Source organism: Promicromonospora sp. NPDC059942 (genome assembly GCF_042731755.1).
In the GTDB taxonomy this organism is placed as follows: Bacteria; Actinomycetota; Actinomycetes; order Actinomycetales; family Cellulomonadaceae; genus Promicromonospora.
In genome coordinates, this window is sequence record NZ_JBHWLR010000001.1 from 225,990 (window position 1) to 282,936 (window position 56,947).

Below are 56,947 nucleotides of genomic sequence, written 5' to 3' on the forward strand. Positions count from 1 at the left end.
GGGGGGGGGGGGGGGGTGGGGGGGGAGGGGTGCGTGTCGGGGGGGGGGGGTGTGGAGGGGCGCGGGGGGGGTGGTGGTTTGGAGGGGGGGGGAGTTGGCCTCCCGGAAAGGGACGCGGTCCCCCCTGCGGCCGGAGAACACGGGCCGGGTCGGGTCAGCCGGCCGGTCAGCCGGCCACGGAGGCGAGGGCCTCGCGGATGACGCCGACGACCGCGGCCGGCTGGGCGTGCATCACGAGGTGCGACGAGTCGACCTCGGTGACCTTCGCCTGCGCCCGCTCGTAGCCGAACCGCTGCACGTCGGGGTTGATGGCCTTGTCGGCCGTCGCGACGATCCCCCAGGAGGGCTTGTCCTTCCAGGCGGGGGCAGTGCCGGGCTCGCCGAAGGCGGCACCGGTGAGCGGCCGCTGCGACACGGCCAGGACGCGGGTCAGCGCGGGGTCGACGTCGGCGGCGAAGATCTCGGGGAACCTGGCCACGTCCACCGAGACGTCGACGCCCGGCTCGGCGGAGCCCTCGACGGGGAAGGGCGTGTAGACCAGGGCCTGGGCCAGGGGCGACTCGGGGAAGCCGCCCTGGAGCTGGCCGAGGCTCTCGTTCTCGTCGAGGACGTACGCGGCCAGGTACACCAGGCCCACGACGTTCTCCTCACGGCCGGCGACGGTGATCACGGCGCCGCCGTACGAGTGGCCGACGAGCAGCACGGGGCCCTCGACCTGGCGGACGACGGACGCGATGTACGCGGCGTCCCCCGAGAGGCTGCGGTTCGGCACGGCGGGCACGATCACCCGGGTGCCGTCGTCGAGCAGGTCGCTCGCGACGCGAGCGAAGCTCGACGCGTCGGCGAACGCCCCGTGGACCAGCACGACGGTGGGCGTTACGGACATGGCTTCTCCTTCGATGGACCGCCTGCGGCGGTACGTCGACGTGCCGGACGGCGCGTCGCGAGATGCCGCTGTCCCGGGGGTTCACGTCATCGCACCTGGACCCTAGGAAGGCCCGGTGGACGACGACTTACCGATCACTTGACCGCGCCTGGAGGCCGCCCCACCACGCGCGGGCGGCACGTCCCGCCCGGCCGCACGATACGTTGGCGTGATGGCGGTCGTCCTGCATCGTGCTCCGCGCACGGACCTGCTCGCGGAGGCGCTGGGGGACCTGCTGGCCGCACCCCTGGCGGACCCGTTCGCGACCGAGGTCGTGGTGGTGCCCGCGCGGGGCGTCGAGCGGTGGCTCGCGCAGCGCCTCAGCCACCGGCTCGGGGCCGTCCCCGGGCAGGACGACGGCGTGTGCGCCGGCGTGGACCTGCGCTCGCCCGGCTCGCTGTTCGCCGAGGTCACGGGCACGCGCGACGACGACCCGTGGGCGCCGGACGCGCTGACCTGGCCGCTGCTGGCGGCGATCGACGCGAGCCTGGAGGAGCCGTGGGCCGCGCTGCTCGCCCAGCACCTCGGGCACGGGATGCCGGGCGAGGAGGGCGACCTGCGGCGCGGCCGCCGGCTGTCCGTCGCCCGCCGGCTCGCGCGGCTCCTGGCGGGCTACGCCGCGCAGCGCCCGGCGCTGGTCGCGGACTGGGCCGCGGGCCGCGACACCGACGGGTGCGGGCGCGCGGTCCCGGCCGACCTCGCGTGGCAGCCGCCGCTGTGGCGCGCCCTGGCCGAGCGGGTCGACGCCGAGCCGCCGCACGTGCGGCACGCCGCCGTCGTCGAGCGGCTGCGTGCCGAGCCCGGCGGCTTCGACCTGCCCCCGCGCCTGTCCCTGTTCGGCCACACGCGCCTGGCCGCGAGCGAGGTGGACCTGGTCGGCGCGCTCGGTGCGCACCGCGACGTGCACCTGTGGCTGCCGCACCCCTCCGCGCCGCTGTGGTCGGCGCTCAAGGACCTCGGCGGCCCCGTCGACCGTGCGCAGGACCGGTCCCACGAGCGCGTCGGGCACCGGCTCCTGGCCACGCTCGGCCGCGACACCCGCGAGCTGCAGCGCACCCTGTCGGCGATCGAGCTGCGGGACGAACCGGTCGCCGCGGCGGACGACGACGGCGGCACCGACGGCGCCGTCGGCGACGTGGAAGAGCCGGGGACCCTGCTGCGGATGCTGCAGCACGACCTGCGGGCCGACGCCGTGGGTGACGCCGGCGCCCGTCTCCTGGACCCCGCCGACCGGTCGGTCCAGGTGCACGCCTGCCACGGCCCGGCCCGGCAGGTCGAGGTGCTGCGCGACGTGCTGCTCGGCCTGCTCGCCGACGACCCGGCGCTGGAGCCGCGCGACGTGCTCGTCATGTGCCCCGACATCGAGACCTACGCGCCCCTGGTCACCGCGGCCTTCGGCCTGGCCGACGTCGTGGGGCCGCACGGCCACCCCGCGCACGGCCTGCGGGTGCGGCTCGCCGACCGGGCGCTGGACCGGACCAACCCGCTGCTCGCGGTCGTGCTGCGTCTCCTCGACCTGGCCGGCGGCCGGGCGGGCGTGGGCGACGTCGTGGACCTGGCCCACGCCGAGCCCGTGCGCCGCCGGTTCGGGCTCCGCGACGACGACCTGGAGCAGCTCGCCCGCTGGGCGCGCGAGACCGGGGTGCGGTGGGGGTTCGACGCCGGGCACCGTGCGGGCTTCGGCCTGGCGGACTACGGCTCCGGCACCTGGCAGGAGGGCCTGGACCGGCTGCTGGCCGGGGTCGCGATGTCGGACGACACGGGCACCTGGCTGGAGCGCGTCCTGCCGCTGGACGACGTCGGCAGCGGGCAGGTAGAGCTGGCCGGGCGCCTGACCGAGCTCGTGGAGCGGCTCCGCGACGTCACCGACGCGCTCGTGGGCGGGCACCCGCTGGAGCACTGGCTGACGGCGCTGGAGGACGGCGTCGCGGCGCTCACCACCGTGCCCGCCGCCGACGCGTGGCAGCTCGCCCAGGTGCGGCGCGAGCTGGCCCGCGTGCGCGCCGACGCGCCCGACCCCGCGGTGCCCCTGCGGCTGCCGGACGTGCGCGCCCTGCTCGCCGACCGCGTGGCCGGCCGCCCGACCCGCGCCAACTTCCGCACCGGCACGCTCACCGTCGCCACGCTCGTCCCGATGCGGTCGGTGCCGCACCGCGTCATCGCCCTGCTGGGTCTCGACGACGGCGTCTTCCCGCGCGTCGGCGTCACCGACGGCGACGACGTCCTGGCCCGCGAGCCGAGGACGGGCGAGCGCGACCCGCGCAGCGAGGACCGGCAGCTCTTCCTCGACGCGGTCCTCGCCGCCACCGAGACCCTCGTGGTCACGTACAGCGGCGCCGACGAGTACTCCGGCCAGGAACGCCCGCCCGCGGTGCCGCTGGGCGAGCTGCTCGACGCCCTCGACGAGACGGCGCGCACGCCCGACGGCCGGCCGGTGTCCCGCGCCGTGACCGTGCGCCACCCGCTGCAGCCGTTCGACCGGCGCACCGTCGAGCCCGGGGCGCTGGTGCCCGGCACCGCCTTCACGTTCGACCGCGCGGCCCTCGCCGGGGCCCGCGCCGCGGCCGGCCCGCGCACCCCCGCCGGGCCCTTCCTCGCCGCGCCGCTCGACCCGCTGCCGCCGCCCGCGCCAGGGATGGCCGACGACGGCGTCGTCGCGCTCGACGACCTGCTCGCGTTCTACCGCTCGCCCGCCCGCGGGTTCCTCGTCCAGCGCCTCGACGTCGGCCGCCCCTTCCACGAGGAGCCGCTCGACGACGGCCTGCCCGTCGAGCTCGACGGCCTGGGCCGCTGGGCCGTGGGGGAGCGGGTGCTGCGCGACGTGCTGCACGGCACGACGCTCGACGACGCCGTGCAGAAGGAGTGGCGCCGCGGGCACCTCCCGCCCGGTCGGCTGGGCTGGCGCCCCCTGGTCCGCGTCGCCGACGAGGTCGGCCCGCTCGCCGACGCCGCCGCAGGGCTGCGGGCGAGCCCCGCCCGCGTCGTGGACGTCGATGTCGACCTGGGCGACGGGCGCAGCCTGCGCGGCTCCGTGCCCGGCGTGCACGGCGACCGCTCGGTCGCGGTGTCGTACGCCCGGCTCGGCGGCAGGCAGCGACTGCAGGCCTGGCTCCGGCTGCTGGCCCTCACGGCGTCCGACGACGACCGCCCCTGGGTCGGCTACGCGCTCGGCCGGCCGGCCAACCCGCGCTCGCGGCGGACGTGGCAGGGGTCGCGGCTGGGACCGCTGGACCACACCGCCGTCGACCTGCTGCGCGATCTCGTCGCGCTGCGCGACCGCGGGCTCACCGAGCCGCTGCCCCTGCCGGTCAAGGCGTCGGCCCTCTACGCCGAGGCGCGCCGCAGCCGCGCCGACCCCGCCGAGGCGCGGTTCCGGGCCGGGCAGACCTGGGCGGGGCAGCGCGGGCCGGGCGGGCGCCCCGACGGCGAGTGCGCCGAACCCGAGCACGTGCGGGTCCACGGCCCGGGCGCCCCGCTGCCCGGGACCGACGAGGAGCCGCATCCCGGCGAGGAGCACCCGGGGGAGACCACCCGCTTCGGCGCGCTCGCGATGCGCGTCTGGAGCCCGCTGCTGGAGAGCGAGAGGTTCAGCGAGTGACGGACGTTCAGCACGTGACGGACGGCTTCGACGGTGTCTTCGACCTGGCCGGGCCGCTGCCGCGCGGCACGGCGCTGCTGGAGGCCAGCGCGGGCACCGGCAAGACCTTCGCGATCGGCGCGCTCGTGACCCGCTACGTCGCCGAGGGCGTCGTGCCGCTCGACCAGATGCTGGTGGTGACCTTCGGCCGCGCCGCCACCCAGGAGCTGCGCGACCGGGTGCGCGGCGCCCTGCTCCGGGCCGAGCGCACCTTCGCCGCCGCGCTCGCGGGCCGCGACACCGGCCCGGTGGACGCCGTCCTTGCGGCGCTGCTCGACGTCGACGACGCCGAGCGGGCCCTCCGCCACCGCCGGCTGGCCGACGCCCTGGCCGCGTTCGACCACGCCACCATCGCGACGATCCACCAGTTCTGCCAGCTCGTGCTGCGCTCCCTCGGCGTCGCCGGGGACACGGAGCCCGGGGCCGAGCTCGTCGAGTCCCTGACCGAGCTCACCGTCGAGGTGGTCGACGACCTCTACCTGCACCGGTACGGCAGCGACCCCGAGCCGCCGCCGTTCGACCGGGCCTGCGCCCTCCGGGTCGCCACGGCCGCCGTCGAGGACCCGCGCGCCGCGCTCGCCGCCGCGGACCCGGACGACGCCGTCGGCTCGGCCCGCGTCTCCTTCGCCCGCGAGGTGCGTGCCGAGATGGAGCGCCGCAAGCGCCGCCTCGGCATCCTGTCCTACGACGACCTGCTCGGCCGGCTCGCCGACGCCCTGGACCCGGCCTCGGCCGACGGCGGCGTCGCCGTCGGCGCGCGCATGCGCGAACGCTGGACGGTGGTGCTGGTCGACGAGTTCCAGGACACCGACCCCGTGCAGTGGCAGGTGCTGGACCGGGCGTTCGGCGGCGCGCACGAGGACGGGCCGGGGCGGGCCCGGGCGACGGTGCTGGTCGGCGACCCCAAGCAGGCCATCTACGCGTTCCGCGGCGGCGACGTCGTCGCCTACCTCGACGCCGCCCGGGGCGCGACCACGCGCGCGACGCTGGGCAGCAACTGGCGCTCGGACGCGCCGCTGGTCGACACCCTCGGAGTGCTGCTGGGCAACGCGGCGCTCGGCCACGACGAGATCGTGGTGCACCCGGTCACGGCGGAGGGCGGGGCCGCGGGCGGCGGCAGCCGCCTGGCCGGCGCGCCGCACCCGGCGCCGTTCCGGCTGCGGCAGGTGCGGCGCGACGGGCTGCCCCAGTACAAGGGCCTCGTCAAGGCTGCCCCGGCCCGCGAGCACGTCGCGACCGACCTCGCCGCCGACGTCGCCGGCCTGCTCGCCTCGGGCGCGACGTGGGACGGGCGCCCCCTGGTGCCCGGCGACGTCGCCGTCCTCGTCTCGGCGCGGACGCACGGCCGGCTCGTCCAGGACGCGCTCGCCGCGCGCGGCGTCGCGGCCGTCCTGCCCGGCGGCGACGTGTTCGAGACGCCGGCCGCCGACGAGTGGCTGACGCTGCTGGAGGCGCTGGAGTCCCCGCACCGCTCCGGCCTGGTGCGGGCCGCCGCCCTCACCCCGTTCCTCGGCCGCACGGTCGCCGAGCTCGACGCGGGCGGTGATGAAGGGAGGGAGGCCCTGACCGCCCGCGACGCCGACACCCTGCGCGGCTGGGCGGTCCTGCTCCGCCACCGGGGCGTGGCCGCCCTGCTGGAGGCCGCCGAGGAGCGCGGGCTGAGCAGCCGCGTGCTGGCCCGGGCCGAGGGCGAACGGCTGCTGACCGACGTCCGCCACCTGGGGCAGCTGCTGCACGAGGTGAGCGTCACCGAGTCGCTCGGCCTGACCGCCCTGCTGGCCTGGTTCCGCGACGAGAGGCGCCGTACCGGCACGGCCGAGCGGCCACGCCGCCTGGACTCCGACGCCGCGGCCGTGCAGATCGTCACCGTGCACGGCAGCAAGGGCCTGCAGTACCCCGTGGTGTACCTGCCGTTCGGCTACGACAACTACGCGCGCCCGGTCGAGATCGCGCTCTACCACGACGAGACCGGCACGCGGACGATCGACGTCTCCGGCTCCGGCGCGCAGTGGGACGCCCGCTGCGCCGCGCACCGCACGGAGGAGGACGGCGAGGAGCTCCGCAAGCTCTACGTGGCCCTGACCCGCGCGCAGTCGCAGGTCGTGGCGTGGTGGGCGCCGACGTCGAGCACCCCGACCAGCGGGCTGCACCGCCTCCTGTTCGGCCGCACCCCCGGCACGCGCCAGGTGCCCGGCACGCAGCCGGTCAAGGACGACGCCTACGTCACGCGGGTGCTGGGGCTGCTCCAGGAGCTGGGCGGACCCGCCGCCGAGGTCGCCGTGCCCGCCGCGGCGTCGGCCCCCGCACCTCCCGACCGACACGCGCCCTACGAGGCGCGGGCCTTCGACCGGGCCGTCGACACCGGGTGGCGCCGCACCTCCTACAGCGGGATCATCGCGGCCGGCGAGGACGCCGCGACGGGCACGGGCGCCGGCGGCGGCGCAGGCGTGGGCAGCGAACCCGAGGCCGCCGGCACGGACGACGAGCCGGACGCCCCCGAGACCGACGCCCCCGAGACCGCCGCCGGGCCGGCCGCGCCCGACGCCGCCGCCGCGTCGCCCCTGGCCGACCTGCCCGCGGGCGCCGCGTTCGGGTCCCTGGTGCACGCGGTGCTGGAGCACGCCGACCCGTTCGCGCCCGACCTGCGCGCCGAGCTGCTGGAGCACGTCACCGAACAGCTGCGCTGGTGGCCCGTGCCGGCCGACCCGGCGGCGCTCGCCGACGGGCTCCTGCCGCTGCACCGCACGCCGCTCGGCCCGCTGGCCGGCGGCCTGACGCTGGGCGAGATCGGCCGGGCGGACCGGCTCCGCGAGCTGACGTTCGAGCTGCCGCTGGCGGGCGGCGACCTCGGCGGCGGACACGGCGGACACGGCGGACGCAGCGGACGCAGTGGACGCAGTGAACGCGGCGCCCCCGGCCGCGCCGAGGCGCGGCTGGGTGACCTCGTCCCGCTGCTGCGCGCGCACCTGCCCGCCGACGACCCGCTCGCCGCCTACGCCGACCGGCTCGAGCAGCCCGCCCTGGGCGGCCAGGCGCTGCGCGGCTACCTCACCGGCTCGATCGACGTCGTGCTGCGGCTGCCGACCGGGCGGTTCGTCGTCGTCGACTACAAGACGAACTTTCTCGGCCCCGCCGTCGCCGACTACTCGCGGGACCGGATGGCCGAGGCCATGCTGCACTCGCACTACCCGCTGCAGGCCCTGCTGTACGGCGCGGTGCTGCACCGCTACCTGCGCTGGCGGCTGCCCGGCTACGACCCCGGCACCCACCTGGGCGGGGTGCTCTACCTCTTCGTGCGCGGCATGGCCGGGCCGGACACCCCGGACTCCGGCGGCGGCCCCGGCGCGGACGGCGGCGCGGACGGCAGCCCCGCGGGCGTGTTCTCGTGGCAGCCGCCGCCGGCGCTGCTGGTCGGGCTGTCCGACCTGCTCGCCGGCCTCGCGCACGAGGAGGCCGCATGACCCCGTCGATCGAGCGCTGGACCAGCGACGACCCCCACGACGCCCGCCGGGCGCTCGGCGCGACCGGGCTGCTGCGCACCTTCAACGACGCCGGCGTGCTCACCGCCGCCGACGTGCACGTCGCGCGCCGCACGGCCGACGTCGTCGGCGAGGACGACGACACCGTGCGGCTCGCCGTCGCGCTCGCGGTGCGCGCGGTCCGGCAGGGGTCGGTGTGCGTGGACCTGGGCGGGTTCGGCGACGGGCCCGACGACGTGCCGCTGCCCTGGCCCGCCGCCGACGGCTGGCTCGACCGGGTCGCCGCCGGCCCGCTCGCCGAGCGGTCGGTGGTGCGGGCCGACCTCGGCCTGCTCTACCTCGACCGCTACTGGCGCGAGGAGCGGCAGGTGCGCGACGACCTCGCCGCCCGGCTGGCGGTGCCCGCCCCCGCCGTCGACGACGCCCTCCTGGAGGACAGCGCGGCGCGGCTGTTCCCCGGCGCCGCGTACGCCGAGCAGCGCGTGGCCGCTCTGTCCACCGCGCGGCGCGGGACCACCGTGCTCACGGGCGGACCCGGTCGCGGCAAGACGACGACGGTCGCCGGCCTGCTCGCCCTGCTGGCGGAGCAGGCCGAGCACGCCGGCGGACGCCGCCTGCGCATCGCGCTCGCCGCGCCGACCGGCAAGGCGGCCGCCCGGATGCAGGAGGCGGTGGCCGAGTCGCTCGGTGCTCCCGCGGCCGACGCACGCCCGGAGGCCGGGCGGCCGGAGTTCACCGCCGACGACCGGCGCCGGCTCGACGGCCTCCAGGCGGGCACGCTGCACCGGCTGCTGGGTTGGCGGCCGGGGTCGAGCACCCGGTTCCGGCACGACCGCTCCAACCGCCTGCCCCACGACGTCGTGGTGGTCGACGAGACCTCGATGGTCTCGCTCACGCTCATGGCCCGGCTGCTGGAGGCGGTGCGCCCCGACGCGCGGCTCGTGCTCGTGGGCGACCCCGACCAGCTCGCGTCCGTCGAGGCCGGTGCCGTGCTCGCCGACCTGGTGGCCGGCCTCGGGGAGCGGCCCGACGGCGTCGTGACGGCCCTGGTGACCGACCACCGGTCGGAGAGCGCGGCGATCACGCGCCTGGCCGCCGCGATCCAGGACGGTGACCCGGAGGCGGTGCTCGCGGCGCTGACGGCGGGCGACGGCGTCGTGGAGCTCGTGCACCCGGACGACGCGGCGGCGCTGGCCGGCCTCCAGGACGAGCTGACCCGGCACGCGCTCGCCGTGCGGGACCTGGCGCTGGCCGGGGACGCCGCCGGGGCGGTCGAGCTGGCCGAGCGGCACCGCCTGCTCTGCGCCCACCGGGAGGGCCCGTGGGGCGCGGCGCACTGGAACCGGCTGGTCGAGCGCCGGCTCGGCGAGGCCTCCGGCGCCTACCTCGGCGCCGCGGTGGGCGCCGAGTGGTACGCGGGCCGGCCGGTGCTGATCACCGCGAACGACTACGGCCTGGGCCTGTTCAACGGCGACACCGGGGTGGTGGTCGCCGACGGCGAGAACCTGCGCGCCCACATCGGCGGCGGCGCGTCGTTCGGGGTCTCCCGGCTGGGCGACGTCGAGACGCTGCACGCCATGACCGTGCACAAGAGCCAGGGCAGCCAGGCCGTGACCGTGACGGTGCTGCTGCCGGACGAGACGTCGCCCCTGCTCACGCGCGAGCTGTTCTACACCGCGGTGACCCGGGCGCGACGTCGGGTGCGGGTGGTCGGCACTCCGGAGGCGGTGCGCGCGGCGGTGGTCCGGCGGGCGCGACGGGCGAGCGGGCTGGCCGTGCGGCTGCGGGGCGGCCCGACGACGTAGGCCCCCAGGGGGATGCGCCGGCGCAAGATCAGCCCTCGGGGGGAGGACATGCGTGCCACGACCTGCCACCGTGGGGGACATGGCACACACCGGACCGGACGACCAGGGCGGGGACGACGCCGGCCCGACCTCGACCGCCGGCTGGAGCTGGGGTGCCGGCGTCGCCGTCGGCCTGTGCATCGGGGTGGCGCTTGGTCTCGCGCTCGACAACCTCGCGATCGGCATCGCGCTCGGTGCGGCGTTCGTCCCGGTGTTCGCGATGATGCGGGGCACCACGCCGTCGGACGACGCCGCCCCGGGCAGCACCGCGCCCGACGACGACGAGAAAATCGGTTGATCGGGGCGGGGCCGCGGTAGTGCACTCAAGCCCGGTGGACGCCGAGCCGGCTCAGAGCAGCTCGACGCCGTCGGCCTGCGGCCCCCGGTCGCTCTGCCGCACCTTGAAGCGGACCCGGTCGCCCTCCTCCAGGATCTCGTCGCCGCGCACGACCGACACGTGCACGAACAGGTCCTCGCCCCCGGCGTCGGGGGTGATGAAGCCGAAACCGCGGTCCGCGTCGTAGCGCGCGACGGTGCCCTCGCCTCCGCGCACCGGCCCGCCGGATGCCGCGGGACGACTCGGCCGGCCGCGGTCCGCGGCCGGGCGCGCACTCCCGGAGCCGCGCGCCGAGCCGCGCACGAGCTGCACGTTGCGGGCGTTCGGCCCCTTGTCGCCCTCGACGACGTCGAACGTCACGCGGGCACCCTCGGTGAGCTCGGACAGACCCCGGCCGAGCCCGCTGACGTGGACGAAGACGTCCTCGCCGCCCGAGTCGGGAGCGACGAACCCGAAGCCCTTGGTGTCGTCGTACCAGGAGACCGTGCCGTCCGCGCCGTCGGACGCCGGCTGCGCGGCCGCTGCCCCGAGCGGCAGCAGGTGGTCCGCCTGCGGCCCTTTCTCCCCGTCGACGACGAGGAACGCCACCCGCTGCCCCTCGGAGATCACACCGCCCCCGACGATGGCCGAGCTGTGCACGAAGATCTCGCCGCGACCGCCGTCGGGCGTGACGAAGCCGTAGCCCTTGGCGGGCTCGTACCAGCTGACGGTGCCGAGCACGCCCAGGGGCGCGTCGGCGGCCCGGTCGCCCGTGACCCGGACGCGGTGCGCCTGCGGGCCGCGGTTCCCCTCGGTCACCTCGAACTCGACGACCTGGCCCTCGCGGAGCAGCTTGTGTCCGTCGTCGCCGACGATCTCGGACGCGTGCACGTACAGGTCCTCGGCCTCGTTCCCGAGGTCGATGAAACCGAACCCTCGGTCGGCGTCGAACCATCGGACAGTTCCCTGGGGCACGTGGAGCTCCTTGCAGTGGCAGACATTGCTGTCGTCCATTGTCCCTGACGAACCGCACCGACGACGCCGGACCGGCAGCCGGCCGGCGCCTGGGCGCCGGGATCTCAGGCCTGCTTCTGGGCGGCCAGCCCGTGCACCCGCCGGGCCTCGACGACGACGGGCGTCGCGTCGCACGTCTCCGCGAGGACGGCGGCGCGCGCCGCCTCGTCCGTCGCCTCCCGGGCGTTGCCGAGCTGAAGGTGCGCCGTCGCGAGGTGCGCACGTGCCCGGGCCTCCCACGACCGGTAGCCGTGCGCGGTCGCGAGCGCCGCGGCGTCGGCCAGGGCGGCCGCTGCCTCGGCGGTGTGCCCGCTCGCCAGGAGACTCACGCCCAGGCCTTCGCCGGTCATGACCTGCGCCCGGGGGTCGTTCAGCCGGGACGCGGCGGCGTGCGCCTCGCGGGCGGTCTCGACCGCCTCGGTGGGCCGGCCGGTCTGGGCGAGGAGCCGGCCGAGCTCGTCCAGCGTGGACAGCTCCCCGCGGGTGTGGCCGCGCTGGCGGAACCCGCGGCGGACGTCGTGGAGCTGGGTCTCCGCGGCCCCGGTGTCGCCGAGGAGCCGGAGCGCGCTGGCGAGGTTGCCGCGGATCGTCAGGTCGGCCACCTCGCGCTTGTTGCCCTCGCTGATGCGGATCGCGGCACGGAACGAGTCCGCGGAGCGGACGAGCTCGCCCTGTTCCAGGCAGGTCATGCCCAGCCCGTTCAGGGCGAGGGCGCGGGCCTGGCTCGTGGGCCCGGTCTGGGACAGCATCCGCTCGAAACAGGCCGCGGCCTCGACGAGCCGGCCGGCCTCGTAGTGCTCCCAGCCCACGTTGTGCGCCAGGTAGGCGACGGCGTCGGTCCAGCCGCAGAGCTCGGCGAGCCGGGTCGCGCGGACGGTGTCCGCGTGCGAGTCGTCGATGCGTCCGTGGGCCCAGTGGGCGTAGCTGCGCGAGACGTACATCGCCGCCCGCGCCCGGTCGTCGCCGGTGCGGACGGCCGCCCCGAGCCCGGCCTCGGCCAGGTGCTCCCAGCTGTCGAAGCGCCGGAGCAGCAGGTATCCGCGGAGCTGGTCGACGAGCCGCCAGACGTCGGGGCCGTGGTCGGGGCCGTCGGCCGACGAGGTCGCCAGGGCCAGCATCGACGGGTACTCCAGGTCCAGCCAGCGCATGGCGGCGTCCTCGTCGCCGAACACCGCGGCGCGGTCCGGGTGGCCGGCCAGCCGGAGCAGGTGCGGGTGGATCCAGTCGACGGCCGCGGTGGCCCGGTCGAGGTACCAGTGCCGCAGGCGGCTCTCGGCGTCGGGAACGAGGTCGTCCGCGGTGAGCTTGCGCCGGGCGAACAGCCGCAGCAGGTCGTGGCTGCGGAACCGGTCGGCGGCGTGCTCGGTCAGCATGTTCGCGTCGAGCAGCTCGTCGAGCGCACGGGCCGCCGTCCCGTCGCCCACCAGCACCTCCGTCGCCTCCGTGCCGAAGTCGATCCCGGGGTGCAGGGACGACATCCGGAACACGCGTCGCGCGGTGGGGGAGAGCTCGGTGTAGCTGAGCTCGAAGCTGTTCCAGAGGCTCGACGTCCCCACGGCGAGGTGGTCCAGCCGGTCCTGCCCGTCCCGGAGCCGGTGGACCAGGTCCGCCGGCACGAGCTGTCGCCGGCTCCGCAGCTGCGCGGCCGTGATCTGCAGGGCGAGCGGGAGGTCGCTGCACAGGCGCGCCAGCTCGTCGAGGACCGCCGCGTCGTCCCCGTCCGACGTCGCCGTCGCGGCTGCCAGCAGCCGGACCGAGTCGGTGCGGTCGAGCACGTCCAGGCGGACCAGGACGGCGCTGTCGAGCTCGGGCAGCAGGTTTCTGCTGGTCACGAGCACGTCGCTGTCGCCGAGGCCCGGGATGAGCGGGCGCACCTGGGCCGCGTCCCGGGCGTTGTCGAGCACGATCAGCATCGTCCGGTCCGCGAGCCGGCTGCGGAACAGCGACGCCGCCTCGGGCAGGTCCGCGGGCGGCGTCCCCGGGCCCGTGGCACGCAGGAAGCGCTGCAGGATCTCCAGGGGCGGGACGGGGGCGCCCGCGGCGTCCTGCAGGTCGGCGAAGAGCTGACCGTCGGGATACCGGTCGTGCATCTCGTGCGCCACGGACAGGCACAGGGCGGTCTTCCCGACACCCGCGGCGCCGCTGACCACGACGGGCACGTTCCCGCCCGCGGGGCCGCGGTCGAGCGCCGCCGTGATGTCCGAGCGCTCCGCCGTCCGTCCCACCAGGCGTGGCGGAGCCGCGGGAACCTGCCAGGGGACGGAGGCCGCGGCGGCGGACTCGTCCGTCCAGCGCTGCCGCAGCGCGTCCAGGTGCGCGGTGCGCAGCCGTTCCCCGGGGTCCACGCCGAGCTCTGCGGCGAGGGCCCTCCGGGTTGCCTCGAACCGGCTGAACGCCTCCGCCTGGCGTCCCGCCGCGGCGAGCGTCTGGATCAGCGACGCCTGGACGACCTCGTCGAGCGGGCGCCGGACCGCCATCGTCGTCAGCGGCGCGACGGCGTCCTCCGGCACGCCGAGCTCGCGCGTGATCCTCGCGTACGACAGCAGCGCCGCGACGTACTCCTCCTCGACCGCCGCGACCCGGTCGGGCGACGTCACGAGGTCCGGGTCCGGACCGCCGCGCCACAGGGAGACGGCGGCGGCGAGGGCCTCCTTCGCGCCGCTCGTCGCCCCCGAGCGGTGCGCGTGCGCGGTGAGCTCGCGGAACCTGAGCAGGTCGAGCTGGTCGGCCGGGACGAGGAGCCGGACACCGGTGCGGTCCAGCTCCACCACGGGCTGCCGGTCGTCGGAGTCCTCCAGCAGGCGCCGCAGGCGGGTGACGTGGATGTTCAGGGCCGCCGCCGTGGGCGGGGCCTCGCCCGGCCAGAGCGCGGCCACGAGCACCTCGCGGGGTACGGGCGACCCCGCGGCGACCGCCAGCTCGGCGAGCAGCACCTGCTGCATCCGGGACCGCAGGGGGATCCGCACGTCACCCCGGTGCAGCAGCAACGGCCCGAGAACACTGATGTCCACGGCTCCGGGACCCGCCGTCGCGTCGTCGGACCGCGGGCGTACGAGCGCCTGGTCGAACCGCTCGCGCAGCCGGTCGGCCTCCCGGCCGGCGAGCCCGAGGGCGGAGATCAGGGCGGCGACGGACTCCCGCCGGGGACGGCGGCTGCGGCCCTGCTCGATGTCCCGGACCGAGGCGAGACTCACCCCGGAGGCCTCGGCGAGCTCACGCTGGGTCAGCCCGCCGGCCTCGCGATGCCGGCGGACCAGCTCACCTGCTGAGTCCGGGACCCCCTCGACATCGGACGACGGCACGCCGTGATCATAGGCGACGCCGTGCGGCGGATCAGGCGGTCCACCCCGTGGCACCGAGGATGCGGTACGCGCCCACCCGGAAGTTCACCCAGCCGGCGTGCCGGCCGACCGGTGTTCCCAGCCGGGCGTCGAAGACGGTCCCGTCGCCGGCGTAGAGCGCGACATACGTGATGTTGCCGTCGTCCCCGCCGTCGGTGTCGTAGAAGACCAGGTCACCTTCCTCGAGCTCCGAGTACGGCACCTGCTGGGCGTAGACCCTGTCCTGGCCGGTGTGGGTCCGGGCCCAGTCGTACATCGCCTGCGCCGAGCGCACCGGCCACCCGGGGAAGCCGGCCACCTCGTCGTACGACGCGTACACGAGTCCCGAGCAGTCGTAGCCCGGGCCTTCCCCGCCCCACGCGTACGGCGCACCTTCTTTCTCGTACGCGTTCCGGAGCCCGAGGCGGGACCAGTTGTACAGGTTCGCGTGCTGCGTGCACAGGGCGCCCTCGGCCGTCGTGCCGTTGGAGACCTTGATGGTCAGGGAGGCCACGGCACCGATGGTCCCCGGGTTCCAGTCGTCCTCGCCGCCCCAGGGGCCGAAGCCCTCGCCGGCCGTGCGGGCGGAGGCGATCGTGCCGTTGTCGAAGACGTGGTCGGCAGTCGCGCCGTCGGCGGTCACCGCGGAGATCCTCAGGACCGGGCTGCGGCCGTCCGCGGCGGTGTCGCGCAGCCGGTACCGGAGCGACAGGCTGCCCACGCCCCAGGTGACCTGGACCGCCGCCTCGGCGTGCCCGCAGCCGACCACGACCTCCTGGCCGGGGACGGGGAAGGGCACCGCCTCGGCCGCCTGCGCTGCCGGCGCCACGGCCGCCAGGCCCCAGAAAGCGGTCACGAAGGCCACGATCGCGCTCACCATCCTGCGCATGGTTTGTCGGTCCGTCCCGGTTCTCGAGTGGGAGACCTCGCGGTTCCCCTGACACCGATGACGGTAGGAACCTGACTCGACAACCGGCTTTCCGTACCCCGCCCGTACCCGCGCGGTGACGCCCCGGACGGTCCCGGATCTCCTCCGCTATCGTTCCGCCGTGCCCCTCCTCTGGATCGTCGTCGGAGCGGTCCTCATCCTCGATGCCCTGGTCGTGTGGTTCACGAGCAGCCTCAACTCCGGCGTCGTCGCGACGTTCGTGCTCGGCGTCCTCTACCTGCTCCACGGTCTCCACCTGCTCCACGGTTCCCGCCGGGCCCGCACCCGGGCCGGAACGGAGAACGGCCTGTTCCGGTGGTTGAAGGTGTTCGTCCCGGCCGCCACGGCACTGCTGCTCGTCCTCTTCGCCTCCCTCGCGGTTCTCGGCAGGGCGGACACCGTCTCGCACCAGGAGGACGCCGTCGTCGTCCTCGGGGCCGGGCTGCGGGGCGAGGAGGTGACGCCGTCGCTGCGCTCCCGGCTGGACGTGGCGATCGGGTACTCCGTCGCGAACCCGGACGCCGTCGTCGTGGTCGCCGGCGGGCAGGGGCCTGGCGAGACCATCACCGAGGCGCTCGCGATGGAGCGGTACCTGGTCGCGCACGGGGTCCCGCAGAGCCGGATCCTCCGGGAGGACCGGTCGACCAGCACCCACGAGAACTTCGTCCTCGCGAAGAGCCTCCTGGACGCGCACCTCGGTGCCGACTACACGACGGCCTTCGTCACCAGCGACTACCACGTGTTCCGGGCAGGCGGCATCGCCGAGAAAGCCGGGATCGACAGCACCCACCTGCACGCGGACACACCCTGGTACGAGATCCCCGTCGCCTACGTGCGGGAAGCCATGGCGATCACGAAGTTCGTCCTGACGGGGCGGTGAGCACGTCAGCAGTTAATTGACAGTGACAAAAAAAGACGGTTGAGTGTCCGCACCAGCAACGACGCCGGAGGGGCACTCATGTCAGTCAGATCCGCATCCGACCAGGTCCGGAGAGCCGACCGTGCCTGGCTCGCCGCCGGCCTGGCGCTCGGCGTCGTGGTCGCCATCGGGGCGGCGCCCGCTCCCGCGGCCACCGCGGCCGATCAGGGCGGGGCCACCATCGAGGCCGAGGCCACCCAGGTGCTCCTCGACGGCGCGAGCCGCAGCGGCTGCTCCACCTGCTCGGGCGGGAGCAAGGTCGGCAGCATCGACCCGTCCGCCACGGCGCAGGTCCCCGGCGTCATCGCGCCCGAGGACGGCACCTACGAGGTGACGCTGCACTACCTGAGCGGCGACGACTCGCGCGCGCTCACGATCACGCCCGACGGCGGCTCGACGGTCACCGTGCCGGTCGCCTCGACCGGCGGCTGGGACCGCGTCGGCACCCTCACGGTGGACCTGCCCATGCACGCGGGCGAGAACAGCCTGACGTTCAGCGCCCCGGCCGGCGTGCTCGGCCCCGACCTCGACCGGGTCGACGTCGCCGGCGCGACCGGGAAGGACTACACACTCACCGACCCCGACGCGGCCGACCCGGTGCCCGTCGACCCCACCCGCGCCACACCGGGCGGTGAGCGGACGGTGCTCCGCGGCGGCGACGTCGTCATCGACTACGCGACGGCCAGCGGCACCGCCGACGTCCGCTGGGGCGGCCGCGAGGCCGTGACCGGCTTCTACAGCGGCGTGCGCCTGGGCGACGAGTTCGTCACCACCAAGCAGTACGACGGCGCCTGCCGGCTCACGGCCCGCACCACGGTCACCTGCGCCAAGCCCGGGCTGCCCACGCTCCGGCAGGTCTTCGCGTTCGACGGCGACCGCTCGTTCTCGGTGCGGCTCGACGTGACGGGCACCGACGGCCCGGTCACCACCTCGATGATGGTGCCGGTCATGACCGACCGGCGCGGCTCGGTCGACCTCGGGCGCACGGGCGACAACCGCATGGTGCTCGTGCCCTTCGACAACGACCACTGGGTCCGCTACGAGACCCCGGCGATCAAGGACGTGACGCCGGCCCGGCGCAGCTTCGAGGTCACCGCGTTCATCGACGACGCCTCGCGCCGCGGCCTCGTCGTCGGCTCCCTGGACCGCGACACGTGGAAGTCCGGCGTGGTGGCCGACGGCAACGCGCGCGGCGGCCTGGACCGGCTGCAGGCCGCGGCCGGCCTGACGGACTGGAGCTACGACTACGGCGACGGGATGAACAAGTACCAGTTCAACCGCGAGCTCAAGCCGCACGCCGAGGTCAGCGGGGCCACGGTGCGCTCCCCGCGCATGTTCGTAGGCCTGTACCCGGACTGGCGCGAGGGCATGGAGACCTTCGGCAAGGCCGCTGCGCAGGCCGCGAAGTCCCGCACCTGGGACGAGGGCACGCCCTTCGGGTTCAACAGCTGGGGCGGCCTCGGCGCCCGCGGTGGCGACGCCGCCGTCATGGACGAGGTCTCGGAGTTCCTGGCCGAGGAGACCCCCGGGTTCCGGAACGCCGGCTCGGCCAAGGGCCTCTATGTGGGCGTCGACTCCTACTGGGACAAGATGCTCGCCCCCGAGTACGCGTTCGAGGACCCGAACACCTCCTGGGCCGAGCTCGAGCAGTACGTCGCAGACGTCAAGGCGCGCGGCCAGGAGCCGGCCCTGTACTTCCAGCCGTTCGCCAACTTCTGGCGCGAGGGCCTGGACGAGCCCATCGGCGGGACCGCGCTGTGCGACACCTGCGAGAACCAGACCTACCGCCAGATGGCGCTCAAGGTGAACGGCATCCCCGTGAACATCGACGGCGCCTGGGCGCTCGACCCGACCAACCCCGGCGTGCAGAACCGCGCCCGGATCGCCCTGGGCAAGTTCCGCGAGCTCGGCGTGCGCTACGTCAAGCTCGACTTCCTGACCCACGGCTACGTCGAGGCCGACGACTGGTACGACGTCGACGTCCACACCGGCCAGCAGGCGTTCCGCCAGGGCATGGCGCAGGTGGTCGACGTCGTCGGCGACGACATGTTCGTCGACCTCGCCATCTCGCCCCTGTTCGCCTCCGAGTTCGCCCACGCCCGGCGCATCTCGTGCGACGTGCACGGCGCCCTGAACAACTGGCACCCCACGCAGCCCGACCGCTACCAGAAGAGCACCGAGTACCTGCTCAACTCCCTGACCTACGGCTGGTGGCTCGACGAGGTCTACGCCTTCAACGACGGCGACCACGTCCAGTTCGGCAACTACGAGTACGACGGCAACGCGAACGCCTACCTGCTGGACGACCCCTACCCGAGCATCTGGCCCGAGGGCCAGAACCGGGCACGCGTCACCTCCGCCGCCATCACGGGGATCTACCAGGTCAGCGAGGACCTCACCGCCACCGGCCACCCGGTCGTCAAGCAGCGGGCCCGCGACCTGCTGCAGAACCCCGGCATCAACCACCTCGCCGAGCTCGGGCGGTCGTTCGCCCCGGTGCAGGCCGGCCCGGACGCCTTCACGGCGTCGGACACGTTCGTGCTGCGCGACGGCGGGACCACCTACCTGGCGCTGTTCAACTACGGGTCCACGCCGCGCCGGGCCGACCTCGCGCTGCGCGACCTGGGCCTCGGCGGCGGGCGGTACGACGTCACCGAGCTGTGGACGGGCCAGGAGAGCCGGGCCGCGGGCCGCCTGCGCGCCGTCGTCCCGGGCGAGGACGTGCGGGTCTACGCGATCGAGGCGGGCCGGTGACCGCCACCGTCACGGCGACCGCCACCCGCGCCGCGACCGCCGTCGCCCGCCGGCCCCGCAACCAGCTCTGGCCCGCCCTCGGCATGATCGCCCCCGCGGCCCTCGGGTTCCTGGTCTTCTACCTCTACCCGACGCTGCGCGGCGCCTACCTGTCGTTCACCGAGTACAACGTGCTGGGCAGCCCCGTCTTCGTGGGCCTGCGCAACTACGTCGACATGGCCCAGGACGACGTCTTCTGGAACGCCGTCCGCGTCACGTTCCTCTACGTGGTGCTGAACATCGGGTTCCAGACCGTCCTCGCCGTCGGGCTGGCGGTCCTCATGCACCGCCTCACCAAGTCGGTGCTGATCCGCGGCAGCCTGCTGCTGCCCTACCTCATCGCCAACGTCGTCGTGGCCCTGCTGTGGTTCTGGATGCTCGACTACAACATCGGCATCGTCAACGCCGTGATCGACGCGATCGGGCTGCCCAAGGTCGCCTTCTTCGGCGACGAGGCGTGGACCGTCGCCACCATCGCGGGCGTCAACACCTGGCGGCACCTGGGCTACACCGCCCTCCTGGTGTTCGCCGGCCTGCAGATGATCCCGGCGAGCGTCTATGAGGCGGCCGCCGTCGACGGCGCGGGGGAGTGGCGCACCTTCTGGCGCATCACCCTGCCGCTGCTGCGGCCGGTGCTCGTCCTCGTGCTGGTCATCACGGTCACCGGCGCCTTCCAGGTCTTCGACACGGTGGCCGTGACCACCGCCGGCGGGCCCGGCAACGCCTCCCGCGTGCTCCAGCTCTACATCTACGAGCAGGCGTTCGCCCGCGGGCACTTCGGCTACGCGTCCGCCATGTCCGTGGTCCTGTTCCTCATCCTCGCCGGGGCCGCCTTCGCGCAGATGCGACTGCTGCGCGCCGGCGAGTCCGACCTCTCCTGATGGGAGCGCACATGCGTACACGGATCACCTGGGGCCGGCTGCTCGCCTGGGTCGTGCTGTGGTTCTTCGTGCTGGCCACCGTGCTGCCGTTCTACTGGATGCTGCGCACCGCGTTCTCGGACAACCAGGCGCTCGCCGCCCAGTCCTTCTCGCTGCTGCCCGCCGACTTCACGCTCGGCCCGTTCAAGCGGGTGTTCGGCCTGGCCACACCCGAGGAGGCGATGGCGGAGGGCGGCTCGGGCGCGTCGCTGAGCTTCTGGCTCTACCTGCGCAACTCGCTCGTGGTCGCCACGGCCGTGACGGTGGGCCAGGTGCTGTTCTCCTCGATGGCGGCCTACGCCTTCGCGCGGCTGAGCTGGCCGGGGCGGGACGCCTGGTTCGCCGTCTTCCTCGGGGCGCTCCTGGTGCCGCCGATCTTCACCTCGCTGCCGAACTTCCTGACGATCAAGTCGCTCGGCCTGCTCAACACGCTGCCCGGGATCATGCTGCCGAGCCTGTTCATGACGCCGTTCGCGATCTTCTTCATGCGGCAGTTCTTCCTCGGCATCCCGAAGGAGATCGACGAGGCGGCGATGATCGACGGCGCCCAGCCCTGGCGCATCTTCTTCCGGATCATCCTGCCGATCTCGGCGGCGCCGGTCACCACGCTCGGCATCCTCACGTTCATCAACACCTGGAACGACTACTTCTGGCCGCTCCTGGTGGGCCAGACGGAGGAGTCCAAGGTGCTCACCGTGGCCCTCGGGGTCTTCCGCTCGCAGACGCCGCAGGGCGCGCCCGACTGGGCCGGGCTCATGGCCGCGTCCCTCGTCGCGGCCCTGCCCATCGTGATCCTCTACGCCGTCTTCGGCCGCCGGGTCATCAACTCCATCGGTTTCTCCGGCATCAAGTAGCCGGGCCAGAAAGGAACACCATGAAGCGAAAGATGCTCGCGGGCGCCGTCGCCCTCGCGTCCCTGTCCCTGACCGCCTGCGCGGGCGGGTCGTCCGGCGCCGAGGCGGAGGGCCAGATCGACTACTGGCTCTGGGACTCGAACCAGCAGCCCGCCTACCAGCAATGCGCCGACGCCTTCCACGAGGCCAACCCCGACCTGACGGTCAAGATCACGCAGCGCGGGTGGGACGACTACTGGTCGGCGCTGACCACCGCGTTCTCGTCGGGCACCGGCCCGGACGTGTTCACCGACCACGTGTCCAAGTACCCCGAGTTCGTGGCGAACGGGCAGCTCCTGGCCCTCGACGACCACATCGCCGACGTCGACCTCGACCAGTACTCGGCCGGCCTCGCGGACCTGTGGGTCGCGCAGGACGGCAAGCGGTACGGCCTGCCGAAGGACTGGGACACCGTCGCGATCTTCTACAACCAGGAGATGGTCAAGGACGCCGGGCTGACCGAGAAGGACATGCAGGACCTCGACTGGAACCCGGACGACGGCGGCAGCTACGAGGAGGCCATCGCGCGCCTGACCGTCGACGCGAACGGCGTGCGCGGCGACGAGCCGGGCTTCGACAAGGAGAACGTCGCGGTCTACGGCCTGGGCATCCCCGGCGCCGGGTACGAGAACGGCCAGACCGAGTGGAGCATGTACACCGCCACCACGGGCTGGACCCACACGGACGAGAACCCCTGGGGCACGCACTACAACTACGACGACCCGCGCTTCCAGGAGACCATCGCCTGGTGGTACTCCCTGATCGAGAAGGGTTACGCCCCGCCGCTGGAGACCACGATCGGCGCGTCGGTGAACGACAACTTCGGCGCGGGCAAGTCCGCCATCAACATCAGCGGCGACTGGATGCTCTCGACCTACTTCGGCTACGACGGCGTCGACGTTGGGCTGGCGCCCACGCCCACCGGCCCGAACGGGAAGCGCGCGAGCATGTTCAACGGCCTGGCCGACTCCGTCTGGGCGGGCACGGACAACCCCGAGGGCGCGGCGAAGTGGGTCGCGTTCCTGGGCTCGACCGACTGCCAGGACCTCGTGGGCGCCGCCGGCATCGTGTTCCCGGCGATCACCAGCTCGGCCGAGATCGCCACGGAGGCGTTCGCCGAGAAGGGGATCGACGTCTCGCCGTTCACCACCCACGTCGAGGACGGCACCACGTTCCTGTTCCCGGTGACCGACCACGCCTCGGACGTGCACGCGATCATGACCCCCGCGATGGACGAGGTGCTGGGCGGCAAGGCCGACGTCAGCTCGCTGACCGAGGCCAACGAGCAGGTCAACGCCCTGTTCGACTGACCGGGAGGCGCGGCTGGTCGTGCTGGTTCTCGCGCCGGTACGCCGCCGGAGGCACGCCGCAGACGTCGCCGAACGCGGTGTAGAACCGGCTCACGGAGCTGAAGCCGGACTCTGCCGCGACGTCGGCGACCGGCAGGCCCGTGGTCACCAGCAGCCGCCGCGCCTCGGCCAGCCGGCACCGGGTGAGGTAGTCGACCATGGTGGTGTGCACGACCTTGCGGAACTGGGCCATGGCGTAGTTGGGGTGCAGCCGCACGGTCCGTGCGACGTCCGCGACGGTGAGCGGTTCGCGGAAGTGCTCGGCGATGTGGCGCACCATCGCCAGCACCTGGCGCAGGGCCGGGTCGCCGGCTGCGAACTGCCGCACCGGCTGCCCCGGTGTGGCCAGTCCGAGCCGGCGCACCCGGGCCTCGATCTCCAGCATCGCGATGCGACGCAGCTCGGGCTGGTCACCCGACAGGTCGGCGGCCCACTGCGTGAAGTTCGCCGGGTCGGTCGTCAGCGCCGCCTCCGGCGGTGAGATCAGCGGCATGCCGGACAGCAGACGGCCGACCAGGGCGGCGGGCAGTCCCCAGCCGAGGAAGGTCGAGAACGGCACGTGCACCCAGTGCGCCCGGGTCGCCGTGCTGGCGATGAGCTGGTGGGGCACCGCCGCCCAGAACGCCGCGACCGACCCGGGGCCGATCTCGACCGGCACGCCACCGAACAGGTAGAGCATCGTGCCGCCCTCGGTGACGAGGTTGATCTCCAGGTCGTCGTGCTGGTGGGCGGTGCCCATCAGGGTGGGGCGGCCCGACCAGCTCAGGAGAGCGGACGGCTCGATCTCGATCTGCGACATCATCTGCCCCCGAGTGCCTGAGGATCCTGGAAGAACCGGCTTGGATCCGTGAAGAGTTCGCCGATCGTAGGTACGTAGGGTCAAGGCCGTCAACGCGGCCGCCGGCCGTCGTCGCGCCCCCGGCCGCATCGCCGCGGCCCAGGACAAGGAGCATCTGTGTTCACACTTGGCATCGTCGGAGCCGGGCAGTTCGCCGGGCAGTTCGTCAAGCTCTGGAACCTCCACCCCGGCGTCGGGGACATCTACGTCACCGACCTGCTGCCCGAGCGCGCCGAGAAGCTCGTCGGCGAGTACGACCTCGCCGGGACCGTCCCGTCCTTCGAGGCCCTGCTCGCCTCCGACGTCGACGCCATCGCGATCTTCACGCAGCGCTGGACGCACGGGCCCCTGGTGGTCCAGGCGCTGCGCGCCGGCAAGCATGTCTACTCCTCGGTGCCGATGGCCGTCTCCGAGCCGGAGATCGAGGCCATCGTCGACGCGGTCCGGGAGACCGGGCTGACCTACATGATGGGCGAGACGAGCTACTACAACCCGGCGACCGTCCACGCCCGCGACCAGGCCGCGAAGGGCGCCTTCGGCCGGCTGTTCTACGCCGAGGGCGACTATCTGCACGACATGGACCTCGGCTTCTACGACGCGTACCGGTACAGCGGCGGTGAGAACTGGAAGTCCACCGCGAGCTACCCGCCCCTGATGTACCCCACGCACTCCCTGGGCGGGATCCTCGGCGCCTGGCAGACGCACGCGACCAGCGTCTCGGCGATCGGCGTGCTCGACGACCGCGGGGACGGGGTGTTCGACAAGGACGTGAGCCAGTTCGCCAACGACTTCTCCAACGCCACCGCGCTGTTCGAGGCCGCCGGGGGCGGCGCGTTCCGCATCAACGAGTTCCGCCGGGTCGGGTTCCCCTCGCACTTCCGCGAGTCGCGGTTCCGGTTCTTCGGCACCGAGGCCAGCATGGAGCAGCTCGTCAACGTCAGCCTCTGGCAGGACAAGCAGGAGGTCGTGGACATCACGGAGCACCTGGCTCCCAAGCCGACGCTGTCACCCGACGACCCGTCGCTGGAGCACGTCTCGCCCGCGCTGCGGGACGCCTTCACCTCGGGCTCCGCGCCGGTGCACGACCGCTCGCGGCTGCCGAAGGAGTTCGCGAACGTCTCCAACGGCCACGAGGGCAGTCACCACTTCCTGGCCGACGACTTCGTCACGGCCGTCACGACCGGCGCCCTCCCGCCGGTGAACGCCTGGGTCGCCGCGCGGTACACGATGCCCGGCATCGTGGCGCACGAGTCGGCGCTCAAGGGCGGCGTCCGCCTGGACATCCGCGACTTCGGGGACGCGCCGCAGAGCTGACGGCCGGGGCGCTGGGGCGACCCGCGACGCCGCGTTCGGATCGCCCCCGCGGACTCACCTCGCGGTGGCCTCGTCGATCGCGGCCTCCAGCGCCTTCTCGTCGGCCTTCAGCTCCTTCTTCTCCAGCCTGGCCGCGCGGGCGATCGCGCTCTCCACGTGTGCTGCCACGTCCGAGGCGGCGATGACGACCAGGCCGCTCTGCCCCTCGTCGAGGAGCTCGCCCAGGTCCTTCAGGTCGCCGCGGCTCATCCCGCCGGCGACGTGCCCGGCGAGCGCGCCGATGGCGCTGCCCCCGGCGCCGCCCGCGAGCAGGGCGCCACCCAGACCGATCGCCGGGAAGAGGGCCACGAGTGCGCCCCCGGCCAGGCCGAGACCCAGGCCGCCCCAGGCGCCGTGCCGGGTCGGCTGCTCGTGCTTCTTGACGATCTTGACCTTGCCGTCGGCGTGCCGCGAGACCACCGCCGCGTCGTAGGTGTCGATGAGACCGCTGACCTGGTAGAACTCCTTCACCGCCTCGTAGTCGGTCACCGCGTCGTCCTCGCTGCCGTAGCTGGCCGCGAAGGCCACCAGGGTGTCGAGCGCCATGTCGTCTCTCCTCGATAGCGTGGCCCGCCGTCCGCGGGGCACTCGTTCGATGGTTCGACCGCGACGCTAGGCCGGGGTGCGCCTCGTCGAGTCACATGATTCGGGTGACCCGCCCCTTACGCCGTCGAGCCGGCGTAAGGGGCGGGTCGACGGCGGTCAGGACTCGATGGTCTGCCGGTCGCCGGATCCTCGGCCGATGGGCGTGGTGCCGGCGGTGTGGGCGACCTCGATCTTCCGCGGCTTGGCTTCCTCGCTGACGGGGATGGTCAGCGACAGGACGCCGTCGGTGTACGACGCGGAGATCCGGTCCAGTGCGAGCCCGCGGCCTACCGTGAGCTGCCGGGCGAAGGTGCCGGTGGGACGCTCCCGGACCAGCCACTGCGCGTCGTCACCCGAACGCTGCGTGCGTTCGGCGCGGACGGTCAGCGTGCGGTCCTCGACCGAGACGTCGATGGTCCCCGGGTCGACTCCGGGCAGGTCCATGGACAGCACGTAGTGGTCGCCGGTGCGGAACAGGTCCATCGGCAGGGTGCCCGACTGTCGTGCGTTGCTCGCGAACGAGCCGAACAGCCGGTCCATCTCCTGGAACGGGTCCCAATAGGTAGCCATTGCGCATCACCTCCCATGCTGATGCGGTCCTGGCCCCTCCAGGACCGCGGCGCTCGACGGCGGTGGGTGCCGCCGTCCGGCTACAGTCAATTTTTAGCACTCTTGATGCGAGAGTGCCAAGGGTCTGGAGCCGCAAGCGAGAAGAAGTGCTACCTGCCCTGCCGGTCGCGCGCGAGGCGCTCGCGCCGGTCCTCCTCGCGCTTGGAGTAGGCGGCGGCGCGAATCGCCTCGTCCGACTCCAGGCCAGAACCAAGACCACCACCGACGGTTGCCGCTGATGCGACGAACCAGGCCAGGACCACCAGGTCGCCGTACCCGAGCGTCGCCCCGACGTAGCCGCCCATCAGGTCGGGGTCCAGGACGAACAGCGCCCACACCAGGTTCACGACGTAGAGAGCGCAGTAGCAGATGACCACGCCGGTCACGAGTGTCAGCACCGTTGACGCGTTGTAGAGGCGGGACCGCTCCCGTGCCTGTGGCGAGTCGCCCTCGGGGCGGTCCCACAGCTCGCCGTCGATCACGAGCCAGGCCACGACGAGGGTGACCGAGGCGATCGAGGCCACCACCAGGCGCCACCACGACAACGAGTCCGCCAGTACCCAGACCGTCGAGTTGACCGTGGCCACGGCGCCGGTCGCCAACGCCGCCACGAGCGCCGACTTCAGCCCGGGCACCAGCAGCCAGGGACGGTTCGCGAGCACCATGCCGAGCAGAAGGCGCCACCGACCCCGCAGGCGGGGCAGGACGACGCGGTGCCTGTCCTCCCCGCTCGGCTCGGCCATCGTGCTGACCAGCGAGCGCACTGCCCGCCGTGCCCGGGCGTGGACCCGCAGCCCGCCGAGCGCGGGCAGAGAGAGCACCGCGGCCTGCCGACCGGGATCGGTGTCGGCCAGCAGGTGCCGGCCGTTCCCGTCGTGAAGAGGAAGCTCGGTCAGGCCGACGACGAGGTCCCAGTCCCGCTCGCGAGCCTCGTCCTGCAGCCTGTCCAGCGCGGTCCGGAGGTCCTCGGACCCGGTCGTGAACGGCTCGCTCACCACGGTGATGTCCCACGCGACGCCACCATCGGGCGGGCGCAGGTCAGCCAAGCCTTGCGCGATCACGGTCGGCGCGGCCGGGTCGGCCACGAGTCCTACGCGGACGGACTCCATCTGGTTCAGGCCCGTCGACGTGCGACGGCTCCCCAGATGACGAGCACGAGGAGCGAGCCGACGAGCGCCCAGAACCACGTGGTCAGCGAGAAGAAGGACTCGTTGACCTGGACGTCGAAGAGTGCCCCACCGATCCAGCCGCCCAGCAGTGCGCCGAGCACTCCGACGACGAGCGTGATGAACCATCCTCCGGCGGCCTTGCCGGGAAGGATCGCCCGGGCGATGGCGCCCATGATGAGTCCGATCAGGATCCAGCCGATGATGCCCATGGAAGCTCCGTTCGACGATGCGTCCCCTGACGCGTGCGGACGCTCTGGCTCAAGCCCTGGAAGACGACCTGTTGCTCATCCACTTTCACCCGGTTGGCCGGTGCTCGCCACGGGAAGTCGTCAGAGCTCTCGCGGGCCGAGGTCGCTCAGCACCGTGGTGAGGTTGCGGATGCCCGCGTTGTCGTTGTCTGCCCTCCAGATCGGGCCCCAGCTGATCCTCCAGTCCTGGCGGAACGGCCGGTAGGTGAGATCGGGGCGCCGGTAGTAGCGGGCCGCGTGGCCGCCGAGCGGTTGGGCGACCTCACCGTTCGCGGTGGCGCTGAAGGCCTGTTCCAGGTCCGCGATCACCGGACCGCGCGTGATGGTGCGCCCGCCCGGTGTCTGGAACGGGTTGAAGACGTCCATGTACTCGTCCGCGAAGGCGCCGGCGGTGTCGATCACCTCGAAGGCGGCGAGGTCCTCCAGGCTGACCGCGTCGGCGCGGGCCAGATCGTGGTCGAGCGCGAGGGCCACGACCATCGGCTCGGTGAACATCACCGGGCCGCTCGTGAGGTCGGGCTCCGTGATGGGGAGCCACCCGACGTACACGTCGATGTCACCCTGCCGCAGGACGGCCATGGCGTTGCTGAACGGCTGGTAGCGCACCCGAAGGTCCCAGGTGGGGTGGGCGGCGCGAAACGCGTCCCAGTACGGCCGCAGCTCCAGGGTGTTGCCGGCGGCGGTCCCGACGCGCAGCACGCCGGACCGTCCGCTCGCTGCCACGCGTGCCCGTTCGGTGCTGTCCGTGATGGCCCGGAGCAGGGGCCGCAGATCGTCCCGGAGCCGCTCGCCGATCGGCGTCAGGCGCACGACACGGCTGGTGCGGTGGAACAGCGGTGCCCCGATGCTGCGCTCCTGCTTCTTGATCGACTGGCTGACCGCCGCCTGGGACAGGTGCAGGCGCTGCGCGGTCCGGCCGAAGTGGAGTTCCTCGGTGAGGGTCAGAAAGATCTCGATCTCGCGAAGCTCCACGTCGTTCCTGTCGATCAGCGGTGGTGATCGCTGCGTTGCGATTTTCGCCGTTGTTGAGCGGTTTGGCCGGAATCGATGATAGACGGGGCGGCCAGGACGAGGTCCTGCTGGTGCCGCCTCTTCCCACGTCGAACGGAGCCAACCATGACCGCGCCATCCCTCCCCACCCTGCGGACGGCGGACCGCGACCAGCTGCAGCGAGACATCGAGACCATGGTCGAGGCCGGGTTCACCGGGGTGCAGCTGCGCGTGCACGACGAGCAGGGCGACTGGACCGGCGTCGCCGGCCGGCAGGCGCTGGACGACGACACCCCGCCCTCGACCGACGGGCACGTCCGGATCGGCAGCAACACCAAGACGTTCGCCGCGACCGTGGCGCTGGCGCTGGTCGGCGAGAACGTGCTCAGCCTGGGCGCGCCGGTGCACGACCACCTGCCTGAGCTCCGGCTGGACCCGCGCATCACCCTGCGCATGCTGCTCCAGCACACCAGCGGCGTCTTCAACTTCACCGGTGAGTACTACGACGACGGGACGTTCGTGCCCGGCATCCCCGCGACGCAGTCGGGCAAGGAGTGGGTCGACAACCGGTTCCGCACCTACGCCCCGGAGGAGCTCGTCGGGATCGCGCTGTCCAACCCGGCCCGGTTCGAGCCGGGCACGGACTGGAGCTACTCCAACACGAACTACGTGCTGGTCCGGCTGCTGATCGAGCGGGTGACCGGCCGCTCGTTCGCCGAGGAGACGCAGCGGCTGGTCCTGGGGCCGCTCGGCCTGACCGGCACGGTGCTGCCGGGCACCTCGCAGGAGATCCCCGCCCCGTACACCCACGCCTACTACCGGTACGACGACGGTGGCGAGGAGAGGACGGTCGACGTCACGCGGCACAACCCGTCCTGGATCGCCACCGGCGGAGACATGATCTCGACCACCCAGGACCTGCAGACCTTCATCGTCGGGCTGCTCACCGGCAAGCTGCTGCCCGACGCCCTGCTGACCGAGATGCTGACGCCGCACCCCAAGGCGGGCTACGGCCTGGGCGTGTTCGTGCAGCCGACCGAGGCGGGCGGGACCGTCATCACCCACAACGGCGGCATCGCGGGGCACGCCGCGCTCATGTACAGCACCCCCGACGGCAGCCGCACCCTGACCGCGGCCCTGCACTACGTGGACGACCCCACGATGTCGATGGGCGCCGCCTTCCAGCAGGCCAACCAGGCGCTCGTCCAGGCGGTGTTCGGCGGCGAGGAGGCGTCCGACCGGTAGCCCGACTTCAGGTATGGCTGGCGTCCCGGTGCTCCGGCACGTCGTTCACCGGAGCCAGCAGGGCGGAGGCGCCTCTCTTCCAGTGGTCGAGCGCGAAGGCGGCGACGTCGCCCTCGACCGCCAGGCACGCGGTGGCACCGAGGAGGATGTCGTCCCGCAGCCCCGGATCCTGCTCGGCCAGTCGACCGGCGAGGTCATGGCCGGCGATCTGCTCGTGGACGGCGTCCGCCTCGACGTGCTCGTCGAAGTATCGAGTCGTGCCGGCATCGTGACCGAGGCGTCTGAAACCGTTGCCGTACAGCCTGCTGGGGATCGACGACGTCATCTCGTACGCGGCCAGGTGACCGACGATCGCGCCTCGGAGCCGGCGGTGCAGCCCGAACAGCGACATCGTGTTGAGCGCGACGAGCACCGGGGTGGGCACGACATCGACGTACCAGCCGTAGCTGTCGTCGAGCCCGGCTCCACGCATGGCACGCGCGAAGAGCTCCGCGTGCATGTGGCCCGACTGTCCGCCGCCGTACTCATCGGTCTGGATCTCGACCAGTGCGGCCTTCGGCGCCCCGGTCAGCCGTGGTATGGCCCACGTGTGCGGGTCGGCCTCCTTGAGCTGGTAGAGCGACTTGAGCACGAGGTACTCGCGTGCCTGCTCGGCGTCGGCATGCTTGGCGACGTAACGAGCCATGCCCGGTCCGTCGTCGGCGGCGATCTCGAAGAGTCGGCGGGCGACGCCGGCGGCGTCCGTCGCTGCGCAGGTCGGATGGCCCGCGCGCGAGCGCAAGGCCGCTTCGAACGGACGCTCCAAGGTTTGTCGGACTGCCAGCAGCGCGGGCTCCCACTCCCAGGCGTCGTCGACCTGGTCGACGCCTCGGTAGTGCAGCTCGTACAGCAGGCAGAGCGCGAGCTGCAGGTCCGCACACCGCAGGACGTCCGTGGCGTCGTCGCAGCCGGCGACGACATCCGCTGCGGCCTCGCGCACCCGGGCAAGACGGATGTGCGTGTCGTCGGACGGAGGCCCCGCGACGAGCACCGCGAGCAGCTCGGCACTCAACCGGCCACGGGGTCGCGGAAGCGGTAACCGCTGGGTCCGGCGTGCGTCTCCCCGCGCCACGTCGTCCGACAAGTCATGCCTCTCCGGGGAAGTCCTGGTGCTGGTGGAAGTCATCGAAGTGTCCCGTCGGTGGTGAGGTGCGAAGTTGCCCAACGCGATGGTCGGCTCATCGTGTGCACGGAGTCGTCAGCTCGCAAGGCGTTGCACTCCTGGTCGCGCCAAGGTTGCGAGTGGCAGCGACCCCCTTAGGTTGGGCGGATCAAGAGGGTGAAGCTGGAGCATCTCCGGAGAGAAGGAGGCGACGTGTCGACGCCAGACTCGCGTCCGGTCACGAATGAGGTCACCGTCCGCGCGTGCCCAGACGGCCCACTCCTGGTGCGGGGCCCGGCCACGATCGTGGACGAGGCCGGCGACGCGGTACCCCGGAGCCGCGCCACCGTGGCCTTGTGTCGCTGCGGCGGCACCGCCATAGCGCCCTGGTGCGACGGGACGCACAAGGTGAACGGCTACCGGTCCGACGACTGACCGGGCGTCCCGCACGGCAGCTCGACGACCTCGGCAGGCGGCGCCACCGCGACAAGGAGGAGACGCCATGGATCATCCGTCCGTCGCCGATTTCATGACCCCTGCACCGCCCGCGGTGGACGTGACCGACACGCTGCGCTCAGCCGCCCGGACGATGGCCGAGCAGGACCTGAGAGCGCTGGTGGTTCAGGACGGCACCAGAGCGGTCGGGGTCGTCACCGACCGAGACATCGTGGTGCGCGGTCTTGCCGCCGGACTCGGCGCGGAGGCCACCGTGGAGCTGGTCATCGGCGACAGCACCGTCACGGTCGGACAGTCCGACTCGGTCGAGGCCGCGTTCGACGTGATGCGCGCCGCCAGGGTTCGCCGTGTCCCGGTCCTGGACAGAGACACGGTCGTAGGACTCCTCACCTTCGGAGACCTCGATGTCGAGCGCGACATCATGTCCGTACCCACTACGTGGTGAGGCCCCGCACTCCCGGCCGGCGGGAGGGGCCGGGTGGGGCGCGCGATGGCGAGTGGTGCGGGAACGCGCGAGGGTCGAGGTTCAGACCGGCAGTGCACGCGACACCGAGAGGACGGCCGCCATGCGAGCACTCACGTGGCAGGGGCAGCAGAAGGTCAGCATCGAGGACGTGCCGGACCCCCGGATCGAGCAGCCGAACGACGCGATCGTCCGGGTGACCTCCACGGCCATCTGCGGGTCGGACCTGCACCTGTACGGCGTCCTGGGCGCGTTCCTCGACGCGGGGGACGTGCTGGGGCACGAGACGATGGGCGTGGTCGAGGAGGTCGGGCCGGAGGCCGGCGACCTGCGGGTCGGCGACCGGGTCGTGGTCCCGTTCGGGATCGCGTGCGGGCGGTGCTGGATGTGTCAGCACGGCTTGCAGTCCCAGTGCGAGACCACCCAGGTCACGGACCAGGGGAGCGGTGCGGCGCTGTTCGGGTACACCAAGCTGTACGGCCAGGTGCCTGGCGGGCAGGCGGAGTACCTGCGGGTGCCGCAGGCGCAGTACGGGCCGGTCGTCGTACCGGACGACGGGGAGCCCGACGAGCGGTACCTGTACCTGTCCGACGTGCTGCCCACGGCCTGGCAGGCGGTCGAGTACGCCCAGGTGCCCCCGGGCGGGTCGGTCGTCGTGCTGGGCCTTGGCCCGATCGGCCAGATGGCGACTCGGATCGCCGCGCAGCGTGGCGCGGGACTGGTCGTCGGCGTCGACCTGGTTCCGGAGCGGCTGGCGATGGCGGCCCGGCACGGCGTCAGCGTGCTCGACCAGAGGCGGACCGACGTCGCCGAGACGGTCCGCGACCTCACCGGAGGACGCGGCCCCGACGCGGTGATCGACGCCGTGGGCATGGAGGCGCACGGCTCACCCGTCGCCGAGGCCCTGCAGAAGGCGGCCGGCGTGCTGCCCGACGTCGTGGGGCGGCCGCTGGTCGAGCACGCGAGCACCGACCGGCTGGCCGCCCTGCTCACCGCCATCGAGCTCGTCCGCCGCGGTGGGACGCTCTCCCTGGCCGGCGTCTACGGCGGCGCCAAGGACCCGCTGCCCATGCTCACGCTCTTCGACAAGCAGGTCACGATCCGGCAGGGGCAGGCCAACGTCCGACGCTGGATCGGCGACCTGATGCCGCTCGTCCAGGACCCCGCCGACCCGCTCGGCGTGCTGGACCTGCGCACCCACCGCTGGCCGCTCGACCGGGCGCCGGAGGCGTACGAGATGTTCCAGCGCAAGGACGACGGCTGCGTCAAGGTCGTGCTCGACCCGGCGGCCTGACGGTGGTGCGGGCGCCAGGACGACTCCGGCTGTGGGCGGCGCGCGGCGCGGTCGCCGCGACCGTGCTCGCCGGGACCGCCTCGTGCACCGTCGCCAGCCACCAGGAGCCGGGGCAGGCGAGCGCGGCGGTCGCCGACGCCCTGTCCCAGGCGGGCTCGGCGGCCGAGACCACGCGGATCGTCGTCGAGCAGCTCTCGCGCGGCAGCCTGACCGCCCCCATGGCAGACACCGCTCTGCTCGACCAGCTCCGCGTGCTGGACGACGCAGAGACCGCGCTGACCACCCTCGTCCCGCCCGACACCACGACGTCCGACCAGCGGGCCGCGGCGCTCGCAGCCGTCGGCGACGTGACGGACGTCGTCGTGAGCGCGCGGGAGTGGGACGCGGCCCGCGCCGGTGGCGACCTCGACGGAGCGGACGCCGTGCCGCCGACGGTCGACGCGTTGCTCGCGGACCTGGCGACGGCCACCGACGCCGTCGAGAAGACACTGGCCGAGGCGGGTGGCCCGTGAAGAAGGTCCTGGGAGTCGCCCTCGGTGTCCTGACGGCCATCGGCGGTTTCGTCGACATCGGTGATCTGGTCACCAACGCCATCGTCGGGTCCCGGTTCGGGCTCTCGCTCGTCTGGGTGGTGGCGCTCGGCGTGGTCGGGATCTGTCTGTTCGCGAGCATGGCGGGTCGCGTGGCCGCCGTGAGCGGCCGCGCGACGTTCGAGATCATCCGCGAACGCCTCGGCCCGAAGGCGGCCGGCGCCAATCTCGTCGCGTCGTTCGCCATCAACCTCCTCACGCTCACGGCGGAGATCGGTGGTATCGCCCTCGCGCTCCACCTCGTCAGCAGCGTGGAGCCACGCCTCTGGATCCCGGTTGCCGCGCTGGCCGTGTGGCTGGTGCTGTGGCGCGTGAAGTTCCAGGTGATGGAGAACGTCGCGGGTCTGATGGGGTTGCTGCTGGTGGGCTTCGGCGTCGCGCTGTTCCTGCTCGGCCCTGACTGGGGTGAGCTGATGCGGCAGGCCGTGCCGCCTTCTCCGCCGTCCACGGAGCACCCGGCGGCGTACTGGTACTACGCCGTCGCGCTGTTCGGTGCCGCGATGACGCCGTACGAGGTGTTCTTCTTCTCCTCGGGCGCGGTCGAGGAGCGCTGGACGGCCAAGGACCTGACGATGAACCGTGCGAACGTCCTGATCGGGTTCCCGCTCGGCGGGCTCCTCTCGGTGGCGATCGCGGCGTGCGCGGCCGTGGTGCTGCTGCCCGCGGGGATCGAGGTCTCGTCGCTGTCCCAGATCGTCCTGCCGGTGGCGCAGGCCGGGGGAGTGCTCCTGCTGGCCCTGGTCATCGTCGGCATCGTCGCGGCGACGTTCGGCGCCGCGCTGGAGACCGCGCTGTCCAGCGGGTACTCCTTGGCCCAGTACCTCGGCTGGTCGTGGGGCAAGTTCCGCAGGCCGGCCCGCGCGGCGCGGTTCCACCTCACGATGATCGTGGCGATCCTGCTCGGCGTCGGCATCCTCATGACGAGCGTGGACCCGATCGCCGTGACCGAGATGTCGGTGGTCTTCTCGGCCGTCGCCCTGCCCCTGACCTACGTGCCGATCCTGGTGGTGGCGAACGACCCGCAGTACATGGGCCGCCACGTCAACGGCCGGGTGGTGAACGCGCTGGGCACGGTGTACCTGGTGATCGTGGTCGTGGCGGCCGTCGCCGCGATACCCCTGATGATCGCGACGGGAGCCGGGTCATGACACGCGAGCGGATCGTCGACGCCCGGCTGTACCTGCTCAGCCGGCAGGTGCTCGACGTGGACGGCGAGCCCATCCGCGCCGTCGACGACCTGGAGCTGACGGGGCCCGACGGTGCGCCGGCCCGGGCCGGCGCGGAGGTCCGCGTCGGGGCGATCCTGGTCGGCCCGGTCCTGTTCGTCCGGCTCTTCGGCGGGGCGGTCCCCGTCTCCCGGCAGCCCCGGATCGCGTGGCAGGACGTCGGCCACATCGGCACGGCGATCCAGCTCACCGTGCCGTCCGACCGCCTCGACGCCGACTGGGTGGAGCACTGGTTGCGCGACCACGTCATCGGCCGCATCCCCGGGGGACGCCACGACCCGGAGGCGACCCGATGAACGTGGGCGACCTGCTTGACGCGAGCGTCGTGGGGCCCGACGGTGCGACGCTCGGCGTCGTCGTGGACGTGCGGTTGGCGCTGGAGCTCGTCGACGAGCCGGACGACCAGCGGCGGGACCGGGAGGACCCCGAACCCCCGCTGAGCGCCCACGTCGCACCCGACGCGGTCGGTGGCGCCCGGTTGGTCGGGCTGCTGGTGAGCCCGCACAGCGGGGGATCGTTCCTGGGCTACGAGCGGACGAAGGTGCGCTCACCCTGGCCGATCGCCCAGCTGGTCCGCCGTCGCCACCGCGGCACGTTCCTCGTCGACTGGGCTGACGTCGCCGAGGTGCGTACGAGCGGCTCGCCAGTGGTCGTGCGCCTCGTCGCCGGCTTCACGAAAGGATCGCCCGAGCTGGGGGGGTGAGCGCGTCGTGACCAACCATCCCGCTGAGCCCTTCACGCTGCTCGCGGACATGCCTCGCCTCCAGACCCTGACAGAGGTCGCCGAGCTGGTCCAGCTCCTGGCTCCGGTGTACGTGCGCTTCAGCGCCGGACCCGAGGCCGACCGTGCGGCGGTCAGCCGCGACCACGAGAGCGGATGCCTGATGCCGGGGCTGAGCGTCAACCCCCTCACACCGGAACCCTGGTGGACGCGACCCGTCGAGCACTGGATTGCCCGCCAGCTCTATCAGTACGCCCATCTCATGGTCCAGGACCGCTTTCCTTGGCTGCTGACCGGCGAGGTCTCCGCTCGGGGCCCCGACTGTGAGCCCCTGCTCGTGGCGATCACGCCGGTCGCGTCGGTCGCCCCGTCGACCCTCGACCAAGCGATGTCGCTCTACAAGCAGGCTTTCGCCCCGGGAGCCGACGGCACCTGATGCGAGCTCGGCCGGCCCCGTCCACCCGGGCGCGCACGACCCGCTGCCGGCGACCGTGCACCACCTGGGACTGCGCTTCCGTGACGGTCGCCACAGCCGTCCGCGCTTACCGATCGGGCCTCGCGTCGTCTAGGTTGTCCTCCGTCTGACCGACGACAGCGTCGGGTCTGGTCGAGTGCCGATGAGCGCCGATCGGGGCTGGAAACCCCGGACGTCCCCTCGTCGAAGGACACTCCCTTGACCTCGCCTGCCCCGGCCGCGCCCGCGCGGCGCTGGTGGATCCTCGCCACCGTCTCCCTGACCCAGCTGCTCGTCGTCCTCGACGGCACGATCGTCAACGTCGCCCTGCCGAGCGCGCAGACCCACCTCGGGCTGTCCGACACCGCGCGTCAGTGGGTCGTCACCGGCTACGCCCTCGCCTTCGGCGCGTTCCTGCTGCTCGGCGGGCGCATCGCCGACTTCTGGGGCCGCCGCCGCACCTTCGTCCTTGGCCTCGTGCTGTTCGGTGCCGCCTCCGCGTGGGGCGGCCTGGCGCAGTCCGGCGCCGAGCTGCTCGTCGCCCGCGGTGTCCAGGGCGTCGCCGCGGCGCTCATGGCGCCCGCGGCGCTGGCGATCATGACCGTCACGTTCCCGCACGGGCGTGAGCGCAACACGGCCTTCGCGATCTTCGGCGCGGTCGCCGGCGCGGGGTCCGCCGTCGGGCTGCTGCTGGGCGGCGTGCTCACCGAGTTCCTCAGCTGGCGGTGGTGCCTGCTGGTCAACGTGCCGTTCGTGGTGGCCGGCGTCGTCGCGGCGCTCGTGCTGCTGACCGAGAGCCGCGCCGAGGGCGACCGCCGTTATGACGTGCTGGGCGCGGTGACGGTCAGTACCGGCCTGGCCGCGCTCGTGTACGGCCTGACGCTCGCCGAGGAGTCGTGGACGTCGGGGGCGACGCTGGGCATGCTCGCGCTGGGTCTGGTCCTGCTGGCGGCGTTCGTGCTCGTCGAGTCCCGGTCGAACCACCCGCTGCTGCCGCTGCGGGTGGTTCGGCACCGGGCCCGCGCCGCGGCGTTCCTGCTCCAGGCGATCACCGGCGCCGTGATGATCGGCGCGATGCTGTACCTGACCTTCCACCTGCAGATCGTGCTGGGCCTCAGCCCGCTGCTCGCCGGACTGGCGAGCCTGCCGATCACCGGCGGCATCATGGTCACTGTCCCGTTCGCGACGAAGCTGCTCAACCAGATCGGCCCGCGTCGGCAGCTCATCTTCGGCCCGCTCATCAGCGCCCTGGGCGTCGCGTACCTCAGTTTCATCACCGTCGACGGCAGCTACTGGGCCGAGGTGTTCCCCGGCGTCCTGGTCATGGGCGTCGGCATGGGCTTCACCTTCGTCCCGCTGCAGAACCTCTCCCTGCTCGGCGTCGCCCCGCACGACGCGGGCGCCGCTGCGGCCACCGCCAACGCCTCCAACCAGGTGGGTGGGTCGATCGGTCTCGCGGTCGTGACGGCCCTGTACGTCGCGGTCACGGCGAACGCCGCCGACCCGGGCTCGGCCCAGGCCACGGTCGACGGGTACTCCGCCGTCCTCCTCGCCGCGGCGGGCATCCTCGTTGCGGCCGCTGTGGTCGCCGCGGCGCTGATCGGCAAGGACGCCATGAAGGAGGCGGCTGCCTCCGAGCAGGCGCCGCTCCTGCACGTGGGCTGACGGCAGGGATCACCCCGCCGACGCCGCGCAGGGCCGTGCCGCGGTACTCATGTCGGGGTGCTCATGTCCGGGAAGGGACGTGGTCGGCGACTGCGTCGAGGAGTTCTTCGGGCGTCTCGACCTGCGGCAGGTGGCCGGAGCGGGGGAGCACGGTGAACTTCGCCGTCGGGATCGCCGCGGCGTAGGCCTGGCCGTACCCGGTGCTGACGATCCCGTCGCTCTCGCCCCAGACGACGTGGACGGGCAGGTCGTCGAGCGCGCGGAGCCGCTCCAGCAGGGTGGGATCCGACATGGTCGGGCCGGCATACGAGACCAGGGCCTGGAGGTCCGGGCCCGGCCCGGTCCCTGCGGCGGTGGGCGGGGCGGGGGCCTTGCTCGGGTCATGGAAGGACAGCTTGCTCAGGTCGGCGGGCGTGAGGCCGGCGACGCTGGTCGGGGGGTACTGCTCGACCTCGATACCGATGCCGTCGATGATCACTGCACAGCTGACCCGGGGGCTGCCCAGCAGTGCGATCTCGGCGGCCAGCCAGCCGCCGAACGAGTTGCCGATCACCGTGACGTCGCCGAGGCCGAGCTCGTCGAGCAGGGCGACGTAGGCCGCCGCGAGCGTCCGCGTGGAGTCCACCCCGGGCACCCGCGGGGTGCCCGCGAAGCCGGGGTGGGTCGGGGTCAGCACGCGGGAGTGCGTGCGCTGGGCGAGCAGGGCGGCGAAGCCCGTCATCGTCGCCGGTCCGCCGCCGCCGTGCAGGAGGAGGTAAGGCTGGGTGTGGTCGCGGTCGTCGAGGGTGATCACACCGCCGGCGGCGGACGCGCTGAGAGTGCGGGCGGGCCGCGGGCTGAGGGCGGGGACGGTGTCGCTCATGGCGTGCTCCTTGTGGACTAGGCTGTCTAAGGAACCTTATATAAGTATCTTTAGTTTGCCTAGGGAGGGGAGCGTCGCCAGTGGTGGGTTACGCTGCGTCGGTGTCACCGTCGCTCCAGGAGATCGGCCTCGCCGTGAAGCGGCTGCAGTGGCGCCACCACCGCGAGGCCAACCGTCGGCTGGCCGAGCACGGACTCTCCCTGGTGCAGTGGGACGTTCTCCGGCATCTGCACCAGCACCCGGACGCCACGCTGCACACGCTGGCGAACCTGACCTTCCAGACCGACCAGTCGATGGGCACCCTCGCCAGGCGCATGATCGAGCGAGGCCTGCTGAGACGGGCCGACGGGCCCGGCCGGGCCACCCGCCACGAGCTGACCGGCGACGGCGAGCGCGCCTTCGAGGCCGGATCGCTCGTCGTCGAATCCGTCCTCGCCGAGACCATCGGCACGCTGTCCGAGGCCGAGCAGGCCGTCCTGCACGGACTCTTGACCAGGGCCGCCGGTCCGCGGTGACGGTGCCGGACGGCCACTACCGCGGCCGTCACACAGAGAAGTACTTCGCCTCCGGGTGGTGGAACACGAACGCGTCCGTGGACTGCTCCGGGTGCAGCTGCAGCTCGTCCGACAGCGTCACCCCGACGCGCTCCGGCCGCAGCAGCTCGACGACCTTGTGCCGGTCCTCCATGTCGGGGCACGCCGGGTACCCGAGCGACATCCGCGCCCCGCGGTACTCCAGCTTGAACATGCCCTCCACGCTCTTCGGGTCCTCGTCGCCGAAGCCCAGCTCCGAGCGCACCCGGGAGTGCCAGAACTCCGCCAGCGCCTCCGTGAGCTGCACCGACAGGCCGTGCAGCTCCATGTACTCGCGGTACTTGTTGGCCTCGAAGAGGCGAGCGGTGTGCGTCGAGACCGTGTCGCCCACGGTCACGAGCTGCACCGGCAGCACGTCGAACCGCCCGGTCTCCTCGACGAAGGACCGCGGCCGGACGAAGTCCGCCAGGCACAGGTGCCGGTCGCGCCGCTGCCGCGGGAAGTGGAACCGCAGCCGCTCGGTGCCGACCTCGCCGCCGGAGCCGCCGTCGGGTGCCCCGATCCCGTCGAGGTCCCCGTGGTGCGCGACGACGACGTCGTCCCCCTCGGACCACACCGGGAAGTACCCGTACACCACGGTCGGGTCCATGATCTGGTCGGTGCGGATGCGGTCCATCCACTCCGCGAGCCGCGGGCGGCCCTCGGTCTCGACGAGCTCCTCGTACGAGGCGCCGTCCTCGGAACGGCCGGGCTTGAGGCCCCACTGACCCATGAAGGTCGCGCGCTCGTCCAGGAACGCGGCGTACTCGGAGAGCTGCACGCCCTTGACGATCCGCGTGCCCCAGAACGGTGGCTCCGGCACGGGGTTGTCGGCGGCCACGTCGGAGCGGGCGGGCAGGTTCTCGGGCGCCGTCTGCGTCACCGTCACCACGCCGTGCCGCCGCTTGCGCAGCGCGGGCAGGCCGACGTCGTCCGGCGAGGCGCCGCGCGCGACCCGCACGAGGGGCTCCATGAGCCGCAGCCCCTCGAAGGCGTCCTTGGCATACCGCACCACGCCCGGGAACTGGGAGGCGAGGTCGTCCTCGACGTACGTGCGCGTCAGCGCGGCCCCGCCTAGCAGCACCGGCCAGCGCTTCTCGAACCCGCGGGAGGCCAGCTCCTCCAGGTTCTCCTTCATCACCACGGTCGACTTCACGAGCAGCCCGGACATGCCGATCACGTCGGCGTCGTGCTCGATCGCGGCGTCGATCATGGCGCTCACCGGCTGCTTGATGCCGATGTTGACCACCGTGTAGCCGTTGTTCGTCAGGATGATGTCCACGAGGTTCTTGCCGATGTCGTGCACGTCGCCGCGCACGGTCGCCAGCACGATCGTGCCCTTGGACCCGTTGTCGCCCTCGACCCGTTCCATGTGCGGCTCCAGCAGCGCGACGGCGGCCTTCATCACCTCCGCCGACTGGAGCACGAACGGGAGCTGCATCTCGCCCTTGCCGAACAGCTCGCCCACCACCTTCATGCCTTCCAGCAGGTGGTCGTTGACGATGTCCAGCGCCTTCATCCCGGCGCCGAGCGCCTCCTCGATGTCCGGCTCCAGCCCCTTGCGGGCGCCGTCGATGATGCGCCGCGCCAGCCGCTCGCCCACCGGCAGGGCCAGCAGCTCCGCGGCCCGCTGGTCCCGGATCGCCCCGGCGTCCACGCCCTCGAACAGGTCCAGCAGCTTGGACAGCGGGTCGTACGTCAGGTTGCCGTCGGCGTCCCACTCGCGCTTGTCCCACACCAGGTCGAGCGCCGTCTGCCGCTGCTCGTCCGGGATGGAGGACAGCGGCAGGATCTTGGCCGCGTGCACGATCGCCGAGTCCAGCCCCGCCTCGGTCGCCTCGTGCAGGAACACCGAGTTCAGCACCGCGCGCGCCGCCGGGTTCAGGCCGAACGACACGTTCGAGACGCCGAGCGTCGTGTGCACGCCGGGGTACTTGTGCGTGATGCGCCGGATCGCCTCGATGGTCTCGATCGCGTCGCGCCGCGTCTCCTCCTGGCCCGTGGCGATCGGGAACGTCAGGGCGTCGACGATGATGTCGTCCACCCGCATGCCCCAGTCGCCCACCAGGGTGTCGATCAGCCGCGACGCGATGGCGACCTTGCCGTCGGCGGTCCGCGCCTGCCCCTCCTCGTCGATCGTCAGGGCGACGACGGCGGCGCCGTGCTCCACCACCGCCGGCATGATCCGCCCGAACCGCGACGTCGGCCCGTCGCCGTCCTCGAAGTTCACCGAGTTGACCACGCCGCGGCCGCCCAGCAGCTCCAGGCCCGCGCGGATCACGGCGGGCTCCGTGGAGTCGATCACCAGGGGCAGCGTGCTTGCCGACGCGAGGCGGGAGACGACGTCCCGCACGTCCGCGACGCCGTCGCGCCCCACGTAGTCCACGCACACGTCCAGCAGGTGCGCGCCGTCGCGGGTCTGGGCGCGGGCGATGTCCACGACGTCGTCCCAGCGGGCCTCCAGCATCGCCTCGCGGAACGCCTTGGACCCGTTGGCGTTGGTGCGCTCGCCGATCGCCAGGAAGCTCGTCTCCTGCCGCAGGTCCGTGGCCGAGTACAGCGAGGCGACGGCGTTCTCGCGCACCGGCTCGCGCGGCGCCACGGGCTGCCCGCCCACGGCCTCGACCACCAGGCGCATGTGCTCCGGGGTGGTGCCGCAGCAGCCGCCCACCAGGCCCAGGCCGAACTCGCGCGCGAACTGCGTGTGCGCGGCGGCCAGCTCCTGCGGCGTCAGCGGGTAGGACGCGCCGTGCGGCCCCAGCACCGGCAGGCCCGCGTTCGGCATGCACGCCACCGGCATCTGGGCGTGCTGCGACAGGTGCCGCAGGTGCTCGCTCATCTGCTCCGGACCCGTGGCGCAGTTCATGCCGATCGCGTCGATGTCCAGCGCCTGCAGCGCCACCAGCGCCGCGCCGATCTCCGAGCCCATCAGCATGGTCCCGGTGGTCTCCACCGTCACCGACACGATGACCGCTACCCGCTGCCCGGTCTGCGCCATCGCCTGTCGGCAGCCCGTCACCGCGGCCTTGGCCTGCAGCAGGTCCTGGCTGGTCTCGATCAGCAGCGCGTCCGCGCCGCCCTCGATCAGGCCCGCCGCCTGCTCCGCGAACGTGTCGCGCAGGTGCTCGTACGTGGTGTGCCCCAGCGACGGCAGCTTGGTGCCCGGGCCCATCGAGCCCAGCACCCAGCGCGGCCGGTCCGGCGTCGCGTGGGCGTCGGCCCGCTCGCGCGCGATCCGGGCGCCCTCGCGGGCCAGCTCGCGGATGCGGTCGTCGATGCCGTAGTCCGACAGGTTCGACCAGTTGGCCCCGAACGTGTTCGACTCGATCGCGTCGACGCCCACCGCGAGGAACGCGTCGTGCACCCCGGCGATCAGGTCGGGCCGCGAGACCGTCAGGATCTCGTTGCAACCCTCCAGCCCCTGGTAGTCGTCCAGGGTCGGGTTCGCCTCCTGGATCATCGTGCCCATCGCGCCGTCGGCCACGACCACGCGCGTGCGCATCGCCTCCAGCAGGGCGGCGGAACGCTCGGCGAGCGAGGGCGGGGCGGCGGGCAGTGCGGTCACCCGGGCAGCGTAAGCCTTGGCCGGACGACGACGCCGTGCGTGCCCGGCAGGCGGTCGCCCCGCGGGTATCGTCCCCGACATGACGACGCACGACTACCTGACCACCCTCTTCTCCCTGGAGGGTCGCACCGCCGTGGTGACCGGCGGCAGCTCCGGCATCGGCCGGGCCATCGCCGAGGCCCTCGCCCAGGCCGGGGCACGCACCGTGCTCCTGGCGCGCGGCGCCGACCGGCTCGAGGAGGTCGCCGCCGGCCTGCGCGAACGGGGCTGCGCCGTGGAGACCGTCGTCGCCGACCTCTCCAGCCGCGACGGCATCCGCGCCGCCGCCGACGGGATCGTCGCGGCCGCCGGCGAGCCCGACATCCTCGTCAACAGCGCGGGCATCAACCTGCGCCCCCACCTCGGCCAGGTCGACCAGGAGACCTGGGAGGTCACCATGACCGTCAACCTGGAGGCGCCGTTCATGCTCGGGCAGCGGTTCGCGCCCGGCATGGCGGCCCGCGGCTTCGGCCGGCTCATCCACATCTCCTCGCAGCAGGCCCACCGGTCGTTCGTCGACAGCGGCGTCTACGGCGTCTCCAAGGGCGCCCTCGAGTCGCTCGCCCGCTCCCAGTCCGAGGCCTGGTCCGCGCGCGGCGTCACCGCCAACACCCTCGTGCCCGGGTTCGTCCTCACGCCCCTGAACCAGCACCTGCAGGACGACGCCGAGAAGGTCACGGCGCTCGCCGCCCGCACCACCGTGGGCCGCAACGGCGTGCCCGAGGACTTCGAGGGCGCCGCAGTCTTCCTCGCCAGCGCCGCCTCGGGCTACGTCACGGGCCACTCGCTGTTCGTCGACGGCGGCTTCTCGGTCCACTGAGCCCGGGCCGCGGTGCCACGCCGTGACGGGCCTCCCCGGCGCACGGCGTCGGACGACATCGCCGGTCCGGGGAAAGACTTACGCAGCCGAAGGGGTAACGGAGAGGTAGCACTGCTACCTGCTCGTTACCCTCCCGGCCGCGAAGGCTTCCTCCCGGAGGCGTGCCTGCCCGGCCGCGCCGGCGGACACCGACTGCTGGGACGGTCGAGCGGCGGGAACGCCGTGCCGCAGTAGGCTCGCGCGGTGAACGTCGACTTCCCGGGCCTGGGCACTCTTGTCAACGTCGGGACGATCGTCGTCGGGTCGCTGCTCGGCATGGCGGTGGGGCACCGGCTGCCCCAGCGCACCCACGCGGTCGTGACCGACATCCTCGGCCTCGTGACCCTGCTGGTCGCCGCGCTGTCGGCGTTCGCGGTCACCGACGCCGCGTTCGTCTCCGCCACGGGGTCGGGCGCGCCCGTGCTGATCGTGCTCGGGTCCCTGCTGATCGGCGGGATCGCCGGCTCGTTGCTGCGGATCGAGGACCGCCTCGAAGGCCTGGCCGGCACGATCCAGGGCTGGCTGGCCCGCCGCTCCGACGCCCGGCGCTCGGGCGGCAGCCGCTCGGGCGGCCGGCGCACCCCGCACCGTCCCGTGCTGATCGACGAGACCGAGACCGGTCAGGACCCCGCGGCGCGCGAGCGCTTCATCGAGGGCTGGCTTACCGCGTCCCTGCTGTTCTGCGTCGGGCCGCTCGCGATCCTGGGATCGCTGTCCGACGGCCTGGGCCGCGGCATCGACCAGCTCCTGCTCAAGTCGGTGCTCGACGGCTTCGCGGCGCTCGCGTTCGCGTCGTCGTTCGGCGTCGGGGTGCTGCTCTCCGCGGTGTCCGTCGGCGTGGTCCAGGGTCTGGTGACGCTGGCCGGGGTGCTGCTCGGGTCCGTGCTGCCGGACGCGCACATCGCCGCGCTCACGGCCACGGGCGGCCTCATGCTGGTGGGCATCGGCCTGCGGCTGCTGCACCTCAAGCAGATCCCGGTCGGCGATCTGCTGCCGGCCCTCGTCGTGGCGCCGCTGCTCACGCAGCTCGTGATCGTGCTGCGCTGAGCGCGCGCCCGGGCCCGAGCACCGGGCGGCCGGCGTCAGCCGCGCACCGGCACCGGCAGCCGCACCTGACGGCCCGGCTCGTCCTGCCCGTCGAGCTGCCGCGCCAGCAGGTCCATCGCGGTGCGGCCCAGCTCCTCGCCGTCCACGTCGATGGCGGGCGTGTGCTCCAGGCCGAGCGCCTCGATGACCGTGGGCTCCGTGCTCACCACCAGGTCGCGTGGCACCTCGACGCCGCGCGGGCCCAGCGCCAGCAGCAGCCCCAGCCCGATGGAGGTCGCGTACGGCACGACGGCGGTGGCGCCCGTCTCCAGCACGGCCGGCGTCACCTCGACCCCCGCGACGAACGTGGCCGGGCGCGGGCCGAGCACGGTGAGCTCGGCGCCGGCCTGCTCCGCGGCGTCGCGCACGGCGGCGGTGCGCTGCCGGTCCTGCCAGGAACCCTCGGGGCCGCCCACGTAGACGATGCGCCGGTGTCCCTCGGCGGCGAGCCGCTCGGTCAGGGCGCCGAACGCCGTGGCGGTGTCGGCCACGACCGACGTCATCCCGTCGATCTCGCGGTCCACCAGGACGGCGGGCTTGGCCGCGCCGATCCCCGCCACGAGCGTGTCGGTGCCCCGCGGCGCGACGACGAGGAACCCGTCGACCTGCCGGGACAGCCGCTCGACGGCGTCCGCGGAGTCCAGGGCGTGCACGGCCACGGTGAGCTGGAGGCCCGCCTCCTCGGCGCGCGCCTGGGCGCCCGCGATGATCGGGGTGAAGAAGGTGTTGTCCAGGGTGGGGACGACGATGGCGATGATGCCGGTGCGCCCGCGCGCGAGCTCGCGCGCCGCGCGGTTGGGCACGTAGCCGAGCCGGGCGGCCGCGGCCACGACGCGCACCGCGGTCTCGGGGGCCACCAGGCCGCTCCCGTTCAGCGCGCGCGACGCGGTCGCCTTGGAGACGCCGGCCACCGCGGCGACGTCGGACAGATCAGGCACCGTACCTCCTTGGTCGTTGCGCACACTCTAGACGGCCGATGCAACCGTTTCCGCCCGCTCTGCCCGTGCGCGTAACAGGAAGTTAACGCGCGATTGCAGGAGCACGGCCGCACATGCCTTAGGGTCCGATGGAACCGGTTCCATCAACGAAAGACGGCTCGTGCGAGCACGTTCCACACTTCTGCTGCTCCTGCCGGGGCTGGCGTTCCTGCTCGTCGGGTTCCTGCTGCCGGCGGTCGCGATGCTCTTCGCCCCGCCCGGCGTGACGTTCGCCCAGGTGATCGAGCGCATGGGCGCGATGCTCACCGACCCCTACGACCTCGGCATCATCTGGCGCACCGTGCGCATCGGCCTGATCGTCACCGCCCTGTGCGTGGTGCTCGGGTTCCCGATCGCCTCGCTGCTGGCCCGGTCGCAGTCCCGGTGGGCGGGCGTGCTGCTCGCGCTCGCAATCTTCCCGCTGCTGCTGAGCAACGTGGTGCGCACCTTCGGCTGGCTGGTGGTGCTCGGCTCCAACGGCGTCATCGGGCAGCTCCTGACCGGCCTGGGCATCGTCGAGAAGGCACCCCAGCTCCTGTACACGGAGCTGGCGATCGTGCTGGGCCTGGTCCAGCTCTTCCTGCCGCTGGCGGTCATCACCTGCTACTCCGCCGTCGCGCAGGTCGATCCCGGACTCGACGAGGCGGCCCGGGGCCTGGGCGCCAGCCGCACCCGCTCCTTCTGGACCATCCTGGTGCCGCTCTCGCTGCCCGGCATCGTGGTCGCGGCCACGCTCGTGTTCGCGGGCTCCGTCACCGCGTACACCACCCCGTACCTGCTCGGCGGGTCCAGCCAGCGCATGCTCTCGACCCAGCTCTTCTCCTACGCGAGCGTCACGGTCGACTGGGCGGCGGCGTCGGCCACGGCGATCGTGATGACGGTGCTGGTCTTCCTGGTCTCCGGGATCTCGGCGTTCGTCGGCCGGAAGGGAGCCACCTCATGAGCCGGACCCCAGGTCTGCGCCACCCCGTGGCCGGCACGCTCGCCGTGGCGGGCTACGTGATCATGATCGTGCCCATCCTGTTCGTCGTGGCCACGGCGTTCACCGCCGGCAGCACGCTGCGCTTCCCGCCCGAGGGGCTGTCGCTCAGGTGGTTCGGCGAGGCGGTGGCGTACTCGCCGTTCACGGAGGCCGTGGTCTCCAGCCTGGAGCTGGCGGTGCTGTCCACCGCGCTGGCCCTGGTGCTGGGTGTGCCGGTCACGCTCGCCATCCACCGCGGCCGGATCCCGGGCAAGGGGCTGCTGGAGGGCCTGTTCCTGTCGCCGCTCGTGGTGCCGGAGCTGGTGGTGGGCCTCGCGCTGTACCAGCAGCTCATGATCGGCCTGCACCTGGACAACTTCACCACCCTGCTGCTGGGCCACACGGCGCTCCTGCTGCCCTACGCCGTGCGCGTCACGGGGGCGTCCCTGGCGCTGGCGGACCCGGCCCTGGAGGAGGCGGCGCGCGGCCTGGGCGCCTCGCCGCTGCGGGCGTTCGTCACCGTGACGCTGCCGATGTTGCGTCCGGGCCTCATCTCGGCGGGCCTGCTCGGCTTCGTCACCTCGTTCAACAACGTGCCGCTGTCGCTGCTGCTGCAGACCCGCGACTTCCGGACGCTGCCCGTCACGATGCTCGACTACGTCCAGCAGAGCTACGACCCGATGGTCGCCGCCGCGTCCACGCTCGTGCTGGCCGCGACCGTCGTGGTGGCCGTCGTCGCGGAGCGCACGGTCGGCTTCGCCAAGATCTTCGGAGGAATCAACCGATGACCACCCCCGCCGCCGAGCTCGTCGGCGTCTCCCAGCGGTTCGGCAGCTTCACCGCCGTCGACCAGATCGACCTCCGCATCCCGCGCGGCCGCCTGACCACGCTGCTGGGCCCCAGCGGCTGCGGCAAGACGACGACGCTGCGCATGCTCGCCGGCTACGCCTCGCCGACGTCGGGCCGCATCCTGATCGACGGCCAGGACGCGACCCGCACGCCGCCGGAGAAGCGCGACCTGGGCATGGTCTTCCAGTCCTACGCGCTGTTCCCGCACCTGACGGTCGCCGACAACGTGGCCTACGGCCTGACGATGCGCAAGGTGCCCGCGGCCGAGCGGCGCCGCCGGGCCGGGGAGGCCCTGGAGCTCGTGGGCCTCGGGCACCTGGGCGACCGCAAGCCCAAGCAGCTCTCGGGCGGCCAGCAGCAGCGCGTCGCGCTGGCCCGTGCCATCGCGATCCGGCCGCGCCTGCTGCTGCTCGACGAGCCGCTGTCCAACCTGGACGCGCGGCTGCGTGTGCAGATGCGCGCCGAGATCCGCCGCATCCAGTCGGAGACCGGGCTGACCGTCGTGCTCGTGACGCACGACCAGGACGAGGCCCTGGAGATGTCCGACGAGATGGTGCTCATGCGCGCCGGCAAGGTCGTGCAGACGGGCGCGCCCCGCGACGTCTTCCCCGCGCCGGCCGACCGGTTCGTCGCCGAGTTCCTCGGCTACGAGAACTTCCTGACGCTGGCCGACGGCCGCGAGGCCGCCGTCCGCCCCGAGCACCTGCGCATCGTCCCGGCGAACGCGCCCCTGGACGGCGTTGCCGGCGGCACCGCCGACGGCGACGTCGTGCTCGACGCCGTCGTGGCCGACGTCGCCTACCGCGGCGTCGACCTGCTCGTGACCCTCGACGCCACCGACCCGGCGGGCGCCCCCGTGCGCCTGCTGGCCGACCACCGGGCCGACCACACCGTTACCGCGACCGGGCCGGCGCCGTCGGCCGGCGACCGCGTCCGCCTGCTCGCGCCCCGCGCGCGCCTGGCCCTGCTGACTGCCGAACCCGCAACCGAAGGAATCTCATGACGCACCACCTCCCCGCCCGCCGCGGCGCTGCCGCCCGCCGCGCCACGACGCTCGCCTCCGGCCTCGCGGCCACCGCCCTGCTGGTCGCCGGCTGCTCCGCCGGGGACGACGCCGCGGCCGAGGACACGATCGTCGTCTCCACGTTCCCGTTCGGCGTGGAGGAGTTCCAGGAGGCGGTGATCGACCCGTTCACCGCGAAGACCGGGATCAAGGTCGAGGTGGAGACCGGCTCGAACGCCGACCGGCTCTCGCAGCTCCAGGTGGCGGGCGACGACTCCGGCATCGACGTCATGCTGATCTCCGACTACTACGCCGCGCTCGGCCAGGAGACCGACCTGTTCCAGGAGGTCGACGCCGCGAAGGTGCCGTCCCTGGACGAGGTCGCCGACTTCGCGCTCGAGGACGCCTACGCCGGCCCCGCCTACAGCTACCAGCTCAACGGGACCATCTACTCGACCGAGGCGCTGTCGGCGAAGGAGGCCGCGCAGTGGGACCTGTACGGCGACGACGAGTTCGCCGGGCGCCTCGCGCTGCCGGACATCTCGGTCACGGCCGGCCAGCTCATGGTCTCGGGCGTGGGGGAGACCTACGGCGGCGGGCCGTACGACATCGACACCGCGCTGGAGACACTGGGCGGCTGGGCCCCCGGGATCCTGCAGTTCTACTCGTCGTCCACCGAGGTGACGAACCTGCTGACGCAGGGCGAGATCGTCGCCGCCGACTCCCTGAGCGGCTTCGCGACCGACCTGGTCGCCTCGGGCGAGCCGTACGCCTGGACGCCGCCGGCCACGGGCCGGTACATGGCCACCAACCGCGCGATGATCCCCGCCGGCGCCCCGAACGTGGACGGCGCGCACCAGTTCATCGACTACCTGCTCTCGGCCGAGGCGCAGACGAAGTCCGCCGAGCTCGTGGGCGACCTGCCCGTCAACCCCGCCGCGACCGTGCCGGACTCGATCGCGGCGGTCGTGGGCGACATCGCGGCCGACCCGGTCGCGGCCGGCTACTCGACGCTCGACCCCGCGGAGCTCGTGCCCACCCGGGGCGAGTGGGTGGACCGGTTCGCCCGTGAGGTGACGGCCGGCTGACCGGGCCCGACACCATGACGAGCACTGACACGAACACTGAGACCGGCACCGCGCTCGACCGCATGCCCAAGGTCGACCTGCACTGCCACCTCATCGGCACGGTCCGGGCGAGCACCTTCGCCGAGCTGGCCCGGCGGGAGGGCCTCGACCTGCCCGCCGAGCCCGAGCGCATCTACGCGGACATCAACTCCCTGCCGCCGGACCCGGAGCTGTACCGCGACACCCGCATCCCGGTGCCGCAGGGCCGCAGCGCGGACGAGCCCGAGGTCTCGTACTCGCTGTTCCAGGCCTCCCGCTGGGTCACGCAGGTGCTGCGCGACGCCGACGACCTCACCAGGATCACGTACGAGGCCTTCGAGGCGGCGCACCGCACGAGCGCGACGCGCCACCTCGAGGTGTCGTTCGACGCCGTGCCCGAGCACCTGGCCTCCCTGGGCTACCTCGGCTCCGTCGAGGCGTACGCCGAGGGCATCCGGATGGCGGAGCGCGACTTCGGCATGTCGGGCCGGCTGATCGCCGCGATCGACCGGTCCGGCTCGGGCGAGGACGCGCTGGAGCGCGTGCGCACCGTCGTCGACCACCCGCACGAGTACGTGGCGGGCATCGGCCTGGACAACCTGGAGACGGCGGGCCCGCCGGAGCGGTTCGCGGCGGCCTACCGGCTCGCCGGGGAGGCGGGCCTGGGCCGCACGGCGCACTCCTCCGAGCACGCCCCGGTCGCGGTCAACACGATCACCTGCCTGGACGTGCTCGGCTGCGACCGCATCGACCACGGCTACTTCGTCCTGCAGGACGACGACGTCGTGGCGCGGGTGCGCGACGAGCAGGTGCCGTTCACGGTCATCTCCACGACGTCGCGCCGCTCCTGGCGGCCGTGGCGTCGGGCGTCCATCGCCGCGATGCTGGAGGCGGGGCTCAACGTGATCCCGGCGTCCGACGACCCGGGGATGTTCCCCACGACGCTGGCCGGCGAGTACCGCATCCTGGCCGACGACCTCGCGGTGCCCGACGACCGGCTGCGCCAGATGGCGCTCGCCGGCGTCGAGGCCGCGTGGCTGCCGCCCGTCGAGAAGGCGGCGCTGCGCACGCGGTTCGAGAAGGAGCTCGCGGACCTCGCCTGAGGTTGCCGGCCCCGGCCCGGCCCGCCGCACCAGGACCTAGAACGGCAGCGTCCCGTTCTCGTCCTGGAGCGTGCCGGTCGGGCCGTCCGGCCCGAGCGTCGCCAGCCGCACGACGACGGCGGCGCTCTGCTCGGGCGACCGGCCGATGCCGAACGACGCCGTCATGTCGGTCGCGGCCGTCCCGGGCTCCAGGGCGTTGAACCGGATACCGGGGTGCGCCTTGGCGTACTGCACGGTCAGCATCGTGGCCGCCGCCTTGGACGCCGCGTACAGCGCGATCGGCAGGCCGTACTCCGGCCGCTCGGGGTTGGTCACGGCCCAGAAGGAGCCGGCGCTGCTGGAGACGGTCACCACGTTCGGGCTCGCGGAGCGGCGCAGCAGGGGGAGCGCCGCCTCGGTGACCCGCACGATGCCCACCGCGTTGGTGTCGAAGGACCGCAGCGCGGTGGGGCCGTCCAGCGCGGTGTCCAGGACGCCCGCGTTGTGCACCAGGACGTCGAGCCGGCCCGCCTCAGCGTCGATCGCGGCCAGCGCGGCGGCGACCGAGGCGTCGTCGGTCACGTCGAGCTGGACGAACCGCGCGCCGAGCTCCGCGGCGGCCTTCGCGCCGCGCCCGGCGTCCCGGGCGCCGATCCAGACGTCGTGGCCCCGGGCCAGCAGCAGCCGGGCGGTCTCGAACCCGATGCCCTTGTTGGCCCCGGTGATCAGCGTGACGGTCATGCGTTCCTCCAGAAATAGGCGGCCCGGTCGGGCCGTTGGGAACGTTATGAGCGGCGACACCGACCAGCCAGGACCCGGACGAGACCGGGGTCTGCCAGGACCCCCTCTCCGCGATCGGACCAACCCGCTGGGCGCGTACCTGCGGGCCCGGCGCGAGCTGGTCACGCCCCGGCAGGCGGGCCTCCCGGAGGCCGGCCGACGGCGCGTGCCGGGGCTGCGGCGCGAGGAGGTCGCGCTGCTCGCGGGCATCAGCGCCGACTACTACCTGCGGCTGGAGCGCGGGCGCGACCGCAACCCGTCCGCGCAGGTCCTGGAGTCGCTGGCACGCGTGCTGCGCCTGGACGATGCCCACGTCGCCCACCTGCGCACGCTCGTCGCCGACGCCCCCGGGCAGCACACCCGGCCGCGCGAGCGCCGCCCTGCTGAGGAGACCCTGCCCGACGGCGCGCGCAAGCTCCTGGACTCGCTGGTGCAGCCGGCGTTCGTCGAGGGACGGTACTTCGACATCGTGGCCTCGAACGCCCTGGCCCGCGCCGTCGACCCGCGCCTGGACGTGGGCGGCAACCAGCTTCGCGACCTGTTCCTCGACCCGGCCGCCCAGGCGCTCTACCCGGACTGGGCGAACGTCACGGAGTGCTTCGTGGCCAGCCTGCGGCAGTCGGCGGGCACCGACCTGGACGACCCGCGGTTCGTCGAGCTCGTCGGGCAGCTCTCCGCGAGCCCGCGGTTCCGCGAGCTCTGGGCGCGCCACGAGGTCCGCGGGCAGCGCGGCACCCCGCTGCGGATCGACCACCCGCAGGTCGGGGAGCTGACCGTCAACCGGGAACGGCTCGGCATCGGCGGCGCCGAGCACCTGATGCTCGTCGTCTACCACCCGGACACCGGGTCCGCCGACGCCGACAAGCTGGCCCGCCTGGTCCCGGCCGGCGCCACGGCATAAATCCCGTGGCCGACCGCACGCCGGTCGCCTAGCGTGGCGGCATGTCACCCGTGCGCGCCACCATCGCCGACCGCGCCGCCGCGCCGGCCGTCCTGACGCACCCGACGGCGGGCGGCCTCACCTGGCGCCCCTGGACGCGGGCCGACGTGCCCGCGCTCGCGACGCTCGTCCGCGCCGTCCAGGAGGCCGACGGCCGCGACTGGTTCACCCCGGCCGACGAGATCGCGGAGAGCTTCGACGGCCCCGCGTACGACCCGGCGGACACGCTGCTGGGCCTCGACGCCGACGGCACGCCGCTCGCGTACACGTACGCCGAGCAGTTCCCCACCGAGGGCGCCACCATCCTGCGCGCCTGGATCCTCGGCGGCGTGCACCCGAGCCGCCGCGGCGAGGGCATCGGCACGCAGCTGCTCGCCTGGGCCACCGGCCGCGCGCGGCAGGCGCTCGCGGCGCACGACGGCGACCCCCGGCTGGCCGGGCTGCCCGCGCGGATCGCCGTGGACCTCGTGGACGGCGACCCGGCCGAGCGGCGCGACCTGCTGCGCGCGGGCGGCTTCGAGCCCGTGCGCTACTACGCCAACCTGCTGCGTGACCTGAGCGCGCCGGTGCCCGCGATCGGCCTCGAACCCCCGCTGCGCCTGGTGCCGTGGACCGAGGCCCTGGAGGACGCCACGCGGCTGGCCCGCAACGACGCGTTCCGGGACCACTGGGGCAGCCAGCCGCGCACCCCCGAGTCCTGGCGGGCGCACCGCAGCTCGTTCGCGCCGCACTGGTCGTTCCTCGTGGTCGACGAGTCGGTGCGCTACCCGGGCTCCGAGCACGAGCAGCCCGGCGACACGACCGTCGCGCCCGGCACCCCGTACGTCGTGGGGCTGCACCGGGCCAGCAGGCACGAGCACGACTGGGCGACGCAGGGCTACACCGCCGGCTACACCGACCTGCTGGGCGTGCGCCGCGCCTACCGCGGACGGCGCATCGCCGCCGCGTTGCTCACCCACGCCATGCGCGTCTTCGCCGACGAGGGCATGCAGCACGCCGAGCTCGACGTCGACACCGACAACCCCACCGGCGCGCCCGCCCTGTACGCGCGGCTGGGCTACGCCAAGAGCGACGGCTCCACCCTGTACGCCATCGAGCTGTGAACCGCACCGAACCTGAAGGACGCACCATGACCACCGAGACCGAAGGTGCTGGGCTGACCAACCCGGCCCCGACCAACCCGGCCCCGACCAACCCGGCCCCCACCACCCCGGCCCCGATCGCCGAGCGCGCTGCCGCACCGGCGGCCGTGACCGTGCCCACCGCGGGCAACCTCACCTGGCGCCCCGCCACCCGTGACGACGTGCCCGTGTGGCTCGCCCTGCGCAACCACATCGCCCGCGCCGACGCCGAGCCGTACGTCGAGACCGTCGAGGAGATCGAGGAGATCTTCGACGGCACCTGGCGCGACATGACCCGCGACTCCCTGCTCGGCTTCGACGCCGACGGCGCCCTCGTCGCCTGGGGGTACGTCGTCAGCCCACCCGGCGACGTCACCGAGGTGCGCGCCTTCACCTGGGGCGGCGTGCACCCCGACCGCCGCGGCGAGGGCATCGGCCGCGAGGTGCTGGCCTGGTCGATCGGCCGCGCCCGGCAGCTCCTGGCGGCGTCGGGCAAGGACGTGCCCGCCCGCATCGCCGTGTTCGCCGAGGACAACGGCCCGGCGAGCAAGCAGCGCCTGTACGAGCGGGCCGGCATGGAGGTGCGCCGCTACTACTCCGACCTCGCGCGCCCCCTGACCGTGCCCGACGCCGAGCCCGTGCCCGACGTGGCCCTGTCCGGGTCGCTGCGGCTCGCCCCGTGGTCCGACGCGCTCGACGACGCAACGCGCCTCGCCCACAACGACGCGTTCCGCGACCACTGGGGCAGCCAGCCGCAGACCCGCGGGCAGTGGGCCGAGCGCGCGGGCTTCGCCCCCCAGTGGTCCTTCGTCGTGGTCGACGACGCCCCCGACGTCGACGCGCTGCTGGCCTCGCCCGACACCGAGCCCGAGACCGCCGCCGCGCTGCGCGCCGGCGAGCCGCTCGTCGTCGGCTACTCGCTGGCCGGCCACTACCCCGAGGACTTCGCGGTGCGCGGGTACTCGTTCGGGTACATCGACATCCTCGGCGCGCGCCGCGCCTACCGGGGCCGCAAGGCCGCGCTCGCGGCGCTCGCCGCGAGCATGCGGGCGTTCGCCGCCGACGGCATGGAGTACGCCGCCCTCGACGTCGACACGGCCAACCCGAGCGGCGCCCACGGGCTGTACGCGAGCCTGGGCTACGTCAAGACGACGGGCAGCCGCATGCTCTCGATCGAGCTCTGAGCTACCGGGCCAGCCGCTGTCGGCGGGCCTCGTAGAGCACCACCGTGGCCGCGTTCGCGGCGTTGAGCGAGCTCGCCGAGCCCGTCATCGGGATGCTCAGCGTCACGTCCGCGGCGTCCCGCCACGACTGGGTCAGGCCCGTGGTCTCGTTGCCGACCAGCAGCAGGACGGGCTGGGTCAGGTCGTAGGCGGAGACGTCGGCGTCGCCGTGCTCGTCCGTGGCCACGACGACCACGGGCAGCCCGGCGGCCCGGCGCGCCGTCACCCAGTCCATGACCTCGGCCGTGGAGGGGGTGCGCACCACAGGCATCGCGAAGAACGACCCCGTGCTGGCCCGCACGGACTTGGGGTCGTAGGCGTCGGCGGCGTGCCCCGTGGTGATCACGCCGTGGGCGCCGAACGCGTCGGCCGACCGCACGATCGCGCCGATGTTGCCCGGCTGGGTGGGCCGGTCGAACACGACCCCGAGGAAGTCGGGTCCGGCCTCGATGCGGTCCAGGTCGTCGGGCCGCATCGCGATGACCGCCAGCAGCTCGGGGTCCTCCTTCTCCGCGAGCTCCGCCAGCAGGTCGGGCGCCATCTTCACGTGCTCGGTGTGCGGGTGCGCCGCGAGCAGGTCCCGGGCCCACTGCGAGAGCCGGCGCTCGGCGTCGTACAGCAGGGCGCGGACCTCCCAGCCGTGCTCGACGGCCATGGTGAGGGGCCGCACGCCCTGCACCAGGAACTCGCCCGCGCGGTGCCGCTTGTTGCGGTTCGTCACGAGGGTCTGGAGCTGCTGGAAGCGTGCGTTGCGCTGGGAGATCCGGGTGGCCACGGAGCCATCCAATCAGCCCGCGCCCGATCGGGCCTCATCCGGGTCAGCGCGCCAGCAGCTTCGCCATCGCGGCCCGGGCGCGCTCCGAGCCGAACAGCTCGGCCGAGACCGTCACCGCCTCGTCCACGTGCGTGTCGAAGCGGGCCAGGGTGTCCGCGTTGAGCAGCTCCTTGGTGGCGGCCAGCCCCTGCGGGTCGCCCGCCGCGAGGCCCGCCAGGACGGCGTCGACCTCCGTGTCGAGGTCCGCGAGTGGCACGGTGCTGGTCACCAGGCCCCAGGCCGCGGCCTCCGCCGCGCTGAACGGCGCCCCGGTGAGGAAGGTGCGCGACGCCGCGCGCGGCGTCATCCGCGGCAGCACCGCGAGCGAAATGACGGCCGGGGCAAGGGCGAGGCGGGCCTCGGTGAAGGCGTAGGTGAGCTGGTCCGCGCTGACCGCGACGTCGCACGCAGCGACCAGCCCGATGCCGCCGGCCCGCACCGGCCCGTGCACGCGCGCCACGACGGGCTTGGGCAGGGCGAGCAGGTCGCGCAGCACGTCGGCCAGCCGGCGCGCGGAGACGGTCATGCCCTCGGCCAGGGCCTCGGTCAGGTCGGCGCCGGAGCAGAACGCGGGGCCGCTGGCCGCCAGCACGACGGCGCGCACGTCGTCGTGCGCGGCGCGGTCCAGGGCGGCCCGCAGCTCGTCGAGCAGGGCGAGCGACAGCGCGTTGCGCCGCCGGGGCGAATCGAGCGTGATCCGGGCGTACGCCACGGGCGGGGTGTCGGACGGCGCGCCGGGTGCGGCGCCGGGTCGGTCGAGCGCTACGACGTCGTAGGCGACCTGACTGAGGGTGGTCATCGAGAAGTCCTCCGGGTGGGGCCTGGCGCTGTGAGGTTAATGGTGGTTAACCTCTGTGACATGCGCAACATGCATACACCAGAGAACCCGGAGCACACCAAGCTCCGGGACGCGGTACGTGACTATGCCGACCGCGAGATCGCGCCCCACATCGCCCGATGGGACAGGGAGAGTCGCCTGCCCGTCGAGGTGGTGCACCAGATGGGTGAGCTGGGCCTGTTCGGCCTGACCGCCCCGGAGGAGTACGGCGGGTCCGACCTCGGGCTCACCGGGCTCTGCATCGCCGTCGAGGAGATCGGCCGTGTCGACCAGTCCGTCGGCATCACGCTCGGGGCCGGCGTCGGCCTCGGCGTCGGCACGCTCCTGGCCTACGGCACCGAGGAGCAGAAGAAGACCTGGCTGCCCGACCTGGTCGCCGGACGGCGGCTGGGCGCGTTCGGCCTGACCGAGCCCGGCGCGGGCAGCGACGCCAACGCCATGACCACCACCGCGGAGCTGCGAGACGGCCAGTGGGTCGTCAACGGCGCCAAGCAGTTCATCACCAACTCCGGCACACCCATCACCAGCGTCTGCACCGTCGCGGCGCGCACCGGCACCCGGCCGGACGGCAGCCCGGAGCTCAGCGCGATCATCGTCCCCACCGACACCCCGGGGTACGTCGTCGAACCCCTGCACGACAAGATGAGCTGGCGCTCCTGCGACACCCACGCGCTGCGGTTCGAGGACGTGCGCGTGCCCGAGACCAACCTCCTGGGGGAGCGCGGCAACGGGTTCAAGCAGCTCATGATCTGCCTGAACACGGGGCGGGTGGCCGTCGCGGCGCTCGCGACCGGCTGCATCCAGGCCATGCTGGAGCTCGCGGTGGAGCATGCCGGCGTGCGCCCCACGTTCGGCGGGCCGATCGGCCGCAAGCAGGGCGTCGCGT

At 73.3% G+C, this 56,947-nt stretch carries 49 protein-coding genes (1 of these 49 running past the window's edge); 32 read left to right on the forward strand and 17 right to left on the reverse strand.

Annotation, left to right across the window (positions count from 1 at the left end):
- Positions 1-166: 166 nt before the first annotated feature.
- Positions 167-886, reverse strand: a complete 720-nt coding sequence (locus ACFV9Q_RS00920) for an alpha/beta fold hydrolase (RefSeq protein WP_377232741.1) — start codon at positions 884-886, stop codon at positions 167-169.
- 211 nt (positions 887-1,097) lie between these two features.
- Between ACFV9Q_RS00920 and recC the strand changes: the two genes are divergently transcribed.
- The 4 genes from recC (at position 1,098) to ACFV9Q_RS00940 (ending at position 10,183) form a co-directional block, all read left to right on the forward strand.
- A complete protein-coding gene (recC, locus tag ACFV9Q_RS00925) occupies positions 1,098-4,523 on the forward strand; it encodes an exodeoxyribonuclease V subunit gamma (RefSeq protein ID WP_377232742.1) in 3,426 nt (1,141 codons plus the stop codon).
- Positions 4,520-8,023 carry a UvrD-helicase domain-containing protein gene (locus ACFV9Q_RS00930; protein WP_377232743.1) on the forward strand — a complete coding sequence of 1,168 codons (3,504 nt, stop codon included), beginning with the start codon at positions 4,520-4,522 and terminating at the stop codon, positions 8,021-8,023. Before recC ends, ACFV9Q_RS00930 begins: the two co-directional genes overlap by 4 nt.
- Positions 8,020-9,846, forward strand: coding sequence for an exodeoxyribonuclease V subunit alpha (recD, locus tag ACFV9Q_RS00935; protein WP_377232744.1), 1,827 nt, complete (start codon positions 8,020-8,022; stop codon positions 9,844-9,846). The genes ACFV9Q_RS00930 and recD overlap by 4 nt, the downstream gene beginning before the upstream one ends.
- Positions 9,847-9,925: 79 nt before the next feature.
- Positions 9,926-10,183: a hypothetical protein gene (locus tag ACFV9Q_RS00940; protein WP_377232745.1), complete on the forward strand. Its 258-nt coding sequence runs from the start codon at positions 9,926-9,928 to the stop codon at positions 10,181-10,183.
- Between the two features lie 51 nt (positions 10,184-10,234).
- On the opposite strand, the gene ACFV9Q_RS00945 is transcribed toward ACFV9Q_RS00940, so the two are convergent.
- The 3 genes from ACFV9Q_RS00945 to ACFV9Q_RS00955 form a co-directional block, all read right to left on the reverse strand.
- A complete protein-coding gene (locus tag ACFV9Q_RS00945) occupies positions 10,235-11,176 on the reverse strand; it encodes a cold-shock protein (protein ID WP_377232746.1) in 942 nt (313 codons plus the stop codon).
- Positions 11,177-11,280: 104 nt separating this feature from the next.
- Positions 11,281-14,517, reverse strand: coding sequence for a BTAD domain-containing putative transcriptional regulator (locus tag ACFV9Q_RS00950; protein ID WP_377232747.1), 3,237 nt, complete (start codon positions 14,515-14,517; stop codon positions 11,281-11,283).
- Positions 14,518-14,548: 31 nt separating this feature from the next.
- Positions 14,549-15,415, reverse strand: a complete 867-nt coding sequence (locus ACFV9Q_RS00955) for a C40 family peptidase (protein WP_377232748.1) — start codon at positions 15,413-15,415, stop codon at positions 14,549-14,551.
- Between the two features lie 169 nt (positions 15,416-15,584).
- Between ACFV9Q_RS00955 and ACFV9Q_RS00960 the strand changes: the two genes are divergently transcribed.
- The 5 genes from ACFV9Q_RS00960 to ACFV9Q_RS00980 all read left to right on the forward strand — a co-directional run bounded on the left by ACFV9Q_RS00960 (position 15,585) and on the right by ACFV9Q_RS00980 (position 22,298).
- Positions 15,585-16,343, forward strand: a complete 759-nt coding sequence (locus ACFV9Q_RS00960; RefSeq protein WP_377232749.1) for a YdcF family protein — start codon at positions 15,585-15,587, stop codon at positions 16,341-16,343.
- Positions 16,344-16,421: 78 nt separating this feature from the next.
- Entirely contained in the window at positions 16,422-19,136 is a 2,715-nt protein-coding gene (locus tag ACFV9Q_RS00965) for a hypothetical protein (RefSeq protein ID WP_377232750.1), read from the forward strand.
- A gap of 83 nt (positions 19,137-19,219) precedes the next feature.
- Complete coding sequence (locus tag ACFV9Q_RS00970; protein WP_377227474.1) at positions 19,220-20,056, forward strand: carbohydrate ABC transporter permease; 837 nt, start codon at positions 19,220-19,222, stop codon at positions 20,054-20,056.
- Between the two features lie 11 nt (positions 20,057-20,067).
- Positions 20,068-20,949, forward strand: a complete 882-nt coding sequence (locus tag ACFV9Q_RS00975) for a carbohydrate ABC transporter permease (protein WP_377232751.1) — start codon at positions 20,068-20,070, stop codon at positions 20,947-20,949.
- Positions 20,950-20,969: 20 nt separating this feature from the next.
- Positions 20,970-22,298, forward strand: a complete 1,329-nt coding sequence (locus tag ACFV9Q_RS00980; protein WP_377232752.1) for an ABC transporter substrate-binding protein — start codon at positions 20,970-20,972, stop codon at positions 22,296-22,298.
- Here the strand turns inward: ACFV9Q_RS00980 and ACFV9Q_RS00985 are convergent.
- Positions 22,279-23,136 carry a helix-turn-helix domain-containing protein gene (locus tag ACFV9Q_RS00985; RefSeq protein ID WP_377232753.1) on the reverse strand — a complete coding sequence of 286 codons (858 nt, stop codon included), beginning with the start codon at positions 23,134-23,136 and terminating at the stop codon, positions 22,279-22,281. The two genes, ACFV9Q_RS00980 and ACFV9Q_RS00985, sit on opposite strands and share 20 nt — an antisense overlap.
- A 156-nt stretch (positions 23,137-23,292) precedes the next feature.
- On the opposite strand from ACFV9Q_RS00985, the gene ACFV9Q_RS00990 reads away from it, so the two are divergent.
- Positions 23,293-24,489: a Gfo/Idh/MocA family protein gene (locus tag ACFV9Q_RS00990; RefSeq protein WP_377232754.1), complete on the forward strand. Its 1,197-nt coding sequence runs from the start codon at positions 23,293-23,295 to the stop codon at positions 24,487-24,489.
- Between the two features lie 54 nt (positions 24,490-24,543).
- Here ACFV9Q_RS00990 and ACFV9Q_RS00995 read toward each other — a convergent pair whose 3' ends face one another.
- The 5 genes from ACFV9Q_RS00995 to ACFV9Q_RS01015 form a co-directional block, all read right to left on the reverse strand.
- Positions 24,544-25,074 carry a DUF1269 domain-containing protein gene (locus tag ACFV9Q_RS00995; protein ID WP_377227434.1) on the reverse strand — a complete coding sequence of 177 codons (531 nt, stop codon included), beginning with the start codon at positions 25,072-25,074 and terminating at the stop codon, positions 24,544-24,546.
- Positions 25,075-25,230: 156 nt separating this feature from the next.
- Entirely contained in the window at positions 25,231-25,683 is a 453-nt protein-coding gene (locus tag ACFV9Q_RS01000) for an Hsp20/alpha crystallin family protein (protein WP_377227435.1), read from the reverse strand.
- A 149-nt stretch (positions 25,684-25,832) separates the two neighbouring features.
- Entirely contained in the window at positions 25,833-26,831 is a 999-nt protein-coding gene (locus tag ACFV9Q_RS01005; protein WP_377232755.1) for a hypothetical protein, read from the reverse strand.
- 5 nt (positions 26,832-26,836) lie between these two features.
- Entirely contained in the window at positions 26,837-27,100 is a 264-nt protein-coding gene (locus tag ACFV9Q_RS01010) for a GlsB/YeaQ/YmgE family stress response membrane protein (RefSeq protein ID WP_377232756.1), read from the reverse strand.
- Positions 27,101-27,220: 120 nt separating this feature from the next.
- Positions 27,221-28,111, reverse strand: a complete 891-nt coding sequence (locus tag ACFV9Q_RS01015; protein WP_377232757.1) for a LysR family transcriptional regulator — start codon at positions 28,109-28,111, stop codon at positions 27,221-27,223.
- Positions 28,112-28,255: 144 nt separating this feature from the next.
- Between ACFV9Q_RS01015 and ACFV9Q_RS01020 the strand changes: the two genes are divergently transcribed.
- Entirely contained in the window at positions 28,256-29,374 is a 1,119-nt protein-coding gene (locus ACFV9Q_RS01020) for a serine hydrolase domain-containing protein (protein ID WP_377232758.1), read from the forward strand.
- 7 nt (positions 29,375-29,381) lie between these two features.
- Here ACFV9Q_RS01020 and ACFV9Q_RS01025 read toward each other — a convergent pair whose 3' ends face one another.
- Entirely contained in the window at positions 29,382-30,497 is a 1,116-nt protein-coding gene (locus ACFV9Q_RS01025; RefSeq protein ID WP_377232759.1) for an iron-containing redox enzyme family protein, read from the reverse strand.
- A gap of 231 nt (positions 30,498-30,728) precedes the next feature.
- On the opposite strand from ACFV9Q_RS01025, the gene ACFV9Q_RS01030 reads away from it, so the two are divergent.
- The 9 genes from ACFV9Q_RS01030 to ACFV9Q_RS01070 all read left to right on the forward strand — a co-directional run bounded on the left by ACFV9Q_RS01030 (position 30,729) and on the right by ACFV9Q_RS01070 (position 37,384).
- On the forward strand, positions 30,729-30,950 hold the full coding sequence (locus ACFV9Q_RS01030; protein WP_377232760.1) for a CDGSH iron-sulfur domain-containing protein: 222 nt from the start codon (positions 30,729-30,731) through the stop codon (positions 30,948-30,950).
- Positions 30,951-31,017: 67 nt separating this feature from the next.
- Positions 31,018-31,416, forward strand: a complete 399-nt coding sequence (locus ACFV9Q_RS01035; RefSeq protein ID WP_377232761.1) for a CBS domain-containing protein — start codon at positions 31,018-31,020, stop codon at positions 31,414-31,416.
- Positions 31,417-31,537: 121 nt separating this feature from the next.
- On the forward strand, positions 31,538-32,728 hold the full coding sequence (locus ACFV9Q_RS01040; protein ID WP_377232762.1) for a zinc-dependent alcohol dehydrogenase: 1,191 nt from the start codon (positions 31,538-31,540) through the stop codon (positions 32,726-32,728).
- 5 nt (positions 32,729-32,733) lie between these two features.
- Positions 32,734-33,240: a hypothetical protein gene (locus ACFV9Q_RS01045; protein WP_377232763.1), complete on the forward strand. Its 507-nt coding sequence runs from the start codon at positions 32,734-32,736 to the stop codon at positions 33,238-33,240.
- Positions 33,237-34,466, forward strand: a complete 1,230-nt coding sequence (locus ACFV9Q_RS01050) for an NRAMP family divalent metal transporter (protein ID WP_377232764.1) — start codon at positions 33,237-33,239, stop codon at positions 34,464-34,466. Before ACFV9Q_RS01045 ends, ACFV9Q_RS01050 begins: the two co-directional genes overlap by 4 nt.
- The gene (locus ACFV9Q_RS01055) at positions 34,463-34,840 is read left to right on the forward strand and encodes a hypothetical protein (protein WP_377232765.1); all 378 of its coding nucleotides are present in this window, start codon (positions 34,463-34,465) and stop codon (positions 34,838-34,840) included. Before ACFV9Q_RS01050 ends, ACFV9Q_RS01055 begins: the two co-directional genes overlap by 4 nt.
- Complete coding sequence (locus tag ACFV9Q_RS01060; protein ID WP_377232766.1) at positions 34,837-35,247, forward strand: PRC-barrel domain containing protein; 411 nt, start codon at positions 34,837-34,839, stop codon at positions 35,245-35,247. Before ACFV9Q_RS01055 ends, ACFV9Q_RS01060 begins: the two co-directional genes overlap by 4 nt.
- Positions 35,248-35,254: 7 nt before the next feature.
- Positions 35,255-35,701 (forward strand): DUF6098 family protein, encoded by a 447-nt coding sequence (locus ACFV9Q_RS01065; protein ID WP_377232767.1) that lies wholly within the window; start codon positions 35,255-35,257, stop codon positions 35,699-35,701.
- 237 nt (positions 35,702-35,938) lie between these two features.
- Positions 35,939-37,384: an MFS transporter gene (locus tag ACFV9Q_RS01070; RefSeq protein WP_377232768.1), complete on the forward strand. Its 1,446-nt coding sequence runs from the start codon at positions 35,939-35,941 to the stop codon at positions 37,382-37,384.
- Positions 37,385-37,445: 61 nt separating this feature from the next.
- Here the strand turns inward: ACFV9Q_RS01070 and ACFV9Q_RS01075 are convergent, their stop codons facing one another.
- Complete coding sequence (locus ACFV9Q_RS01075) at positions 37,446-38,246, reverse strand: alpha/beta fold hydrolase (protein ID WP_377232769.1); 801 nt, start codon at positions 38,244-38,246, stop codon at positions 37,446-37,448.
- A gap of 101 nt (positions 38,247-38,347) precedes the next feature.
- On the opposite strand from ACFV9Q_RS01075, the gene ACFV9Q_RS01080 reads away from it, so the two are divergent.
- Complete coding sequence (locus tag ACFV9Q_RS01080; protein WP_377232770.1) at positions 38,348-38,761, forward strand: MarR family winged helix-turn-helix transcriptional regulator; 414 nt, start codon at positions 38,348-38,350, stop codon at positions 38,759-38,761.
- A gap of 28 nt (positions 38,762-38,789) precedes the next feature.
- On the opposite strand, the gene metH is transcribed toward ACFV9Q_RS01080, so the two are convergent.
- Complete coding sequence (gene metH / locus ACFV9Q_RS01085; RefSeq protein WP_377232998.1) at positions 38,790-42,320, reverse strand: methionine synthase; 3,531 nt, start codon at positions 42,318-42,320, stop codon at positions 38,790-38,792.
- A 142-nt stretch (positions 42,321-42,462) separates the two neighbouring features.
- Between metH and ACFV9Q_RS01090 the strand changes: the two genes are divergently transcribed.
- Together ACFV9Q_RS01090 and ACFV9Q_RS01095 are read left to right on the forward strand one after the other, a co-directional pair.
- Entirely contained in the window at positions 42,463-43,242 is a 780-nt protein-coding gene (locus ACFV9Q_RS01090; protein ID WP_377232771.1) for an SDR family NAD(P)-dependent oxidoreductase, read from the forward strand.
- 243 nt (positions 43,243-43,485) lie between these two features.
- Positions 43,486-44,328, forward strand: a complete 843-nt coding sequence (locus tag ACFV9Q_RS01095; RefSeq protein WP_377232772.1) for a DUF554 domain-containing protein — start codon at positions 43,486-43,488, stop codon at positions 44,326-44,328.
- A gap of 35 nt (positions 44,329-44,363) precedes the next feature.
- On the opposite strand, the gene ACFV9Q_RS01100 is transcribed toward ACFV9Q_RS01095, so the two are convergent.
- A complete protein-coding gene (locus tag ACFV9Q_RS01100) occupies positions 44,364-45,305 on the reverse strand; it encodes a LacI family DNA-binding transcriptional regulator (RefSeq protein ID WP_377227454.1) in 942 nt (313 codons plus the stop codon).
- Between the two features lie 160 nt (positions 45,306-45,465).
- On the opposite strand from ACFV9Q_RS01100, the gene ACFV9Q_RS01105 reads away from it, so the two are divergent.
- The 5 genes from ACFV9Q_RS01105 to ACFV9Q_RS01125 are packed head-to-tail and all read left to right on the forward strand — an operon-like array spanning position 45,466 to position 50,366.
- On the forward strand, positions 45,466-46,287 hold the full coding sequence (locus ACFV9Q_RS01105; protein ID WP_377232773.1) for an ABC transporter permease: 822 nt from the start codon (positions 45,466-45,468) through the stop codon (positions 46,285-46,287).
- Positions 46,284-47,093, forward strand: coding sequence for an ABC transporter permease (locus tag ACFV9Q_RS01110; protein ID WP_377232774.1), 810 nt, complete (start codon positions 46,284-46,286; stop codon positions 47,091-47,093). Before ACFV9Q_RS01105 ends, ACFV9Q_RS01110 begins: the two co-directional genes overlap by 4 nt.
- Complete coding sequence (locus ACFV9Q_RS01115; RefSeq protein ID WP_377232775.1) at positions 47,090-48,157, forward strand: ABC transporter ATP-binding protein; 1,068 nt, start codon at positions 47,090-47,092, stop codon at positions 48,155-48,157. Before ACFV9Q_RS01110 ends, ACFV9Q_RS01115 begins: the two co-directional genes overlap by 4 nt.
- Entirely contained in the window at positions 48,154-49,245 is a 1,092-nt protein-coding gene (locus tag ACFV9Q_RS01120) for a PotD/PotF family extracellular solute-binding protein (protein WP_377232776.1), read from the forward strand. The genes ACFV9Q_RS01115 and ACFV9Q_RS01120 overlap by 4 nt, the downstream gene beginning before the upstream one ends.
- 14 nt (positions 49,246-49,259) lie before the next feature.
- Positions 49,260-50,366 (forward strand): adenosine deaminase, encoded by a 1,107-nt coding sequence (locus ACFV9Q_RS01125; RefSeq protein WP_377232777.1) that lies wholly within the window; start codon positions 49,260-49,262, stop codon positions 50,364-50,366.
- 36 nt (positions 50,367-50,402) lie between these two features.
- On the opposite strand, the gene ACFV9Q_RS01130 is transcribed toward ACFV9Q_RS01125, so the two are convergent.
- On the reverse strand, positions 50,403-51,086 hold the full coding sequence (locus ACFV9Q_RS01130; protein ID WP_377232778.1) for an SDR family NAD(P)-dependent oxidoreductase: 684 nt from the start codon (positions 51,084-51,086) through the stop codon (positions 50,403-50,405).
- Positions 51,087-51,132: 46 nt separating this feature from the next.
- Here ACFV9Q_RS01130 and ACFV9Q_RS01135 point away from each other — a divergent pair, with 46 nt between their 5' ends.
- The 3 genes from ACFV9Q_RS01135 to ACFV9Q_RS01145 are packed head-to-tail and all read left to right on the forward strand — an operon-like array spanning position 51,133 to position 54,370.
- A complete protein-coding gene (locus ACFV9Q_RS01135; RefSeq protein ID WP_377232779.1) occupies positions 51,133-52,026 on the forward strand; it encodes a helix-turn-helix domain-containing protein in 894 nt (297 codons plus the stop codon).
- Between the two features lie 41 nt (positions 52,027-52,067).
- Positions 52,068-53,168 (forward strand): GNAT family N-acetyltransferase, encoded by a 1,101-nt coding sequence (locus ACFV9Q_RS01140; protein WP_377232780.1) that lies wholly within the window; start codon positions 52,068-52,070, stop codon positions 53,166-53,168.
- Between the two features lie 26 nt (positions 53,169-53,194).
- Positions 53,195-54,370, forward strand: coding sequence for a GNAT family N-acetyltransferase (locus ACFV9Q_RS01145; RefSeq protein WP_377232781.1), 1,176 nt, complete (start codon positions 53,195-53,197; stop codon positions 54,368-54,370).
- A 1-nt stretch (position 54,371) separates the two neighbouring features.
- Here ACFV9Q_RS01145 and ACFV9Q_RS01150 read toward each other — a convergent pair whose 3' ends face one another.
- Both ACFV9Q_RS01150 and ACFV9Q_RS01155 read right to left on the reverse strand, forming a co-directional pair.
- Positions 54,372-55,184, reverse strand: coding sequence for a TrmH family RNA methyltransferase (locus tag ACFV9Q_RS01150; RefSeq protein ID WP_377227464.1), 813 nt, complete (start codon positions 55,182-55,184; stop codon positions 54,372-54,374).
- A gap of 43 nt (positions 55,185-55,227) precedes the next feature.
- Positions 55,228-56,022 carry an enoyl-CoA hydratase-related protein gene (locus tag ACFV9Q_RS01155; protein WP_377232782.1) on the reverse strand — a complete coding sequence of 265 codons (795 nt, stop codon included), beginning with the start codon at positions 56,020-56,022 and terminating at the stop codon, positions 55,228-55,230.
- A gap of 60 nt (positions 56,023-56,082) precedes the next feature.
- Here ACFV9Q_RS01155 and ACFV9Q_RS01160 point away from each other — a divergent pair, with 60 nt between their 5' ends.
- Positions 56,083-56,947, forward strand: partial view of an acyl-CoA dehydrogenase family protein gene (locus tag ACFV9Q_RS01160; RefSeq protein WP_377232783.1) — the 5' portion only. It continues 311 nt past the right edge of the window; only the first 865 of its 1,176 coding nucleotides appear in the window; it begins with the start codon at positions 56,083-56,085; its stop codon lies beyond the right edge, outside the window.

What these genes read in the sequence shown, in the direction of transcription:
- ACFV9Q_RS01130 (WP_377232778.1), bottom strand. Translation starts at nt 51,086, where the DNA reads ATGACCGTCACGCTGATCACCGGGGCCAACAAGGGCATCGGGTTCGAG.
- ACFV9Q_RS01090 (WP_377232771.1), top strand. Translation starts at nt 42,463, where the DNA reads ATGACGACGCACGACTACCTGACCACCCTCTTCTCCCTGGAGGGTCGC.
- ACFV9Q_RS01005 (WP_377232755.1), bottom strand. Translation starts at nt 26,831, where the DNA reads ATGGAGTCCGTCCGCGTAGGACTCGTGGCCGACCCGGCCGCGCCGACC.
- ACFV9Q_RS00980 (WP_377232752.1), top strand. Translation starts at nt 20,970, where the DNA reads ATGAAGCGAAAGATGCTCGCGGGCGCCGTCGCCCTCGCGTCCCTGTCC.
- ACFV9Q_RS01135 (WP_377232779.1), top strand. Translation starts at nt 51,133, where the DNA reads ATGAGCGGCGACACCGACCAGCCAGGACCCGGACGAGACCGGGGTCTG.
- ACFV9Q_RS01020 (WP_377232758.1), top strand. Translation starts at nt 28,256, where the DNA reads ATGACCGCGCCATCCCTCCCCACCCTGCGGACGGCGGACCGCGACCAG.
- ACFV9Q_RS00920 (WP_377232741.1), bottom strand. Translation starts at nt 886, where the DNA reads ATGTCCGTAACGCCCACCGTCGTGCTGGTCCACGGGGCGTTCGCCGAC.
- ACFV9Q_RS01055 (WP_377232765.1), top strand. Translation starts at nt 34,463, where the DNA reads ATGACACGCGAGCGGATCGTCGACGCCCGGCTGTACCTGCTCAGCCGG.
- ACFV9Q_RS00985 (WP_377232753.1), bottom strand. Translation starts at nt 23,136, where the DNA reads ATGTCGCAGATCGAGATCGAGCCGTCCGCTCTCCTGAGCTGGTCGGGC.
- ACFV9Q_RS01075 (WP_377232769.1), bottom strand. Translation starts at nt 38,246, where the DNA reads ATGAGCGACACCGTCCCCGCCCTCAGCCCGCGGCCCGCCCGCACTCTC.
- ACFV9Q_RS01110 (WP_377232774.1), top strand. Translation starts at nt 46,284, where the DNA reads ATGAGCCGGACCCCAGGTCTGCGCCACCCCGTGGCCGGCACGCTCGCC.
- recD (WP_377232744.1), top strand. Translation starts at nt 8,020, where the DNA reads ATGACCCCGTCGATCGAGCGCTGGACCAGCGACGACCCCCACGACGCC.
- ACFV9Q_RS00995 (WP_377227434.1), bottom strand. Translation starts at nt 25,074, where the DNA reads ATGGCGCTCGACACCCTGGTGGCCTTCGCGGCCAGCTACGGCAGCGAG.
- ACFV9Q_RS01155 (WP_377232782.1), bottom strand. Translation starts at nt 56,022, where the DNA reads ATGACCACCCTCAGTCAGGTCGCCTACGACGTCGTAGCGCTCGACCGA.
- ACFV9Q_RS01035 (WP_377232761.1), top strand. Translation starts at nt 31,018, where the DNA reads ATGGATCATCCGTCCGTCGCCGATTTCATGACCCCTGCACCGCCCGCG.
- ACFV9Q_RS00975 (WP_377232751.1), top strand. Translation starts at nt 20,068, where the DNA reads ATGCGTACACGGATCACCTGGGGCCGGCTGCTCGCCTGGGTCGTGCTG.
- ACFV9Q_RS01125 (WP_377232777.1), top strand. Translation starts at nt 49,260, where the DNA reads ATGACGAGCACTGACACGAACACTGAGACCGGCACCGCGCTCGACCGC.
- ACFV9Q_RS01140 (WP_377232780.1), top strand. Translation starts at nt 52,068, where the DNA reads ATGTCACCCGTGCGCGCCACCATCGCCGACCGCGCCGCCGCGCCGGCC.
- ACFV9Q_RS00970 (WP_377227474.1), top strand. Translation starts at nt 19,220, where the DNA reads ATGATCGCCCCCGCGGCCCTCGGGTTCCTGGTCTTCTACCTCTACCCG.
- ACFV9Q_RS01115 (WP_377232775.1), top strand. Translation starts at nt 47,090, where the DNA reads ATGACCACCCCCGCCGCCGAGCTCGTCGGCGTCTCCCAGCGGTTCGGC.
- ACFV9Q_RS01040 (WP_377232762.1), top strand. Translation starts at nt 31,538, where the DNA reads ATGCGAGCACTCACGTGGCAGGGGCAGCAGAAGGTCAGCATCGAGGAC.
- ACFV9Q_RS00955 (WP_377232748.1), bottom strand. Translation starts at nt 15,415, where the DNA reads ATGGTGAGCGCGATCGTGGCCTTCGTGACCGCTTTCTGGGGCCTGGCG.
- ACFV9Q_RS01060 (WP_377232766.1), top strand. Translation starts at nt 34,837, where the DNA reads ATGAACGTGGGCGACCTGCTTGACGCGAGCGTCGTGGGGCCCGACGGT.
- recC (WP_377232742.1), top strand. Translation starts at nt 1,098, where the DNA reads ATGGCGGTCGTCCTGCATCGTGCTCCGCGCACGGACCTGCTCGCGGAG.
- ACFV9Q_RS01120 (WP_377232776.1), top strand. Translation starts at nt 48,154, where the DNA reads ATGACGCACCACCTCCCCGCCCGCCGCGGCGCTGCCGCCCGCCGCGCC.
- ACFV9Q_RS01010 (WP_377232756.1), bottom strand. Translation starts at nt 27,100, where the DNA reads ATGGGCATCATCGGCTGGATCCTGATCGGACTCATCATGGGCGCCATC.
- metH (WP_377232998.1), bottom strand. Translation starts at nt 42,320, where the DNA reads ATGCGCACGCGCGTGGTCGTGGCCGACGGCGCGATGGGCACGATGATC.
- ACFV9Q_RS01000 (WP_377227435.1), bottom strand. Translation starts at nt 25,683, where the DNA reads ATGGCTACCTATTGGGACCCGTTCCAGGAGATGGACCGGCTGTTCGGC.
- ACFV9Q_RS00940 (WP_377232745.1), top strand. Translation starts at nt 9,926, where the DNA reads ATGGCACACACCGGACCGGACGACCAGGGCGGGGACGACGCCGGCCCG.
- ACFV9Q_RS01145 (WP_377232781.1), top strand. Translation starts at nt 53,195, where the DNA reads ATGACCACCGAGACCGAAGGTGCTGGGCTGACCAACCCGGCCCCGACC.
- ACFV9Q_RS00965 (WP_377232750.1), top strand. Translation starts at nt 16,422, where the DNA reads ATGTCAGTCAGATCCGCATCCGACCAGGTCCGGAGAGCCGACCGTGCC.